The organism is Paenibacillus sp. 481, from assembly GCF_021223605.1.
Taxonomy (GTDB): Bacteria; Bacillota; Bacilli; order Paenibacillales; family Paenibacillaceae; genus Paenibacillus_B.
Genome location: NZ_CP075175.1, coordinates 2207501 through 2265171, shown reverse-complemented (window position 1 = coordinate 2265171; position 57671 = coordinate 2207501). Strand labels below are relative to the sequence as shown.

Here is a 57671-nt window from a genome sequence, read left to right as displayed (position 1 = left end):
ACGAAGTCTAAGCTTACTGAGGAAATTGAACAACGTATGCGTGTGACTGCGCAACAGATTGACATTTCTGTTAAGCAAGCCCGTCATGCTGCTCAATTGCTGGATGAGCAGTTAGCTGAGAAGCTTTATGTAGCGTCTGTACATATTGCGTCCAAACTTCCACCGGATATTGAAGATGTCAGAGATGGACAATTAACCGAACTGAGCAAGGAGCTTCGAATCTCACATATCTCATTGCTTAGTGAAGTAGACAATGGACAAGACATTGTAGTTAAAAAGTCATCTGACGGTAAGGAAATGGGTCTATCCACAAAGAAGTGGAGTTACTGGTATACTGCTTTTCAGCAGCTCTTAAAGACCGGGCAAGTGACGGTATCGGAAGGGCAAAAGTTTCATAACTTTTGGGCGGGGCCCATCGATAGATCTTCTTCCGATCCTGACTACAACGATAAGTGGGGATATTACTACGATCATAAAAGAAACTATATTATTAATCCTTATCTTCGTAATGAGAGTATTCAGTCGTTTTTTGATACAAAGCGTATTAAAGAACTAACTGAAAAGACGAAAGAGACGCAAGCAAACGTATTGGAGATAACGGCTTTTAATCCGCAGACGATTGGTAAAGGTCCGAAAGTAACGAGGCGTAGTGACGGACAATCTATCATTAGACCTGAGGATAGTGTTATTTTATACGGTAGCCATGAGTACGAACATGCTTTGGACAAGAAGTATGTCCATGAAGCGATGGCAAATGAGAGCGTATTTGTCGAATGCAAGGTTGACGGTGGATACGTGCTCAAAGGATTTTATCGCATGCAAGATAAAAAGCCTTACGTCTTAACGATTGTGATGGATGGGCAAGCTTTAGCGTCCACTCTCCATGATCAGTTAATGCAAAGTATTGCGGTGGGCATTGTGTTGTTGGAGATCGTACTTGTGGGAAGTTACTTGTTAGCAGGTATGTTAATTCGACCGGTGCAAGCTATTGTGCAAAAAGTTAATATGATCTCCGTCGGACATTTTAGTACACGACTAAACGTAGAGCGTAAAGATGAGTTGGGTATATTAGCAGCTCGCATCAATGCAATGGCTCGAAATTTAAATATGTCCACTGATAAAATGCGCACTTTATATGAAGAAAATCGAACGATCAAAGAGCAGCTGGAATCGTTTATTAATCAATCGAATGATGCTATTCATGTCAATGACCTAAGTGGTCGTGTGCAGCGCGTGAATCAGGCATTCGTTGATATGTTTGGTTGGAGCATGGAAGATGTGCTCGATATGCCTTTGTCCAACATACCTGAACAGGTGCTGGAGGAGGAGCTGGAAGCAGAACAATTGTTGCGTTCTGGCCAGAACATAGGCGCAAGGGAAACGCTCCGCTTAACGAGAGATGGTCGACTGCTCGACGTTAGTGTAAGCACGTCACCGATCTATAATGAGCGGGGAGAGTGCGTGGCGTGGGCAAGCATTATTCGGGATATGACGAGTCGCAAACGGATGGAGGAGCTGCTACGTCGTTCTGAGAAGTTGACAACGGTAGGTCAACTTGCTGCGGGCGTTGCGCATGAAATTCGCAACCCGTTAACGACATTACGCGGATTTTTACAATTACAGCAGCAGACAAAGCACCTTAATTCCGGACATGTTAATATGATGCTGTCAGAGTTGGATCGTATTAATCTTATTGTCAGTGAGTTTCTGATTCTGGCGAAGCCACAAGCCGTACGTTTTCAACCGAAAGACGTTCGGATTATTATGGGTGAAGTTATGTCTTTACTCGATAGCCAAGCGCATCTGCTGAACATTGGCTTTGTCAAAAGGTTTAGCGAAGATGTACCGCTTGTCGAATGTGAGGAGAATCAGCTTAAGCAAGTGTTTATCAACGTCATAAAAAATGCGATGGAAGCTATTTCAGACGGGGGTAAAGTTGAATTAAGCATCGACTCCAGTGATGAGGGCAACGTTATTATTGTCATCGAGGATAATGGGATTGGTATTCCGCAAGACCATTTATCTCGCTTAGGAGATCCATTCTTTACGAATAAAGAGAAGGGAACCGGTTTGGGGTTGATGGTAAGCCAACGTATTATTCATAACCATAAGGGGACGTTCGACATTATGAGTGAAGAGGATTGTGGAACTTCAGTGACGATCAGGCTACCAGCTATCGACAATTCGCAGGCCAGATCACGGGATCTAGTCGTCATAAACAAAATGAAGTAGAAAGAATAGGTTGTCCTTCGATTCATCTACACAAACGAAAGGAAGCTTCAAGCGGAAGCCATCTATGGCCTGCGATTGAAGCTTCCTCTTTTGTTTATGTTACGGCGTTGGCGATTCTAGCTTGGCACTGCCACTGCCTTGTACTGCGCGAGGGAGGCTGCTGCCTTGCCCTGGAGCGTTCTTGTCTGTGTACTTCCGAAGGATCGAGACTTCAACACGACGGTTCTTCGAACGTCCCTCATCGGTCTTATTCTCGGCAATCGGATGGTACTCACCCATCCCAACCGCTTTGAATAGCTTAGGGTGAATTTCTGAGCGTTCGAGTACAATCTTCATAAAGCTAAGCGCTCGTGCCGAACTCAAATCCCAGTTCGATGCAAAGCGGCTATTGGAAATCGGACGATCATCCGTATGGCCCGTTACTACGACCTCATAGCCCGGGTAGTTCTTCAACATCGATCCAATGGTAACCGCCAGTTGCTTCGCATCGTTCTTCAAGTCAGCTTTCCCTGAATCAAACAGGGCACTGTCGTTAATTGTAATCTTCAACTCAGAGTGATTGAGCTTCGTATTCAATTGATCAGCTAAGCCGTTGCTCTTAATATATTCATCCAACTTGCGTTGCAACTGCTCCAGCTTCTGCTGTTCAAGTTGCGCTTGACGCATGTGCTGCTCTCTTTCCTTTTGCGGGGAATCGGAGCGGTGATCTTTGCTTTCGTCCATCTGTTCTACTTTTTGACCACCCGTACGAATGACGGACGTCTGATCTAAAATATTAACCCCACCCGTGTTGAGTGCGACACTAAAGGCTTGACTCATTTCCTCGAACTTCTTCTTATCCACCGCCTGCATGGAGTATAGCACGATGAAGAGGGCGAGCAGCAGCGTAAGAATATCAGCATACGGAATGAGCCACGATTCATCAATGTGCTCTTCATGGTGCTGCTTGCGCTTTTTACTCACTGCGTACCTCCTCCTCAGTTCCCATTTCAGCGCGTTCTTTTGGTGTTAAGAAGACAGAAAGTTTTTGATTGATAGCAATCGTAGAAACGCCGGATTGAATGGACAACAGTCCTTCAACCATCATCATGCGAATGAGAATCTCACTCTGCGACAAACGTTTCAGTTTATTTGCAATAGGATGCCATAATACGTACCCTGAGAAAATACCCAATAATGTAGCTACGAAGGCAGCAGCGATTGCTGAAGCAAGTGCGTTCATGTCGGACATTTGCGATAGTGCCGCAATTAGACCGATAACCGCTCCTAGTACACCTAGGGTAGGCGCATATGTACCTGCTTGAGTAAAAATAAGAGCCCCTGCACGGTGGCGATCTTCTGTCGCATGAATGTCTTCCATTAACACGTCACGTACAAAGTCCTGATCGTTACCGTCAATGATCATCCGCATTCCGTTGCGCAAAAAATCATCATCAATATCGTCAATGCGCGTCTCCAACGCCAGCAATCCTTCGCGGCGTGTAATTGTCGCCCACTCCATAAACAATTTGATTAGTTGTACACGGTCTACTAGTTCTTGCTGTTTGAATGTCATGCCAATCAATGTCGGGAATTTCTTCAGCTCTCTCATCGGGAATGCAATGAAGAGCGCGGCTGCTGTACCAACAAAAATAATTAGATATGCAGCCGGATTAATAAGGTTGGATAATGCTGCGCCCTTAAAATACATCCCGAGGGTGACAGATATTAATGCAAGCACTAATCCGATTAAAGTCGATTTCTCCATCTTTCCATTTACACCTCATCCATGAGTATAATGGTGCTTCCTGCGTCCTGCATTCGACGATTTGTAGCGGAATGCACGAATCATTAATGCAATACCTTTTTTATCGGCAAAATGGGCTTCATTTTTTAGTGAAAATTGCAATGTGATTGGTGAATGTGCTGTATGTTCATTCCGTTGACAAAGTGTGGAAGTTGCCCTAAAATATCGCTAATGTTAACTAATTAGATCGGAATAGTGTATTATATAAGACTTTGCTCTCTTCTGGCTGTGAGTGTTGTCAATCGCTATGCGCCTCAATAAGTTACAACCATACGTAAAAAGGAGCTTGTCATGGACATTAAATATGATGTCATTGTCATCGGAGCGGGTTCATTTGGAGCAAGTGCAGGTGCGCATTTAGCTCGTGCAGGAGCGAAGGTATTGCTGCTTGATGCTTACTACCCGCCACACGAACGGGGGAGCCATCATGGTGCTACCCGTATATTTCGAGCGGGCTATACGATGGGGTCAGCTTATGTGGAGCTGGCGAAGCTTGCGCGTGAACGGTGGTTAGAGTTGGAGCGGGATGCCGAGCAGATACTGGGAGGCTATTGTCAGGGGAGTCTGTTCCTGCCTACAGGAACGATTAGCATCGGTGCACGTAATAATGATGCGTTAGCGAAGAAGGAAGCGGGCTGCCTTCAACATGAAATTCCGTATCAGCGCTGGGATCAGTATGAAACGGAGCGTCTATATCCCGTCCTAAGCTTGCCCAAGGACAGTGAAGTGCTGTTCGAGCCTTGGGGTGGGGTGCTATTGAGCGAGCAAATTATTAAGGCATATATCCAACTCGCTATTCGTGCGGGAGCTCAATTTCTGCCTTATCACCCGGTGCAGCAAATAAACAGCAGCCGGAGTGGGGTACAAATTGTGAGCGGCAATAAGCGATTCGAGGCAGGGCGTGTACTTGTAACAGCGGGTGTGTATTTGCCGCAGCTACTGCCTGCGCTACAGCTACCGATACAAGCAGCTCGTCGCGTATTTGCTTGGTACGAGGATCAGAAAGGGCTGCACGATGCGGCGCAGTTTCCGTCATTTATTGTGCATGAACATGAAGGATCAGAGTATTATGGTATACCTTCGTTGCAAGGCTCAGGCTTGAAGGTAGGGCATCATCAACGCGGTCAGTCATGGGGGTTGGATCAGCCTGTAGCGCCTTTTGGTACTTATCCGAGTGATGAAGGGGAGTTGCATGCTTTCGTGAAGCGGATGTTCCCGAGGGTAGGGGAATGTAGTGGTGGAGCAGCTTGTTTGTACGAATTAACGCCAAATGAGCATTTTATGATTGATCGTCATCCGACAGAAGAGCGAATATGGTTTGCAGGTGGCGGCTCAGGCCATGGATTCAAATTCGCTAGTGCGATTGGGCCCCTGTTAGGCGAATGGTTACTGCAAGGTACGCCTCCTAAGCAATTGAGGCCGTTTCATTTAGCTGCTGCCTTGTAGGTTGATGAATGGCATAGAATCAATGGAAAGTGATCAGACAATGGAATGGCACAGAGACTCATAGTGTAGACCGAACGTAGAATAAGCCAGGTGAGAGTAAGGAGCGTGGTTGGGCTATGTACGCAAACGAGAATCGTAGGGCGGATAGGACGTCACTGTCATCTTCACATGTCACGGATTATTGTGCAAAGGCGGCTGCGGGGCTACAGCAAATTGAACGGATTGCCCAAGTGATGAAGAAAGATGCGAAAGCATTAGATGAGCAGCATGGCTTGCCGCTACATCATGTGGAGGCGCTGCGTGAAATGGGCTACCCCTCATGGACGGTGCCGACTGCATACGGAGGCCAAGGCATGCCGCTACCGACCTGGCTTGCGGCTCAGGAGAGGCTAGCCCGCGCTAACCCTGCGGTAGCCCTTGGCATGGGCTGGCATGGCGGCATCGTGTATGACTTGGCGCTGAAGCAGCTGTGGCCGGAGACTGCGATGGCGCACGTATGCCAACGTATCGTTCGCGATGGCGCGCTCATTAATCGCGCAGCTATGGAAGTTGGCGGTGGCAGCCCATCGCGTGGCGGCAAGCCGCGAACAACAGCGCAACGGTTGCCGGAAGGTGGCTACCGCATAACGGGACGCAAAACGTTTACGACCTTTGCGCCGATGTTAGAGTGGTTCATCGTGACCGCTTCCATTGAAGGCACAGAAGAAGTGGCCGAATTTCTCGTTCCGCATCATGCTGAACGAGTGCTTGTGGAATGGACGTGGGACATGATCGGGATGCGCGGCACAGCAAGCCATGACATCGTGCTAGAGGGGGCGATGGTGTCTGAGGAGGCGAAACTATACACGTATAGTCAAGAGGATTACCGTAAGCCCAATCCCTATTTGCTTCACATCCCAGCCTGTTACTTAGGGATTGGTGGAGCTGCTCAGGAAGAAGCAATTAAGTTTGCACTCTCCTATGCACCACCGTCGCTGAACGGCTCAGTCATACATGCTCCCCATGTGCAACAGCTTCTTGGTGAAATCGAACTTGAATTAACAGTAGCTCGCCATCTGTTATATCGTGTGGCAGAGGAGTGGGAGGCAAACGGGCTTGATATGCCGTCCAGTAAATTTGCCGATATTGCAGCAGTTAAGACGCATGTCGTGCAAGCAGCGTTGTCTACGGTAGATAAGGCCATGCGGATCGTGGGCGCTCATGGTCTACGTATGGATCATCCCTTGCAAATGATGTACCGTGATGTACGTTTTGGCTTGCATAATCCGCCGATGGAAAATACCGCGATCTCTATGCTAGCTCAGCGCTCTATTGAATATGTTCAACACGGCAACAGCCAATCTGTGGATTGAAAAATATTTTTTATCGGGAGAGCGCTCAGCGACTCCCTTTTGTTCTGCGCTAAAACGATGTGAATTGTGAAAATTAAAATAAAAAATAAATTAATATTACATTTCTTATAACTTTTTGCAGAACATTTCGTTTCTTTACAACGTCTGTTACTATATAGGTGCATAATTACATTTCGTGTGGAGGTGAGAGAAATGATGTTTCGGAGTCAGAAGGCTCTATTGATGGCGCTTGTTGTGGTAGCATTAGGCGGGTGTAGTCCTGCAAAAGAGACGGTGGAGTCAGAAGTGGTCAAATCTTCTCGCTCTTCTAATCACAACGAAACAGACACAGCAAAGATAGGTGCAGACAGAGCGGGAGAGGGAGTTGAAAAATTTAAAGTCAATAGCCCAACAGACATAAAGCAAAACGATGGAGTGAGTGCTGACGAGGTCGTAATTAAAATTGATCAGGATGCGCCAACGCTCAATCATATGTTTTGGTTTTCGATAGAGAAGCTGCCCAAAGGGTTCGTGCTAAGTGAAATGGAATGGAAAAGTGATATGCTATCTGTGCGCAATACATATGAAATCGCTCGTGAAAATGGCGCGACAGGCGAAGCACCAGGGTTTTTCATCAGCGGGGACGGACGGACGATGGGCTTTGATTATAATGAGGAAATGAAAGGTGAGCAAGGTACATTTACGCTTACATTTGAGAGTGACAAAGAAAAATCTATAGTGCTCGTATGGGATGAGCAATTAACACTGAAATAACGAGTAGGCGGGGAAACAGCGACAAGCTGATGAGCATGACGATGAGATTTGTCGAGTTCCCCGCTAATGATTCTTCATGAATACTTTTACATAGATGCAGCTGGCTCTGGAACTGGATTTTGCTGCTCCCACACTTCAAGAGCTTGTTCAATAAATGCAATAAGCTCTGGCTCAAAGGGGTACAAGTTCATGTGGTTCGCCCGTTCTTGGTCTCTACGTACTTCCCAAAATTTCTTCATTAGTTCTTCATCGCCTTGGAACAACGCGTCAGACATCTCAATAAATGTATCCATGATAGCCTGAACCTCTGGATGATCGGGCTTAAGATGTTGGATTTGCTTAATGTCCTGTACCACGCGTATCCATTTCTGATCGTCCATCGTAGGTAAATTTTGTTTAAGTATTTGTTGTTCATGGTTATTAAAGTAGCTGTCAACCAGTGATTGTCGTTCCTCAGCTGTGATGGAAGACATTTTGAACAATTGCAACAAGATCTCCCAATTCAGTTCTCCCTCGATGACAATCGTTTGCTGGAGCGCGATAAGCCCTTTTTTCATCATTTCTAACTTGCTCTGCTGCAATTCAATCGATTGGAGTTGGTTGGAAATCGTGTGGGACCAATCGTTGTCGCTACTTTTCATGATTTCTTGAATTTCTTTTAGTTTAAATCCTAACTGCTTAAGAACTTGAATTTGTTGAAGCTTAAATACATCCTTTTGGGTGTAAAGACGGTGCTGACTTTCGGTGCGGATTGATGGGGTAAGCAGCCCGATCTCATCGTAATAATGCAAAGTTCGAATCGAATATGTAGAAAATTTGGCGACTTCACCGATCGTAAGTTCCATATGTGCAAACGCTCCTTCTTTGAAGTTGGTTCAAGAACTTGGAAATAATTTGCCTCAATATGATACAATAAAACAACAATATTGGATAGGGAGCGAGCGGCATTCATGGCTATTTCGTTTGGCAGACCTTACAAACTTATTTTAGATGAGTTAGCAGCAGCGGTTGGTCGTATCCCTGATGGATATACAAGCTTTGATATGACGGCTGAAGAGTGGGAAGAGCTTGGTGAGTCTGGGCGCGGTGAAGTACTGGAAGCTCTGGCTGATGATTTGTTCTACGGTTTAGGACAAGAGCGTCTCGTGTTTGTTGGAAGTGGGAGCGTTCAATACGATCCACAGTTTCATGTAATTGAGATTGTAGTTGAAAGCGATACGGTTGCTACTGTACAGCTACACGAGTCTTAATGAGGAGATGGATTGGAATGTGAGAACGGCATGTATGGCAGCACTCACATTCCGCATTTCCTTTTTTGTAATTTGCATTTTGTAATTTGTAATCCTCACAATAGGTAAACATTAAACGATAAACATCCTCATTTTTGAAAAACCATGCAGTGAAACGTTCCGGTTCCACACGGTGTAGGGCGCTCATACGTATCGGTTATACCAAAACCTACTTTTTCATATACGTGTGTTGCACGTTCATTCCAAGTTAGTACTTCTAAATCAATTTCATTCGTAGGTGTACGGCGGATCGCCTCTTCAACGATGGTGCGCACGAATTCGGCGCCGTTGCCTTTATTTTTTAGATCGGGCCGCATTCCGAGTCCAAGACGAGTGACACCAAGCATCGGGAAAAATTGGGCAAAGCCGACTAGTTGTCCAGCCTCATCGCGTACCGATACATATTGTTGTTGGCGCAGCATAGGGTCTCCGAACTCTTCGCCTTCTGCTTGCATGTCCTCCCATGGGGAGAAGTTATATAAGTCGTAAGGCGGCTCATATTTCCAAGTGCAGATAGTAGCGGCATCTTGTTCGCTCATGGCGGTAATGGAGTAGACAGGGAAAGTTATCGTTGTAGCGGGAGCGATGTTTACGGCATCAGTCGCTTTATTTTGAGTGTTATCGTTTGAGCTAGACATATTCATATTCTCCTTTGTTCGTTGTTATGCTGGCGGGTGATTTAAAGAATAGTGTAATAGCAAGTGATCACACATTTTTATTATGTCATTATTGTCCATTCAAGGACAAGTTGATTATCTTCTGATTCTTTTTAATCTTTTGAAAAAGTGGAGGGGTAATGAATGGCGCAGCGTACATGGATTATCGGGATGGAAGAAGTAAAGGAACTTATTTTGAATCGCGAAAATGATTTCGTGCTTGCGGATTGCCGCTTTTGGCTAGGGGAGCCAGCGCGTGGGCAGCAGGCGTTCGAAGAGGGGCATATTGAGGGGGCGGTCTATTTTGATCTAGACCGCGATTTGTCGTCATCTCGTGCGGAGCATGGCGGTCGGCATCCGCTGCCGCAGCCGGAAGCGCTGGCAGTGACGCTTGGCGAGCGCGGTATTGGCCGTGACACGACGGTCATCGCATATGATGACCAAGGGGGCGCCATGGCAAGCCGCCTATGGTGGCTGCTGCAATATATGGGCCATGATGGAGAAGTGTACATCATGGATGGTGGGTTTAGTGAGTGGGCGCAGCTTGGGTATCCTGTGACGGCGGAGCAGACGGTGGTTCAGGTGCGGGTGCGGCGATATGAGCCGCAGATTCGGGAGGAACTGGTCGTACATATGGATGAGGTACGGGAAAGCTTGGGTCGTGAGGGCGTTGTCCTCATTGATTCGCGTGAGAAGCCGCGTTATTTGGGTGAGATGGAGCCGATCGATCCGGTAGCGGGGCATATCCCAGGCGCTAAAAATGAGTTTTGGCGCAATGGGTTTGACGATAGTGGGCGCTGGTTCGCGCCTGAGGCACAGGCGGAGCGTTGGCGGGCGGTGCTAGATGGCACAGGGCTTAAGTCGGAGGGGCAGGACATTATTGTGTACTGCGGCTCCGGGGTGACGGCTTGCCCGAATGTGCTTGCATTGTGGCAAGCAGGCTATACGGATGCAAAGCTATATGCGGGTAGCTGGAGCGATTGGGTGTCGTATAAGGAGAACCCGGTGGCGACGGGCGAAGAGTAATTTGGGCATTAGACTTGGTAGTAGTAAGTAAATAAAAAACACATCGCCACAAGCGTTAAATGCTTTGGGCGATGTGCTTTTACATTGGTGTGGCATGTGTGCGCCATGGGCAAGTCTTCATTCACCTCGGAATCAACCAAAATCAGTTGATCAATCGTGTTTTTCCCTGCCAAAATTGTTTTCTAATTGTGGCTTTGTCCAACTTTCCAACAGATGTTCTAGCAAGGTCAGTTACAATCTCTAGGCGGGTAGGAATCTTATAAGCGGCTATTTGTTGAAGGCAAAACTGTTCCAGCTCACTAAGGGTGAGTGTTGAATCTATTTTCAGGATGACTATAGCAGTTACTTCTTCGCCTTCGTCTGGCAGAGGTGTTCCAATTACAGCTACCTCGTGAATTGGAGGGTGTTGACTTAATATTTCTTCAACTTGAGCACAATAAACATTTGAACCGTTTACGATGATCATGTCCTTTTTTCGATCCAAGAGATATAAATAGCCGTCTTCATCAAATTTCCCTATATCCCCGGTGTAAAGCCAACCATTGCGAATAGCTTTTTCCGTTTCCTCAGCATTGTTCCAGTATCCAAGCATCATCTGTTCGCCTCTGTAAATAATTTCGCCTGTATCTCCTTGTTTGACTTCATGACCTGATTCATCAACGATACGTACTTCAAAAGGTGTCTGGCCCCACTGTGCAATGTCGGATGGATTTCCAACGGATAAAAGGCGATGCAACTTTCCATCCATATAACATTGGTTTATCGATAAGAAACTGATGAATTGTCCGCTTTCGGTCTGTGAGTATACTTCTTTCAATTGAGCATTTGGAAAAATGTCACGTGCTTTATGAAATGTATTCGCATTAATCGGGGCACCCCCCAGTAGGAGTGCCTTCAGCTTGTCGAGAAACCTCTGTTTGTTAGGACGAGGGTTTCTCTTCATTGAGAAAACGGCAAGCAGCTTCGCACTTATCGGTTGATAGTCAGTTGATCCCTTGTACCCTAACCGTAGGTGGTCAGCTGATTCACGGTGCCTCCTCTCCTAACGGTCGCCACAGTTGTTATTTCAGCGAATATGAGCCCATTCAACATGTAACGGTTATGATGGCGCTTATTACGATGAAAACAGCTGGATGTTGAATGAATTTGGAGAAATAAGCTCACCTATAAACGTTAGAAATCAAAACGAGGTAAATCTGGTGATATAGCCACTGTGGCAACCGTTAAGAACTGATTTGGCTTTATCGACAGCCTGAAAGCAGTCCCTCAGTAGGAATGCCTTTTGATGTTGGTTCAGATCCCTTGATAGTGACAGAATCACCTATCTGCACAAAAACACTTTGGATTGAAGCACATCCAAAGCCCTGCTAATGTCCTCCGGCTTAATATTTCTAGTCAATTCATGTGTCACTCCATGCACGGAAGCCGAGAAGGCCATAATTTTTTGGAAAAGGACCTCTTTTTTCATAGGGCGAACCTCTTACTGAAACGATAACAAACTAATTATCAAATGATAAGTAATGGGGGAAACAATGAAGGTCTTAACCATATACACGCATCCGAATCATAAGAGCTTAAGTCATGCATTTTTGCAAAAAGTGATCGAAGGGAGCAGCCGGAACGCACATATTACAGATATTTAGGTACTTAATCTGTACGGAGAAGAATTTGATCTGGTTCTGGTGCTTAATGAACATAAACGCAGAAGGGATATGCACATCGATCCTAAGCTAAAGAAGTATCGTGATCAGATTTTTTGGGCTGATAAAATGGTGTTTGTGTACCCGATATGGTGAGGGAGGCCTCCCGCGATGCTGTAAATGAGTAGTTGAAGGCGGTCACTATAATTTTATAGTAAGCGCTACCAAGAAAATTTGACCACAAGCATGGCTGGTGATAATATTGCTGTGGAGATGTTTGAAAGGAGAGTCAACCTATGGCAGGAATCTTGTAATGGTGTCAATTGGATAGAACACTAGCCCGACAAACCAAGGGAGTAGTGTGCTTTCTTTTACCATTACGAGGGACGCAAGGTTGATGAGTTATAGAACCCGCGCGGACACCTTTGTGTCCGCTTTTTTTATGGGGAGTATGCATCGTCCATTAACCCATATCATTGCGCCTCCCACTTACAGGAGGATAAATAGATGAATCGTTTACGTTTACAAGGGAAGATCGCAATTATTACAGGAGTGAGTCGCAGTAAAGGAATAGGGAGCGCAATAGCGCGTGCGCTTGCCAGCGAGGGAGCAGATGTCTTTTTTACGTACTGGTGTAATTACGATCAACATCAGCCGCATGGTGCTGAAAATGAGTGGCCAGCGCTACTTTCTGCGGAACTTCGTACATATGGGGTTCGGGTTGAATCTATGGAATTGGATTTAGCGAATTCGTTATCTCCGGTGCGTTTGTTAGATGAGGTTCAACAGTTGCTAGGCACACCGAATATATTGGTGAATAACGCAACTCACTGTGAAGAAGTTGACTTTCAAACGCTAAGTACAGACATTCTTCGTGCTCATTGCGATGTAAATATAGTAGGGACTTGTATGCTCTCCGTGGAGTTTGCGCGGAGGTTGAATACAGGTGCTGGCGGACGAATTATTAATTTAGTTTCCGGACAAGACAAAGGCCCAATGCCGGGAAATCTGGCATACGTGGCTACCAAAGGCGCGATTTCAGCATTTACTGTTTCCTTGGCAGCAGAACTTGCCTCATTAAAAATCACTGTTAATGCCGTTGATCCTGGACCAACAGATTCGGGATGGATGGATGATAGCATTAAGCAATTCTTATTGCCGAAGTTCCCGATGGGAAGAATAGGGCAGCCAGATGATGCGGCGAAGTTAATTGGTTTTTTGGCGAGTGATGATGCTCAGTGGATAACGGGGCAAATCATCCATTCGGACGGTGGGTTTTGGAATTAAGATTTGTCGTAAGTAGCTTCCGTCTCTGCGATGCGCCTATCAAGGAAACGTATTAAGAATGAACAGGAGAGACAGCCGGACAAGTCATTCACACATGAGTGAATCTTTACGGATATTTCAGTTAGACTTCAGGTTCGGTCGTTATATTATTTGTAAGACGACCGAATACTGGAGGCGATTAATAAGTGAAACAATCATTGAGCGTAGTCGGATGGTCATCGTTAATGCTGCTATTGATGTCTTCATCAGCGTCAGCCCAAGCTAGCGTATCTTCTTATCCTTTAAATAAAATGCCAGTCATGCAACATACAGCACAGCAGCCACAAAAGGAGTTCTCGCAGCAACAACAGGCGAAAGAGCAGGCTAAAGATGCGAACCATGATGTTACGAAATTAGACAATTGTTCCACGAGAAACATCGTATAACGAAAAGTTTTGTCGAGTATACCTTAATGAAAGCAATGAGAAGGCAGTTAAAATCATGATTTCGACAGCCCTTGCATTTAGCAGCGAGGCAAGCGTGTTGAGTTGGATAGAGAGCACGGAAGTACGAAAGAACGAAAGAATCTCGGGTCCCATGCAAGATGACAATGATAACTAGCCCAAAACAATATCGACAGAATTGAAGTCATGTCCTTATTTAGGGTGTGGTTTTTTCTTTTTAGCTTAAATGAAACTCCCTTTAGCAGTAGCACCCAATATCAAATGATCATTTTGCATTCTTCTGGTAAACCACCTTCATGTATCCATGTAGCTACCATTTGATTAAAGAAGTCAGGCATTGCTAAAGGGAATCCATGTCCAATTTCAGGTATAATTACGCCAATACAATTGGGGCTAGTTGCAACAATATCTTTTGCAGATTTTTTCATAACGGCTTTTTCTTTCTCACCTACAGTAACCAGTATTTTTCCGTTTGTTTTCCTAAAATCATTAGGTATTTTAAACGACATATTTTCTTCTAATACTCTAATAAGCGTGTCGGGTTTTATGTTGCAGTTTTCTTCATAATATTTTTCAAAGTGATCGGCACTTAAATATAATGTTTTTGCTTGAAGTTTGGAGAACCATCTATTTTTAATTAATGGAAATGATAATCTAACCGTAGACTTAATCAAATTTTTAGCGTACGAAATAGGTCTAACTAGAGCACTATTTATGATGGCAAAATCAATGATATCTGGTTTCATACTTAACATTTGAATAATTACTTGTGAACCTAAAGAAAATCCGATTAGAACTACTTGCTTTCCTCTTGCCTTTTCTTCGACTAATTTTATTAATTCTGCTGCACTACCTTGTATAGAAAACTTAATTTCGGAGTTACTTTTTCCGTGTTCAGGTAAGTCGGGTACAATGCAATGATAATGGGTGAAGTACTGAACTTGTTTATCCCACATCCAACTGCTCACTCCACCACCATGTAAAAATAGCATCAGAAAAGGAGCGCTCGTATCACCGTATTCTTGATAATGCAACATCAAAGGGTTTCGCCTCTCTTCGTTAAGTTACTAACTTAAAATCGTGTTGATTGGAGTGTAACATTTCGCGCTTGTTACTGTTTATATTAGTGACAACACAACAATCAGACAACGAGTGAAGGAGAAATGGTACATGCAAAAAACAATTATTTTAATTGGTCCTATTTGCTCAGGGAAATCTACAGTGGCAGAAATCATCTCTAACAAATTAAATATTCCTCAACGTTCAATTGATGAAATACGTTTTGAATACTATAAAGAAATCGGGTTCAGTGCTGACAAGCAGCAGGAAATCCGCGAGAAAGAGGGGTTCAAAGGTGTTTATCAGTATTGGAAGCCTTTTGAAGCTCACTGTGTGAAAAGAATACTAGACGACTTCCCTGATCACATTATTGACTTTGGCGGGGGACACTCTGTCTATGAAGATGAGATGCTGCTACAACAGGTACAGGCTGTGTTGCAGCCGTATGCGAATATTTTTTTGCTGCTCCCTAGCGAAGATGTTGAAGAGTCTGTAAGGGTATTAAATGAAAGATTACGCCATGTTACTGATGATCCAGCTGTAGTAGAGCTGAACGAACATTTTATAACGCATAAGTCGAATAAGACGTTGGCCAAACATATGATATATTCAAATGGGAAGTCTGCTGACGAGGTTGCCGAGCAAATCATTGGACATATCTCTTAAGAACATATATTACATAACAGTATATATGACCCCATCCTATACGAGGTGAAGGAATCAGTCCGTTGAGGCTGTTCCTTCACCTTTTTTAGATGTGTATCTGATCTGAAGAGCGATCTTCGTTTATCAGCTTTTGATGGGGCTACGGGAAGCAGCAGAAGTACAAAAGAGTGTGCGGATAGACTCGACTAACTTCTCCATCATGTCATAATGCCTCAAGTTGTAAAGCATGCCTTCCACGATCGGCTGGCGCGGTTCGCTTGCTGACAGCTCCTCGAGCAGCACTTCCAGTGTGACGACAAGATGCTCGTCATTAGCTGTAAGGGATGCTTCGTCTAGCAGGATTCGAAGCTCGCGCAGCAGTGCCGGCTTAGGATCTTGCGGGCTAGCGCCTAGTGAGAGACACATCATATTAGTACTGGACAATTTGAAGAGGGTCTTCTCCCCAGTCCGCTCGAATCCTTCTAGCAAATGCTCCACTCGCTGAACGAGGTAAGCTGCTGCCTCATGCAAGTCCAGCTCTTCCTCTTGTAAAATAATCATCTCCAAAAGCGTATGAAGCATGCCCTGTAGGAGCATCGTCAAATCTGTTGCATAGCGCTCTACACGTTCTCCATACACGGTTGTCAGATGACTATGGTAAAAAGTAAAAGCATCCTCACGCATGGCATGTATAAACTTCGCGATCTCGGCATTGAACGGGATGGCATGCTCACGCGCGTGGATGACGATAAACTCTTTATGCTTTGCGATTTCTTCCAATTGAATGCGCAACTGTTGGATAAACCGTTCCTTCGGTTCCTCGTATTGGAGAGCGACTTCGGTAATCCGGTTTTGTATTTGGTCGTAATAGTAGTTAAAAATAGCAAGCATCAACGCTTCCTTCGACTCAAAGTACAAATAGAAAGAGCCCTTAGAAATACCACTCTCGGTAGCAATCTCCTGAATGGACGTCGCAATAACGCCTTTACGAGCGAATAGCTTCATGCCTGCTTCCAAAATCCGTTTTTCTTTTTCCTTCATGTATAACACTCCCATATGTATCCGCTCACTCCATTATGACCTGTTTGCAATAATCGTCAATAATGGGCTTTACAGATGGACTCATTTTTTATCGAAAAGGTAAATAGCCTGTGCTGCACAGATTATCATATCGTTTATCGAAGGTCGTTAACGTGTAGTTGACTATGACTGTCCAGTCAGTTATATTTTATATTGTTATGACCAGTCGGTCAAAAGGGAATCATAGGCCTATTCATACAGAGGTTAATAACAACAGTGGGGGCGAGAAGTTGAATAGCATTATTAATTTTTCTTTGAAGAACAAGTTCGCCATATGGCTAATCACGATTATTGTCATTGGTGCAGGAATATTTTCCGGTGTAAATATGAAAATGGAGACCTTGCCCGACATTACGACACCAGTTGTAACGGTGACAACGGTCTATCCGGGTGCTGCACCGCAGGAAGTGTCAGACGAAGTCACGAAACTGGTCGAACAGCGTGTCATGAACTTGAACGGAGTAGACGTCGTTGACTCTTCATCGTTCCAAAATGCATCGGCTGTCACGATTATGTATACATTCGAAACAGATATGGAAAAAGCAGAGGCTGAAGTGAAAAGCGTTCTGTCCGATCTGAAGCTTCCGGAAGGCGTACAACCTCCTCAAGTTTCACGAATGAGCTTCAGTGCATTTCCTGTTATTTCGCTAAGTGCGGCTAACGAAAAGCAGTCGTTAGCGGCCTTGACGAAGCAGGTGCAAGAAGAGATCATACCTAAGCTAGAAGGGGTAGAGGGTGTTGCTGACATCCAAGTCGCGGGACAGTATGTAGAAGAGGTTCAGCTGACATTCAAGGCTGATCAACTCGCGAAATACGGTTTGCAGGAACAGGCAGTACGTGGCTTGCTGCAAGCGTCCAACTTGCGTTTCCCGCTTGGCTTGTACAATTTCGAGTCAAAGGAACAATCAGTTGTCGTTGACGGTAAGTTGACGACGTTAGAAGAATTGAAAAATCTAGAGATTCCTTATTCACCAGCAGCCATTAGCGGGGCAACTGGATCTGCAGGAGCAGCTGGAGCAGGAAGCGCACCAGCTGGCATAAGTGGACAGCGGCCGGGAGTGCCTACTGGGGGCGCAACGGCTCCTGGTATGCAGCCAGCGAAGATGACGCCTCCTGCTAATGCGGATATCAAGCTGCCGACAGTCAAGCTAAGTGAGCTTGCAACGATTGAGTTGACTGGTAAGGCAGAGTCGGTTTCTCGTACGAATGGCAAGGAAGCCATCGGTATGCAAGTTGTGAAGGCTGCTGATGCCAATACGGTGGAGGTCGTTAACGGAGTTAAGGCGGTTGCTGAGGATTTCGAAGCCAAGTACGCAGATTTGGATTTCATCGCGACTTCAGATCAAGGCGCACCAATTGAGAAATCTGTGAACACGATGTTGAGCAAGGCACTGTTTGGAGCAGGCTTCGCAATGCTCATTATTTTGCTGTTTTTACGCAACATCGGAACGACGCTTATCTCAGTGATATCGATACCATTATCACTACTCATTGCCGTTCTATTTTTGAATCAGTTGGACATTACGCTCAATATTATGACACTAGGTGCGATGACCGTCGCGATTGGACGTGTCGTAGATGACTCTATCGTTGTTGTTGAGAACATCTACCGCCGTATGTCTTTAAAGCAGGAGACGCTTAAGGGCAAGGACTTAATTCGTGAAGCAACGAAGGAAATGTTCGTGCCAATTATGTCTTCAACGATTGTTACGATTGCGGTCTTCTTGCCGCTCGGTCTAGTAACGGGCATGATCGGCGAGTTGTTCTTGCCGTTCGGTTTGACGATCGTATTCTCTTTGCTTGCATCTCTGCTCGTAGCGGTTACGGTTGTGCCGATGATGGCGCATCAGATGTTCAAGCGTGGTATTCATGAGAAGCACCAGCATCACGAAGATAAGCCAGGCCGCTTGGCTTTGGCATACAAGCGTACACTTGAGTGGTCGTTGAACCATAAAGGGATTACGTCATTGATTGCGGTGTTGCTGCTCGTAAGCAGTATGATGCTTGCACCGCTCGTTGGTGTCAGCTTTATAGCTTCGGAAGAAGAAAAGATGATTATTGCGACCTATAATCCGGAAGCAGGTCAGACTTTGGATGAAGTGAAAGATACGGCCATGGTCGCGGAATCGTACTTCCAAGCAGATGAACATGTAGAAGTCGTGCAGTTCTCAGTGGGTGGCGAGAATCCGTTCAGTCCGGGTGCGCGCAATCAGGCGCTATTTTTCGTGAAGTACAAGCCAGACACACCGGAGTTTACACAGCTGAAAGATCAAGTTATGAAGGATCTAAAGGCGAAGACGAGTAAAGGTGAGTGGGGGCAGATGGACTTCGCCTCTGGCGGCTTTAGTGGCAACGACCTGAAGTTGTTCGTATATGGCGATAACTTGGACAAAATGAAGCCTGTCGTAGCTGATTTAGAAAAGCGGTTAGCGAAGGTAGAAGGTCTAAGTGATGTGCAGTCCAGTTTATCTGACGCATATGAAGAATACACATTTTCGATTGATCATAAAAAGCTAAGCCAGTATGGCCTAACGTCTGCTGATGTCGGCATGTTGCTCAGTCAACAGCGGGAACGGCCTGTGTTAACAACCGTCGAGAAGGACGGGGAAGAGCTGAATGTATATTTGCAGGTGAAAGAAGAAAAGACGAAGTCGGTAGATGACCTGTTGAATCGCGAATTGACGACTCCTCTTGGAACCAAGGTTAAAGTGTCTGAAGTCGTTAAGGTGAACGAAGGTACAACATCGGATACGATTACACGCAAAAATGGTCGTCTTGTGCTTGATGTCAGCGGCAAAATAAACGGAGCCAACGTTGGCGAAGTATCGGCTGCTGCTCAGAAGGAAGTAGATGCAATGAAACTTCCGACTGGTGTTGAGATTTCCACAGGCGGTGTGACGGCTGATATTCAAGAATCGTTTACACAGCTTGGAGTTGCCATGTTGGCGGCGATCGCTATTGTGTACTTGATTTTAGTTATCACTTTCGGCGGTGGAGCGGCGCCATTCGCTATCCTGTTCTCGCTTCCATTTACGGTTATCGGAGCGATGGTGGCTCTCTATATAGCTGGGGAGACGATTAGTATATCTGCACTTATCGGTATGCTGATGCTGATCGGTATCGTTGTGACGAATGCAATTGTATTGATTGACCGTGTTATCCAAAAGGAAGAGGAAGGCTATTCTGTACGTGAAGCCTTGCTAGAAGCGGCAACGACGCGTCTCCGTCCTATTCTGATGACGGCGATCGCGACGATCGGGGCGTTAATTCCGCTGGCTATCGGGATGGAAGGCGGCGGCGTAATCTCTCGTGGTCTCGGTGTGACGGTAATCGGTGGCTTGACCAGTTCGACACTGCTGACGCTGCTTATCGTACCGATCGTCTATGAGATGATCGTGAAGCTGCGCCGCAAGAAATCGAATCATAATGCTGCTGCCTAACGATAAACCATAAACGTAAAGAAATAGAGAGCTGTTCTCCATGATTGGGGAATGGCTCTCTTTTTGCTTGTTTGCTAGGCAGTGTGGAATGATAGCGTTTGTGTTACTTTTTGAAAAAAAGGGTAATACGAATTATACGATGTTCAACCTGAAATAAAACAAGCCTGGTAAAGTGCGATAATATCGCCTTTTACCAAGCTTGTCCCATAAACGAATAGCTTATAACGTGAAATGAATGCTATTTGCCGCTCTGTGCAGTTGCAACTGCATAGCTCGCGTAACTGTCGAACTTCTCTTCGGCCATTACGCGACGAGCGCCCAAATAGCGCTTCTCATAATAGTCCATGCTTAGTTTGTCGATGCGTACACCGTCGTTGGATGCCGAATGAGCAAACTTGCCGTTACCGACAAAAATACCAACGTGTGATACACCTTTACCGCTAGTGTTAAAAAAGACCAAGTCTCCAGGACGGAGTTCATCTTTGCTGACCTTATCTCCTTCTTCAAATTGCGAGGAAGAGGAACGAGTCAAATCGATGCCCATTTTGTCGAATACGTATTTCGTAAAGCCCGAGCAGTCAAAACCGCTTGTTGTCGAACCTCCGTATGAATACGGAACTCCTAGTAAGTCTTCGATCGTATTGTCCATCTTGGATGCTGCAAATGCGCTGCCTGTACTAAAAGAGAACAGGACGCTCAGACCCAGCACCGCTGTAGCCAGCTTCTTTTTCAATTGGTTAAGCCCCTTCCTTGCCTGCGAGGTTAGCTGAAGGGTTCGGTTGAAGGTAACCTATGATCTCTGCTTGCGGCAAGATCAATTCACCCGTAAAGACTGGTTCCCCCGTTTCCCGGATGTGGACGGGAATTCGGCGCATTTTGGAATGTCACATCTAGATTACGGTACATAAATTACAAAATTGAAAGAACTAGATCTGATTTAATTACAAAGTTGTAACAAATCTAAGGTTTATTTTAGCAGACGGGTTTTGTTTTTACAAACCATTTTTGCCCTATTCACAAAAAAAACTTGCTTGATCGGCAATAGCCGACGACAAGCAAGCCTTTTTATGCAAGATCTGTTCGATAAATGTAACGGTCAGGAAATGGTTCGACAACGATTATTCAGCAACCGCTCGTTAACTACTGTAACTACCGTAACTACTTCGTGTTGTCTGCTTCGCGCCATACCGCGTAGCGGGCAGATAGCCCCCACATTTTAAGAAATACGCGCACGGCTGGGAACGCTTGCTGCAAAATAAGTGCCGTCATTCCCGTCCATAAGAAAGCTGCACTGGTTACAGCTATGCTGCACGCCAAGCCTATAGCCATAAATAGGGCCGATAGTCCAAGTGTAGGCAGCAAGCGCCTTATGCCAATACCAAGAGCACGATGCAGTGCCGTCTCAGAAGCGACGCCAAATTTTAAAAAGAGGAACACATGGTGTAACAGCCAGCCGCCTAAAGCCCATACGAGCGCGAATGGTAACAAATCAGTAAGGAGTGTTTGTAAGCTCGGATGCCTAGCTAATGACTTTGCTGCCAGCGGTATGAACCAGTAGGCCGGTGCCAAGAGTACGGTCATTTCCAACACATATAAAAATAGTATCGATTTCCACGTTGTTTTGATGCCTTTAAAAAAGCTAAGTCCTACACGCGAGTGCGCCATGGAGTAAAATAGGCCAGCATGGATGAGCGGGGTCAGTAGCATGTGAACAACAATAAACGCTAGTGCCGTCCACAAATAAGGTGTATACTCGCTCGTCTTCATCAAATGAAACTGGCTTTCCATTATAAACAGCTGCGCACTTAGTTCAGTTGGCGGGGGGTTAGGGTAACGATGGAGCACGGGAACGACGATATCTTCGATGAATCGGTACAGAAAAAAGCCCCACAGCAGCTGATATAAGAACAAAATAATGCCGATATACACATGATCTTTTAACCAAGTCCATCCTTCATGTACATATAATTTCATCGTTATCACCACCCTAGCACGTTCGTTATCGCTTCCATTAATTTAACGACAGTCAAATTGGAGCGCGTTCGCAACGGTTCTTCAACCTCAGCTCGCATATAATTGTTAATATGCTTATTTTCGAGCACGATTTTGTAAAGGGGATCAACCATGACCCATTCTAACGGTTTGGGGTGGCTAATCTTGTAGCGAATGCGATCACCATCGCCATTCCATACTTTGCGTGTAATGCTGCCGTCAGCAAAGCTGAACACAATGGTGATGTTCGGATAATCGGCTCCCAGCTTCCGAATATGTACGGTAGATTCGTAGTGATTATCGTTTCCTTGGGCAATTCGCTCGGTCTGGATACTTTCAACCGCAAAGTCAGCCATTTTGTCACTGTACACATATTGATTGAAAAATTGGGTCCATTTTTGCTTCGTCACCTGCTCGACGACCCGTTGGAAATCGGCAGTAGTCGGATGTTTGAAGCGGTACTTCTGCGTGTACGTTCGCAATATGCGCTGCATGGTCTTGTCCCCGACTTGAGCCTCCATCGCTCGTAGCACGAGCTTGGCACGCAAGTACACATTTTCGGCGTAATGATCTTGATGGTTGTAGCGCCATGCCTCAAGCTTCAATGGCGCTGGGCTCGTAATGTAGCTCGCCTGTACGGCCAAGTTAGGCGTGACACCGAATTCTTCTTCCATCAACTTATCTTCTGCATAAGAAGTGAAGCCCTCATCTAGCCATGCCTCTTCGAATTCATTGGAGGCGAGCAGGCCATAAAAATATTGATGGCCAATTTCGTGTACGACGGTTCTTTCTAAATCGTAGCCAGGGCTATCGTCCTCCGCGCCAAAGGCGGTAACGAGCGTAGGGTACTCCATGCCCCCAGCACCATTAGCCGATTTAGGCGGAACGACAATCGACAGCGTCGAATAAGGATACTCTCCGTACCACTCGCTATATTTAGCCAAGGCTGTTTTGGCCGCATATAAATATCTTTCTTTCAGTTCCTTATGCTTCGGGTCCAAATAAAGCTTAATGCGCACCCCAGGTACATGCTTGGCCGAAAAAGGTTCTTCAAAGTAGACGAAGTTAGGCGAAGCAGCCCATGCAAAGTCGTGCACATCATCGGCATAAAATTGATACGTTTTCCAGCCCTGCTCATTTACAGGTGTCTTCGTCGGAAACCCAGTTGCAGCCACGATATATGGCTCAGGCACTTTAATTCGGACACTATAAATGCTGAAATTCGAATAAAATTCCGAATTTCCATGGTATTGATGCACGTTCCACCCTTCGGATGTACGGCCACGAACGCCAGCTTTTTCATAGGCAGCTACCTTCGGGAACCATTGTCCAGCCATGACAAAGTTATCGGAGTAACCCATGCGGGCAAATACTTTGGGCAGCTTCACTTCATATTTCATTTTTAAAGTAATAGCCTCAGTTGCCTTAACGGGTTGCGGAAGCCTAATTTTCATGACCGTTCGATCAAGCTCGTTGCCATCATCCGGCTGCACATAATCAATTCGATTCATAAGTGAAAAGCCATCTGTCGTTTGCAGCGTGGTCACAGTCATACCGCCGAATCCATCGGTAGGCATTTTATCCTCCCTCAGCGCTCCTTTGGACTCTTTCATAAAAGTAGATTGCGGAGACTGGAACGCATTTGGATACAAATGAAAATAAAGTTCGTTGACGGTCTTTTTCCCCGGATTCGTCCATGTTACCGTCTGATATCCATACAGCGTATGAGAAGACTCGTCCAGTTTGACGTCGATGTGATATTCAGTTACACGTTCACTTAGTGGCTTTGTTATAGGCTGCTCCACGTGTTGTGGGGCTGTAGGCTCCTCCGAACTTGCAGGCTCTTGCGTGTGGAGTGAGGGGAGTGAGCCCGACGGCCAGAACCAGTTAAAAGTGAGATAGCATGCTGCAACTAACGCAACAACTTGAAAAATGGAACGATAGGCGGTGCGTCGGGTCATACGTTTCTTACCTCCCGTTGACAAGCAATCTACAGCATGTATATGTTGGCTTTTTGCGGATTATTAGCTAAAATGAAAATTGATTTAATCCACCACCTGAGACGATCGCGTCAGATCGGACAAGGGCAAGGAAGGAGCGCGCGTAATAATGGAACAATCGGATAAGAAAGTTAAGAAGCCGCTTGCGTTGAACGTGGTTAGCGGTACTAAGCATAAAGGATTTGGTGCAGGTAGCATCGACTTGAACAATGTTTCCCCAGTCATCATTGACGAGGGACGTGCTTACATTGATATGGGTGCTATGCACGCAAAGAGTAAAGTGGAGCGCGGCATTAAGTTTTCCCCGAACAAAGAGGATGTGCCTAACGGTCGTCAATGCTGGATCGTGTGGGTAGCAGTTGACCGTGGGCCGGAGGGCGCATTTTATGGCGGCCTGTCTGCTTGCGAAATGCTAGTGGATACGGAAGCGAAGCGTGGTTGGAAAGTTCTTGCTGACCATGTAAATAAGATGGACTATGCGATGAAGCGTCGTGTTATTGCGGACGGCTTGGGTGATGAAGAGAAGGCAGCACTGCGTGAGCTGCTTATTACGCATAACGCGGAATGGTGGGAGCGTACACCTGAGGAGTTCAAAGCGCAATTGGCATAGGGTATCAATAGAAGGAGGCAGCCTAGCGGCTGTCTTTTTTGTTTTACATAGGGTATGGACGTTATGAAAACGATAACCACTTCAGCATAGGATAGTTATTTTTCATAATTAATGTCGAATATTGTTGACAATTGGCATAAGTCGCAATATGATAAACTGGTGATAATCATTCTCAACAAATGATTTGACCTTACATTTTTTATGTGCATTTACATCTGGGGGTTATGACTTTGAAGAAAAAGTACCAAACCGTCTTTGCTATATTGCTAACAATGCTCCTCATTGTGGGCTGTGGTTCGCAGGCAACAGAAGGTGGACAAGCAAGCGGCAATGAATCTACGAAAAAAGAAGCAACAACCGAGTCAGCGCGCAAGATTAAGCATGAACTGGGCGAAGCGGAACTGAAAGGCACGCCGCAACGCGTAGTCGTACTGGAATTCTCCTTCGTTGATGCGTTGGCATCGCTTGATATTAAGCCAGTCGGTATTGCAGATGACGGTAAGACAGACCGTATCTTGAAGCCACTGGCCGATAAAGTAGCAGGTTACACTTCTGTGGGTACGCGTAAGCAACCTAGCTTGGAAGTAATCAGCTCTTTGAAGCCAGATTTGATTATTGCAGACTGGAAACGCCATAAGGCGATTTATGAAGATTTGAAAGAAATCGCGCCTACGCTTGTGCTGAAAAGCTTGGAAGCTGGGTATGATGACAATATAGCTTCCTTCCAAACGATTGCTGACGCAATGAACAAGCAAGAGGAAGGGAAGAAGCGTTTGGAACAGCACGCGCAAACGCTTGAAACGTTGAAAGCAAAAGCACCTGCGACAGACGCGAAACAGACGGTTATGTCGGCAGCTGTCCGTAAGGAAGGCTTTAATGCACACACGTCATCCTCTTACGGGGGAGCGCTGTTTGAGAAGGTCGGATTGATGAACGCCATTCAAGATCCGAAAGCACCGTATGCAGAATTGACATTGGAGCAACTGTTGAACATTAATCCGGATGTCCTGTTCTTGATGAAGACAGACGGTGAGCAAACGATTGTAGACGAGTGGTCTGAAAATCCGCTCTGGCAGCAATTGAACGCTGTTAAAAAGCAGCAAGTGTTCGAGGTTGATCGTAACTTGTGGACGCGCTGGCGTGGGCTCGTTGCTGGAGAAATCATGGTAGACGAAGCGATCCAGTACGTGTCGGGTTGCAAAAAAACGGCAAACTAATGCATATATAAGAGGTGGGTGTTCTCATTGAGCACCTGCCTTTTTGTCCATATGTCGGCATGTTGCGACTGGATTGGAAGTTAGATCGAAGCGATAAGGAGGCAAAATTTCGCGTGACGGAACAACATCGTAGTTCTCGGCGTCCTGCGTTTCTGTTGACGCTCCTAATAGGATTTATTTTATTGTTTTTTGGCTTAATTCTGAACGTATCACTCGGTTCATCAGATATTTCTTTCGCAGAAGTGATTAAAGCGCTGCTCTATTTGGACCATACCAAGGAGATGCTGATCGTGCAGGAAATTCGCCTGCCACGTGCGCTGGTAGCTATTCTAATTGGCGCAAGCCTAGCCGTAGCAGGTGCCATTATGCAGGCGATCACGCGCAATCCACTCGCCAATCCGCAAGTGTTCGGTGTAAACGCGGGTGCCTCACTCGTCGTGGTGGCATCGACTATTTTGCTGCCGCAGCTGACACAGCAGCAGCTCGTTTATTCTGCGTTCTTAGGTGCCGCGCTCGGCGGATTTCTGGTGTATTTTATTAGCACTGGTGGAGATGTTAAGCCCGCCCGCTTAGCGATTGCAGGCATGACGGTACATTTTTTCCTATCCTCGATGACACAGGGGCTTATCTTATTTAATGAAAATACGACCGACAGCGTACTCTACTGGCTAGTTGGTGCAATTGAGAACCGCAACTGGAAACATGTCGAGGTGCTATTGCCTTGGTCAATCGTGGGGCTAGCAGCTGCCTTTGTGCTATCTAGGTCGTTCACGATGTTGAGCATGGGGGATGATATCGCCAGAGGATTAGGTGGGCGCGTTGAAGTAACGCGCTTTGTCGGCGGATTGCTAGTCATTGTGTTAGCTGGTAGCTCGGTGTCTGTTGCTGGGCCAATCGGCTTTGTCGGTCTTCTTATTCCGCACATTGTGCGCCTGATGGTTGGGGTTGATTATCGCTACGTACTGCCATGTTCGGCGCTGTTCGGTTCGGTACTGCTTATTTATGCAGATATCGCTTCTCGTTACATTGCGTATCCTTACGAATCGCCTATCGGTATCGTAACGGCGATGCTCGGTACGCCGTTCTTCTTGTATTTAGCCCATAAAGGAGGAAAGCGTCATGAATAATCTGCATAAGCAAATGATGTCGGACAAGCAAGCGGATGTAGCACGTCTCAACATAGCAACGAGGCAACGATTTATTGCTGCTGCACTCGTTATGCTCCTCCTTTTATTCGGGCTGGTTAGCTTAGGGGTAGGTGCCGTCTATATTCCAGTGGATCAGGTGATGCTTACCCTATTCGGGCAAGATGCAGAGGGTGCTTTCATTATTGAAAAATATCGTGCGCCGCGTGTGGTGTTGTCGGTGTTGGTTGGAGCGGGGTTAGCGATATCAGGCACTATTTTGCAAGGTGTGCTGCGTAATCCGCTGGCTTCGCCTGATGTTATCGGCATTACAAAAGGAGCGGGCTTAGCCGCATCGATCACGATCATTTTGTTTCCGGCTACATCGATCATTGCCTTGCCTCTGTCTGCATTTGCGGGAGCGACGGTTGTAGCATTGCTGCTATTTGCATTTGTATATAGACGTGGCGCAAGACCGACTACATTAGCGCTGACAGGTATTGCTCTTGGTGCAATGTGTGATGCAGGCATTCAGTACTTGATGGTGAAGCATCCGGTAGACGTGAATGCGGCGCTCATCTGGCTGACAGGCAGTGTGTGGGGGCGTGGTTGGGATGAAGTGTTAGGCGTCCTACCATGGCTTCTGCTTCTTATTCCGCTAGCGTTAGCGTTTGCTGGCAAGATTGATGTTCTCGTATTAGGTGACGATGTAGCCGCCGGACTTGGTGAGAACGTGAAGCGCTTGCGGCTCTTGTTGGTGGCGCTTGCCGTTGCGTTAGCTGGTGTGTCCGTAGCGGTGGTCGGAGCTATCGGGTTTATAGGCTTAATTGCCCCGCATATGGCAAGGCGGCTTGTGGGTGCCAAGCATGGCATCTTAATGCCAGTGGCGGGTTTAATCGGAGCCATTTTAGTGCTGACGGCTGATACGCTGGGTCGGGCTATTATTCCACCTGTTGAGTTTCCGGCAGGACTGATTACAGCGGCAATTGGCGCACCTTATTTCTTATATTTACTGCGTCGTGAGCGAAAGGTGCGATAAGTGTGAAGAGTGGGATAAGTGCGATGAGTGCGATAAGGAATGATGAGATAGTCACAAATAAGAACAAGTGCGAAAGGAGCATGAACCGTGGGCAAATTAAATACCGAGCAGCTTAACCTGTCTTATGGAGAAGCGACGATTGTACGAGATGTTAATTTAGACATCCCTGAAGGAAAAATTACGATACTTATCGGTGCCAATGGCTGTGGAAAATCAACGCTGTTACGCTCGTTGGCTCGCTTGCTCAAGCCAACCAAAGGTGTCGTCTACTTAGACGGCAAAGATATTCATCAGCAGTCGACGAAGGAAGTGGCGCGGAAGTTAGCTATTTTGCCGCAAGGCCCCATTGCGCCTGATGGATTAACGGTAAGAGAGCTGTGTGAGTACGGGCGCCACCCTCATCGTGGGATGTTCTCCCGTTCCACAGCGAAAGACAGGGAAATGGTAGACTGGGCCATTGAAGCAACACGCTTGAAAGACAAGGCCGATACGCCGCTGGACAGCTTATCTGGCGGCCAACGGCAGCGCGCGTGGATCGCGATGGCGCTCGCGCAAGAGACGGAACTGCTCCTGCTAGATGAGCCAACAACGTACTTGGATTTAGCTCATCAGCTTGAGGTGCTGGAACTGATACGTCAAATAAATCGCACACATGGCCGTACAATCGTAATCGTGCTGCACGATTTGAACCAAGCCGCGCAGTATGCGCATCATTTGCTAAGCATTAAGGATGGCCAGATTTACAGTGAGGGCGCTCCGGCGGACGTATTTACGGAGCAAATGATTCGAGACGTATTCGGCGTAGAATGCCGCCTGTTTGTGGACCCGATTATGGGAACGCCGATGTGTGTGCCCATCTGCTTGCAGAGTTGTGCCAAAGATGGCGGCACCGCATAATTGCGATCATATTAAACAAATTGTTCACGCGGCCATGTAAAGAACGCATAGAAATCATATGCTGGCTTGAACTTTACATGGCGGTTTGACTTTTTGTGAATGAATATCTTTGAATAGTTGTAAATCAAGCTAATTCCCTCCAATAAACAATACCTCCTCTGTTCAAGAACATCCTCATACAACACCCATACTGTTCCTACACAAATCCTACACAGATCCTGCACAAATCACGCACAGATCCCATACAGAGCTTTACTTATAGACTAAGTTGGTGGACGGCATATTCCGCCAATAATGTGGTATAATTAACCATATATACAATAAGGAATGTTTTAGGGGGGCTTGTAGCTAAATGGGCAGACAGAAAAGAAAATCGCACAAAAAAACAGACCCAATAAGAGCTTTAGTAGGTTTCGTTAGTATTTCCTCTTTTCTGGGCACCTACTTCTTTACCGAGTCTATGCAGGTAGCTTTTTCGGTTCTATTTTTTGCTGTAGTGATTTCAATTCTCGTGTTAATTGTTCGGCATATCAGCTATGTTGAAAAATTAAAAAAATCAGGCATTGATGAAATTGATCAGATGAGCGGCAGGCAGTTCGAACATTATTTGGGGTATTTGTTTAGAGCCTTAGGCTATTCGACTAAGGTGACTAGTGCATCAGGTGATTACGGTGCTGACCTTATCCTATCCAAGGACAGTAGAACAATCGTTGTTCAAGCCAAGCGGTACAGTAAAAATGTAGGCATCGAAGCTGTGCAACAGGTACATAGCTCAATGAATTACTATAACGCTTCTGAAGCGTGGGTTGTTTCTAATCGCGATTACACCCATGCAGCCACTAGTCTTGCCAAGTCGAATGGTGTTCTGCTCATAAGTAGAGAACAACTTATGGATATGATCATCAAAGTAAACCCTCAAGCAGCACCCAAATCATTTCTGAAAAACGCTCCACCTGTTAAGCAAATATGTGAGTCATGCGGGCAACTGCTCGTTATAAGAGAAGGCCCTAGGGGGAAATTTTACGGCTGTAGTACCTTTCCTAAATGTAGAAATACGAAAGCGGTGTAATCACGCCGTACATCGTACACCGTAAACCGCACTCCATACAACGTACACCATGCAGCGTGCAACATAACGTCTAACAAGCTAGCCCGACATCTATATTCGCGGGGGTCGCAGCTAGGCACCCCTCATATGCATACAAAAGAGGCATACCCCTACGTCTTACAACGCAGAGATATGCCTCTTAATTCCTATTTACGCCGCTTCTTTTTTACCGAACAGGACGGCATCAAGTGACAGCGCCGAACGACTGTCCACCGCAATTAAGACGGACATTACAAGCAATGCAAGATCCAGTTCGTATCCGCCGACAAAGCCTGCACCGATCTTTACCGTGAAGATAGCCACGAGCATAATGACCACGAACATCGCTGAAATCAAGCGTGAGAACAATCCGACCATAACAAGTGCCCCGCCTACCAATTCAACAGTAGCTACGAAATAAGCCATAAAACCTGGAATACCTATGCTAGAGAAGAAGCCAGCTGTTCCTTCAATCCCATTTGTGAATTTATCCAATCCGTGAAGTAAAAATGTGAGTCCGAGCACAATACGGACGAGTGCAATTCCATAAGAAGTTGGGTTCAACTTCAATCCCTCCATTACTATAATTAATTCGATTTCAGTTAAGAATCAATGTTTATACTATAACTACATAAGTTACAGAATGTCAACCGTTATCCCACGAAAAATAATTTGCCCAAAATGGCAACAAAAAAAACAGCCTGCTGTGACAGACTGTTCGGGCTTGATATTTGAGTTATTAATTTGGCTCGTTATCGCTTAGATTATCGTTGCTTCGTTCATCATCAGGCGATGCACTGGCAGCGATAAGTGCCCCTAATTCAAATTGCTGGCGCGCAAGATCCCGCACCTGGGCAATGGTATATTGCGACAGCAGTTGCAGCACGGCATCATCCGCTTGCTGTGCAATTTGCTGCACTACCGGTGGTATGCCATAGCCAACCGGACAATTTTGATTCGGGTCAGCTGGACTTGGTGGCAAGACGGTGTCCATTTCCAATGCCCGGTAAATCACATCTAACGTTAGCTGCTCCGGCTTATGAATTAAGCGATATCCGCCGTCGCGCCCTTCTCTTGTTTCTACAATGCCTGCCTGTACCAGCTTGGAGAGCACTCTTCTTAGAAAGACGGAGTGCGTATTTACACTGCCCGCTAAGTATTTGCTCGTATATCCTTCTTCTGATTCGGCTAATAACGCAAGCGCGTGCAAGGACATTGCAAACCATCCTGCTGACATGCCGCGTCCCCCCTTTGTTTGTCCCGCTTGAATTGGCTTGGGTGAAAGCCTTTTGTGCGTCTCATTTTTCACAATTATAACATATGGAGACAGGAAAGAGGCAAGGCGCGGCCGCCAGTTAAGCCTACAACTTACTTAACATTCTACAACTCACGTAACATTTTAAAATCATACATAAACAAATCCTTATTACGCTGCTTAACGATAGCGGGTATTTCAATACTTTTTACAAAATTCCCATCTTTGATTCGAAATTGATCCAAAATGTGAATTTGCTTCTGTTCATCGAATCGGAACAAGTAATAATGCTCTCCCTTTAAATAGCTCTGCTCGTCATTTAAATATTCCTTACGCGTAAATCCTTGCAGAGCAGATGTGCCCTTTGGTTGTTTAATGGATAGATCGAAAGGGAGAATCGTGCCGAATCCATCAACAAAGTAAAGCGTGTCCTCGATAATGCCAGTTCCGTTATGTCCAAACGAATAATATTTTCCACCCGGATCATTGGCATACGTATGTAGTGGATACACTTGAACACGATGATTCGTTTTGTGAATTTCCATGACATTTAAGCGAATTTTTTGATCAGCGGTTAAATCGCTGTACACGAGATACAAGTGCTCACCACGACTCATAAGCCGAGAAAGGGGCAAAATGCTGCTGTTGTATGTAGGTTGTAACGGTGTCAGTTCTTCTTTAACATGTTGTTTGCCTTGGCCCAGCTCTAGCCGAATGAGGTTGAATTTCTTGTTGTGTTCATCATAGGACAATACGTAAACATACTTATCGTCTTCGCCTACGGCATCAACATAATAGGGGATCGTTGTACACTGATGCTGTTCCGCATTTCCCCAACGCAAAATGGATACATACTTTTGATAGTTCGACTTCAAATCGAAGCCCACATTGAATAAAGCGTAATAATTGGCGCTATCCTTCGGGCTATTATTTGCGCCCTTAACGTAGCCAGAAGATTGCATGTACGCTGCTGTTACATGGCAGGAGGGTGGTAACGGGTATTCTTTTAGTACCAAGGAAGCGTTAAACACTTGAACTGATTTTTTTTGATGAAAAATAATTTGTTCGGAGTTACCTAGTTGTATAGGAGCATTAAGCTCTAATCCACGGTTCTCGATCATTTTTGTGTTTCCTTGTTTATCGATAACGAATAGCTGAGAATGTCCGCTAAAAAATTTCTCCTTCGGTAAAGAAGTAGAGAAAAAGGCAAACCCGACGGCATCTTTGAGCTGCATCGTTTCAGAACGCTGACCACTAATGGTATTCATCTTATACATGTACACAGCAATGAGCGCTAATGCGACACAAATAATAAGTACATAATTAGCTTTTGGCTTGAGTTTTTTATTAAAGAACGGTCCCATAGAAACCTCCGTTTTGTCCGCTTATAAAAAGAAGATAACCAAAGGATTGATCGCAGAGCGCATGTCGCGGTGCACCAATCCTCTGATTATCTTACTGCCAGCTTAAACTTAGTAAGCTTTCAATCTTGTGACTAAATCAGAATCGCGAATATCTTTCGGATACACACCAAAGCCACCGTTTACATCTAAATCAATATTTGAGGTTTTCTCAAATGCACACCAAACAAGCTTCGAGCAGTTCTTGTCGCCGTAGCAGCTTGTGTTGCGATTGTTAATAAAATTGTAGGAGTACGTTTCACCGAGCCGTCCGTTAGACCACGTTGCGGCTTGTGATTTTGCCGTGTCAGATAACCCATTAACAGCAAGTATGCTGGAGCCAGGGTCTACTTTTTTTGCTGATCTCGAAATTTTTCTTACACCGCTAGAAGGTAATGATTCGATAAGTGTGTTGAAGTCGTAGTAGATGCCGACATGACCGTGAGGAATACCAACCGTAGATGCTGTTTCGTAAAAAATGTTCCCTTTCGCGCTGCCGTCGAGCGGATAAATCCCTTTCCCTTTTTCACCCGTTGCAAAAATAGTGGCCGACTCTTCTTCCAAGCTTGCTTGCAACTCGTTGTAAATTTGCTGTGCAGCTTCCTCCACTGTTATGTTGGCAGCTTTAGCGGCTAGCCCGATCTCTGTTGTGAGTTCTTCTTTCGTCAAATAAGGGTATAACGCTTGAATGTTATCAAGAGCGGTTTCTTGTTGAGTGGACGCGGCACTTGCACTAACTTGAACAGGCACAGCAAGAACAACAACAAACAGGGCCAATAGCAATACTTTGAAATGTTTCATTATTAACCTCCCAAATATTCAAAAATAACTAACACAGAGAGTGAGTGTCTGAACGTTCGGATTTAACAAAATAGCGTGAGTATGGAACTTGCTGTAAAGGAAGGGTTTAATTCATTAATATGCATAAAAATTATTTTTAGTGCATACGTGTTGTGTGGAAAATGTGGATTTAGAAGCGCTTCTAGCAATAAATATATCACAGAACAACCACTTTACAACTAGGAAATATACATTTAACAAAATAATTATTCATACCCAATTTTGGTGAGATGAGGGGGTTCGTGTGTGTGTAAAATAAAAAGCCCTTGCTCACATGCTCGCATTATCGTGACCGATAATTTCAACATGTAGATGCAAGTGCTTCTATAAGCGCTACGCTTTTATTACTTTCTGTTCTCTTTCTTTTCGAACGTGAGGCATTCTGCATTTTCTTGTTTAATTTGTACAACAGAAGCTCCACAGTTGTTTTCTTTCCAGTTCACGCACTCTGAGATTGGGCATTGAATAATTGACATATAGGTTGGCCTCCTAGGTAGTTAGTTTGTGTATGTTTATCTATGTTGTTGGTTGATTTGTTATCTATACAATAATCTTTTTTCTCGGTTTTGTACGGTACTTTTGCAAATTTATTATGACGAATTTATAGATAATAGAAGTGATAATCAGTGTCGGTATAATGATTATCAGTCTCGCCCAAAAAAATGATAAACCCACGCTACGCGTGGGTTTAGAGGTCTTCCTTTATTCTGTCCACCAACTTTTGAAATGACGCCACCATGAACGTTTTTCTGCTTCATGTGTCCGCTGTGGCTGTGCTCCTGACGGAGCGCGATTTCGGCCGTCCAAACTGTGTGGATGTGCACCGCACCAAGCTGTTGGTTCGGTACCTTTTACGAACGTTTCGAGCCGCTTCGAGCGACAACCGTCACCCGCAAGTTTACCCGTGTCTGGATCGATATAGACACTTACGACGTTGTCGGGTACAGGGAATATTTTGGGCGGCACGCTGGCGAGCGCTTTTTCTGTAAAGTCAGCGAAGATCGGCGCTGCCTTCTGTGATTCGGTTAGCGAAATCATTTTACCGCGATCATAGCCGACCCAGACGGCTGTAGACAGCTCTGGTGTGTAGCCGACGATCCACGCATCCGAATCTGTCGTGCCCGTCTTGCCTGCCACGGGCCGCTTCATGACTGTTGAGACGCGGTTGCCTGTCCCCCCAGCTTCAAACACGCTCTCCATCAGGTTGGTCAGCACGTAAGCATCTCCGGCATCAACCACCTGCTTCATTTCAGCTGGAGGGGCCTCGTACAGCACGTTCCCTGCCTGATCCATTACTTTCAGCACCGCACGAGGGGCAAGCTGCTTCCCGCCGTTGCTAATCGTTCCGTAGGCCGCTGCCATCTCGAACGGGCTGACGGGAAACGTACCGAGCGCGAGGGACGGCAATGGCTCCATCGCGCTGCTAATGCCAAGCCGCTGGGCAAGTGATACGACTTGCGTCGGCCCGATTTGCATCATCGTGCTGACCGCATAGATGTTGTCCGATGCCGCGATCGCCTGTCGCAGATCGATGTCGCCATGATACTTACTGCCGTAATTGCTCGGCCTGTACACTTTGCGTCCCTCGTCATACATGAACGAGGTAGGGGCACTGACAAAATGCGTTGCCGGTGTGATGGCACGCTTCTCCAAAGCCGCTAAATAGACCAGCGGCTTAAAAGAGGATCCAGGCTGGCGCTTGCTTGCCACGGCCCGATTGTACTGGTTAGCGGGGTAGTTATGCCCCCCAACCATTGCCCTAATATCCCCGTTGCGCGGGTCGATGGAGACGAGCGCGGCCTGCAATTCTCCTTGCGCAGGCAGCTGCTTCACAATCGCTTCCTCGGCAGCTTGCTGAGCGCGCTTGTCCAACGTCGTCCACACGCGCAACCCTCCAGCATCGACAACTTGCTCCGAGATGCCGAGATGATTCAATTCTTTGCGCACGTAATCGCGGAAATAAGGTGCCACCAACATACTTTTGCGCTGTTCTCGCGGCCGAAAAGACAACAGCTCTGCATAAGCTTTGTCTGCCTCCATCTGCTTAATGTGGCCGGTTTCAACGAGACTAGCGAGCACAACTTTTTGCCGATCCTTCGCATTTTTCATATTGGAGTAAGGAGAATAGTAGCTCGGACCACGCGGAATACCTGCCAACAGCGCACTTTCTGCTAGCGATAAATTTCGCGCTTTCTTCCCGAAATAAAGCTTGGACGCTGCTTCCACACCGTATGCCCCATGACCGTAGTACACTTGGTTCAAATACATCGTCAATATCTCATCTTTGCTATGCTTCATTTCCAACTGCACCGCAAATAAGGCCTCTTTTGCTTTGCGTTTCCACGTACGCTCATGACTAAGGTACAAGTTGCGTGCCAGCTGCTGCGTCAACGTGCTGGCCCCTTGTTTTTTGGACAGATGTTGAAGATTGACGAGCATAGCGCGGGCGATGCCCTTTACATCAATACCCATGTGACTGTAGAACTTTCGATCCTCAATCGCCAGCGTTGCAAGAATAAGGTGGCGGGTGATGTCATGGAGTTCTATAGGCTCTTGCTGGGTCTGGCTGGACGTGAGCATCGTTAGCGGCTGCCCATGATTGTCGAGCAGCTGTGAAGATTGTTGCACGTTGGAGACTGGCAAGTCTGTCACATATAGAAAGCCAATCGTCGTCACGACAGCGCCAAGACCGATCACAAGTAGGCCTGTGAACGCGTATAGCATGATGCGCAGCCATAATTTACGTTTGTTGCGTGGTTTGGCGGGTTCGCTCATGTAAGAAGCCTCCATTTTCTAAAAATACCCTTATAATCAATGAAAACTTTCTTAATATGGTAAGTTTTACTTTTATCAGTATGGATTAGGTTGATTAAGGATATTCCTCCAGATGATCGCTTATGGAAAAATGGTTGCAATTTGGGGGGGATTTTATATAATACAATGTGTTTGGTGCAAAATGGAGATGAAGTGTTACGAATGCTACACATGAACCATTACGAGCATTTCGAACCGGACCAACGATACCATCACCCGAAGAAAGAGGTTGATTTTATGGAATTGTGGTTTACGGAGAAACAGACGCCATCCTTTGGCATTACGGCAAAAATTCGCGAGACGTATGTGAATGAACAGACGCCGTACCAACATTTAGTGATGTTGGATACCGAAGAATTCGGGCGAATGCTCGTACTGGACGGCATGGTTATGACAACGGTTAAAGATGAGTTCGTCTACCATGAGATGGTAGCGCACCCTGCGCTCGCGACACACCCTAACCCGAAAAAGGTATTGGTTGTAGGCGGCGGAGACGGTGGCGTTATCCGTGAGGTTTTGAGGCATCCAAACGTCGAGAAGGCGGTCCTTGTGGAAATCGACGGCAAAGTTATTGAATACTCCAAACAATACTTGCCTGAGATCGCGGGCGAATTGGACAACCCGCGCGTGGAAGTAATCGTGAATGACGGCTACATGCACATTTTGAATGCAAAAAATGAGTATGACGTGATCATGGTTGACTCGACAGAACCAGTAGGCCCGGCAGCACCACTGTTTGAGCGTGGCTTCTACCAAGGCATCTACGAAGCTTTGAAGGAAGACGGCATTTTCGTGGCGCAAACGGACAACCCTTGGTTCAAAGCTGATTTGATTCAGCAAGTAACTCGTGACGTAAAGGAAATATTCCCAATTGTACGCGTATACGGTGCGAACATTCCGACGTATCCAAGTGGATTGTGGACGTTTACGATGGGCAGCAAAAAGCATGACCCACTTAACGTAGACGAAACGCAAATTCCAGAAATGGATACAAAGTACTACTCGCCGCGCTTGCACAAGGCAGCATTCGCTTTGCCTAAATTCGTTGAGGATTTGTGCAAGTAAGCTACAAGTAAGAGTAAGAAGGAGGGTACACCTATGCGTTTAGATCAAAAATATTCGGGTAACGTATTTATTTGCAGCTCGGACGATTACGCTGGCGCTAAAGCGGTCATTTACGGGATGCCGATGGACTATACGGTATCGTTCCGTCCAGGTTCTCGTTTCGGCCCAGCTCGCATCCGCGAGGCGTCCGTAGGCTTGGAAGAGTACAGCCCATATCTCGATAAAAGCATTGAAGATTTGAACTATTTTGATGCAGGCGACTTGTTGCTGCCGTTCGGCAACGCAGGCAAGAGCTTGGAAATTATCGGTGAATACATGCGCGGCTTGCTCGCGGATGACAAATTCCCGGTTGGTCTTGGTGGCGAGCATCTCGTAACTTGGCCTGTTATTCAAGAGGTTTACAAGAAGTATCCTGATCTGGCTATTATTCATATCGATGCACACGCTGACTTGCGCGAGCAGTATGAGGGTGAGCCTTTGTCTCACTCCACGCCGATCCGTAAGGCTGCGGAACTGATTGGTGGCAAGAACATCTATCAGTTCGGTATCCGCTCTGGCTCACGTGAAGAGTGGACGTATGCACGTGAGAACATCAATTTCTATCCGTTCGACGTGGCAGAGCCGTTGAAGAAGGCTTTGCCGGAGTTGGCTGGTCGTCCGGTCTATGTGACGATCGATATCGACGTACTTGACCCAAGTGCTGCACCTGGTACAGGCACAGCAGAAGCGGGTGGAATCACGTCGAAGGAGCTGCTTGAAGCGATTCACTTGATCGCAGGCTCCGAAGCTAACGTCATCGGTTGCGATTTGGTGGAAGTAGCGCCGATCTATGATTCGTCGGAGCAAACGCCAATTATTGCGAGCAAGTTTATCCGTGAGATGCTGCTCGGATTTGTAAAATAAACGAAGTGTAGTTAAAACATACACACGAAAATGAAGTGCCGCACATCCTATAAAGGGTATGCGGCATTTTTGTTTCTCAATATCCAAAAATAGGGTTGATAAACGAAACGCACACACTTATAATGAAATTGATAATCATTATCAATTATTAGAGAGGAGGGTTTACTTTCAGTGGGCATATTATTTCAAATCGTACAGACCTGTCAATCTGCTCAGCCTCATGAATGGAGTCAGATGAGTCGTGTTGTGCAAAGCTTAGTATACGACCGTCAGCTCAACAGTGCTTCATTTCAATTCGCTGCAAGCAAGGGGTGGATTACAGATCCACGCGCACAGCTTCAACATCAGGAGGCTGATCAGGAAGACATCAATGGCGCTGCATCTACGTAAATATCTACGTTTACTTCTACGTAATATATCTACGTGCGCATCTACGCAAACCTCCAGTCACTTGCTTGTTTGGAACGACGTTTCGTAGTTAAAGCGCTGCACATTTTGTTGAAATAGAAACAATCTCCTATTTGAGTGGAGTAAATATAGATACGAGTGGTAGAGATGCATCTAGCAAAGGGGACGAGAAAGAGACTCAATGATTAGACAAAAAAACTTCATTCAAGAAGGTGTTGACCACCTGGAGGTAACGTGTTCTAGGTGGTCAATTTATTGCGAAATACGGAATACGAATTACGAATTACGAATTAAGAACTGCCAAGTGTGATATTTGAGAATTTAAATACTTATGTGAACATTGAAATCCTTATAAATATATGGTTTGAAAAAAGATTACGACTAGCCCTCCTTCCAAGTGCCTATGCACATCTCCGCTGTAAATCCAGGTCCAAAAGCTGCTAACAGCCCCCTTTCTCCATCCGTTCTTTCCTTACTTTCAAACATCCGTGCAAGTACATCAAATACGACTACACTGGACAAGTTCCCGCATTCAGCCAAGCTTTGCCGACTCCAATTAACGTGTTGCTCATCAATTTCTAGATGCTTGACCAGCTCGTCCAAGATACGTCTTCCCCCTGTATGAAACACGAAGAAATTCAGCTGATCGACGGTGCTATTCATCGTATCCTCAGTAAAAGCTCGCATAATTGGTGCTACGGTTTCAATAGTAGACATTACTTTCTTATCTAATACAAAATGAAAACCCGTATCTTTTACGTTGTAGGCAATATAATGCTCGGTATTCTTCATTAAAAAAGAGCGATCTGCTTCTACGCGGTAGCCCGTACCACCAGTGCCGCGCATGACACATGCGGATACACTGTCGCCAAATAATGCAGCCGATACGAAATCGGAGATAGAGTTATCGGTAGGCTGGAAGCACAGCGAACAGAACTCAACACTAACGATGAGCACATTCGCTTCCTTATAAGCAGAGCAATATTCAAACGCTCGATTAATGGCCGAGGCCCCGGCAACACAGCCAAGCTGTGCAATTGGAAGTTGCTTCGTGTCTTCTCGGAATGGAAAATGGCTAATGAGATAAGCTGTTAATGAAGGCATCATAAATCCGGTGCAGGACGTGACGATGATGAGGTCAATTTCGTTGGGTTGTAGTTCCGCATGAGTTAAGGCCTGTTCTACAGCTGCAATTCCAAGTCTTCGCGCTTCTTCCATATAAATGAGATTGCGCTGCTCAAATCCGGCGTGCTCGATAATTTCTTCAATGGGTCGTACGATATGTCTCGTATATACCTCGGTGTTACGAATCATCCGCTTAATGGTAGACCATTGTGGATGATTGGGATGGAGCTGTTCAAGAATTTCAATCATTTTATCTTGATCGACAATAAATTGGGGTCTTACGATAGCCGGTTTCGCTAATGTGCCCATATAATCCCACCTTCTTAAACGATATTCTATTTTAATGTAACACATCGACAATAATTTTCCATCTAAATGTATACTCCTCATTTTTTCAGGCGAAACAGGTTGCAAATGGGGCTTAATTACCGGATAATTTATAGATATGAATTTTTGGAATGGAATAGGGGACTACGTATGACGGGCCAATCACCAGATAAACTTCAAGTGTATATTACGGTCCGCAGCCGACAGGATGAGGAGCAAGTGGTGCAGCGAATTGTAGGCGACCTGTACCGCAAAGGCGATAGCTTCTTCCTTCGTTATGTCGAGCCGGCTCCTGAGCAAGAGGGAGTGAAGCGACGAAGGGGCTCCAAGTCGGAAACGGCTTCACAGCAGACTTCGGACGATTCGACAACGGGCACAACGCAGGTCACGATGAAGATTAGCAAAGACCAAATGAAGCTTATTCGACGTGGTCATGTTGAGTCTGAACAAACATTCGATATGAAGCAGCGGCAAACGGGATTTTATCGCTCTCCTGTCATGCGATTTTTAATGACAACGGAGACGACGAAGTTGGATTTGGGAGCGGCTTGGCCTTTCGAAGGGCCACTCCAATTTGAACAATTAGAGCTTGAATGGGCATACCGTTTATATATAGAAGATCAATGTACGGGACAGTTTGATCTGTTGTTGCGTTTGCGACCGCATACACAACAATCGGAATAACAACAACGAAGTCATTTTAATCGGAGCAAGCAGGAGGAACTAATTTTATGAGCAACAGTGTAATGGAACGAATTAATGAGCAAGTGAAAAATGCGTTAGAAAATGCGATTGTGGCAGCAGGTATCGTTGCACGTGAGGAATTGCCAGCATTCGTGATCGAGACGCCGAAAGATAAAACGCACGGTGATATGGCTACTAACGTAGCTATGCAATTAACGCGCATTGCCAAACGCAACCCGCGCCAAATTGCAGAGGCGATTTTGGAGCACTTGGATAAAGCGTCTGCTTCGATTGAAAGTGCAGACATCGCAGGCCCAGGTTTCATTAACTTCCGCATGAACAAGAGCTACTTGTTCGATGTTGTAAAGGAAGTAACAGAAAAAGGCGCAGACTATGGACGTGTTAACTTCGGTGCAGGCCAACGTGCGCAAGTGGAGTTTGTATCTGCCAACCCAACAGGTAGCTTGCATTTGGGACATGCCCGCGGCGCAGCTGTAGGGGATGCTCTGTGCAACTTGCTTGATTTTGCAGGCTATGAAATGACCCGCGAATATTACATTAATGATGCAGGTAACCAAGTGATGAACTTGGCGAAATCGATCGAGTGCCGCTATAAGCAAGCGCTTGGCATGGATGCTGAAATGCCAGAGGATGGCTACCACGGCGAAGACATTAAAGGTTTTGCAGAGGAGCTGGCAGCTAAAGAAGGCGATCGTCTGCTTCAGCTTTCGGACGAAGAGCGTACGACTTATTTCCGCAACTACGGTTTGGAAAAAGAGTTGGACAAAATTAAGCGCGACCTTCATCGTTTCCGCGTACCGTTCGACGTGTGGTTCAGTGAAACTTCCATGTACGAGAGCGGCGAAGTGCTGAGAGGCTTGGATGCTTTGCGCGCTAGTGGGCACGTGTACGAGCATGAAGGTGCAACATGGTTGCGTACAACGACGTTCGGAGACGACAAAGATCGCGTGTTGATTAAAAATGACGGATCGTATACGTATTTGACGCCAGACGTCGCGTACCATGCTTATAAGTACGCTCGCGGCTTCGATAAAGTCATTAACATTTGGGGCGCGGACCACCACGGCTACATTCCACGTATGAAAGCGGCGATGGAGTCTCTTGGCAACGATCCGAAGAAGCTTATCGTGCTAATTGCACAGATGGTAAGCCTGTTCCAGAACGGTGAAAAAGTAAAAATGTCCAAGCGTACAGGCAAAGCCGTGACGATGGAAGATTTGATGGACGAAGTAGGCGTTGACGCTATTCGTTACTTCTTTACGATGCGTTCGATGGACTCGCATCTTGATTTCGATATGGATTTGGCGATTTCGACATCCAATGACAATCCCGTGTTCTACGTGCAATATGCACACGCACGTATTTGCAGTATTCACCGTCAAGCAGAGGAGCAACATATTGCGCTCAAGTCTTTGGCTGACATTGACTTGACGAAGCTGACGACTGAGCATGAATATGACCTTCTGCGTAAAATGGGTGAGCTTCCAGAGGAAATTACGGTCGCTGCGCGTGACTATGCGCCGCATCGTCTCATTCGTTATGTTTACGAGTTGGCATCCATGTTCCACAGCTACTACAAAGCGGAGCGTGTCATTACGGAGGATGCTGAGCAGACGCAAGCTCGCTTGGCATTGCTTAGCGCTGTGCGCACCGTTATCGCGAACGTATTGCGCCTAGTTGGTGTATCTGCACCAGAACGTATGTAAGTGTGAGCTTGTCACATCATATTTTGTGTCGTTACGTAGCGTCACGTATGACCATGTGATATGCCTTCATATAAACAGGTAAAAGAAGCAGAGCGATTTAGCGCTCTGCTTCTTTTAATAATCGGGACACATCGATTTCGTAAGAGACAGGGGTTGTTTTGCTGCGATTAATAGGGCAGCGTGTCGGGTTGGCAGAGCGGCGTAACAACGCTTTGATTTCGCCTGGATTGAGTTCAGGATTCATCGCCAGCAATAAGGCGATTGCACCGCTCACATGAGACGTAGCCATCGAGGTGCCGCTCATTTCGTGATACTTGCCTTTTAACCAAGAGGACACTATTTTTTCCCCAGGTGCATAAATATCGACATATCTTCCCCGATTACTGAACGGTGCAATGCGATGAAGTTTATCGGTGGCTCCTACCGAAATCGTTTGCGTATAACGTGCGGGGTAGTCGATTGACTTGCGTTTCGAATCGTTGCCAGAGGAGGCGACGATCGTTACGCCGGCATTGTACGCATTCGTAACGGCGCTTAATAACGATTTGCTGCGCGATTTCATACCAAAGCTCATATTAATAATATTGAGCTCGTTGCGTACACACCAGTCAATGCCTTGGACAATATCAGATACATAAGCCGAACCATTTTCATCGAATGCTTTTACAGGATGAATCAGTGCCCGAGGTGCCACGCCGATAATGCCATAAATTTGATTGGATGCAGCAATCGTGCCTGCAATATGAGTGCCATGTCCATTATCGTCGTGAGGTGGAAGGCCGCGATGTACAAAATTGACACCGCGCATGAGCGCATGCTGCAAATCAGGATGGCGAAAATCTGCTCCTGTATCAATGACACCAATTTGAATGCGATGTCCTGTCGTTGTGCTCCACGCTTGAGGAGCCTTTATTTGACGAACTCCCCATGGTACACCGCTCTCCCATGCCACTGGCTTGCGAGTCGCGGCGTGCATCTGAATGAGGACATCATCCTCTACCGACCAATCACGTCCATTAAGTTCTAGAATTCGCTTTCCATCATCCGAAAGTGGGCACATCAAGGCATGAATCAACGGAGAGACGCGGATGCGTTGGAGCAATATATGCTCCTTCTGTAGTCCTTCTAACGCAACGCGGCATTGATTGAAAAGTTGAATGTTATGGAAGCGAATGAAATAATTGCGCGTGTTTGAATCGGAGGAAGATAATTCTTGAAGCAACAAGTGGAGAAATCCCGTAACATCCAATGTCGAGTCCCTCCCGACAGGTCCTTGTGCAGTATCGTATGCGAGTTGCGCGGGGGTGGACTGGGGTAGGCGCCTTTTTTATAAAAGTTAGGCCTTATTCCGTGTCAAACGACTTCTGCGGACATAGTATGAGAGTAGAGCCAGCGAAGGGCTCAGTACGCCAGAGCGGGGGCGGTAATGACCGTCTTCGGGTGCGGATACAGTCGAACGCGGAGGGACGCCCTTCGCGTTTCTTTATTTCCTTGATAAAAACAGGATTTATACATATAAAATGCCAGTAATGTTAGATACATAATTATAAATTTGGACGCAATTTAACTGAAAATCGGGCGTAAAACAGGAACAAAACTTGCTTTTTCGAGAAAGATCGGTTTTACTTAGGTGTGAACATGGAAATGTTAGAACTAGTTTGAACCTTTGTGAAAAGGATGTGTCCGTATGAGCACCCCGTTGGATTTAAAACTGGATCCCAATAAAGTGCAAGAAATGCCGATGGTGGATCTGGCTTTCATGATTTTGAAAGTAGCAAACACACCATTCTATTACCGCGACTTGATGAATGAAGTGGCAAAGCTGCGTGGATTGACTAAAGGGCAAATTAACGATGTCATCGCACAGCTATATACTGAGATTAACATTGACGGGCGGTTTGCTTGCGTCGGCAACAACCTATGGGGTTTGAAGCGCTGGTACCCTGTTGATCGTTCTGAAGATGCGATGACAGGCGGTGCTAAACGTCCGCGCATCATCAACGATGATGATGATGATCTGGAAGATGACGAGATTTATGTGGAAGAAGACGACGCTTACACTGGCGACGAAGATTTTGATTTCGTCGATGAGGATAGCGAAGACGAAATTTACGTTGACGACGAGGAAGAAGCGGAAGTTGACGAAGAAGTTGGTATAGAAGGAGAGCTTGAAGAATCGGACTCCGAATCGGATGAAGACGAAGAAGCTGACGATTTTGAAGAAGGCGAAGACGAAGAGAATCGCTAATCGTTCATAATCAACTGAATAAAATGCCGGTTATGCTTTCTTGCCTTAGCTGCAGGATGTATAACCGGCATTTTTTCGTTGAGTGGCGTGATTTTTTTAGTTGTAAAAATCCAATCAAGTTCCCTTGACACGGAAGTACCTACGGAGTAAACTAGCATATGGGCTTTGGAAGTGAGTTTAACATAATACGAGTTTGCGTTTAAATATAGAAAGTGCCCCGTGACAATACGGGAGTCACTTTTTTGTTTTTTTATGAATCATATTTACGGGAGAAGGAACCCTAAATTAGGATTCAACGCGGAGATAATTGATCCTCGGTTAAGGTTAATTCGTTTCGACTGCATCATTTTTGTTCTGCAATTGGGTTGCGATAACAACATAACAAGCATCATGCACTTCATCGAACCGTTTTGCAATCAAAGCCTCCCGAGAACATGGCATGATTGCACTTGATCATAGGAGGGTTTCACCAGTGGCAAAATACATTTTCGTGACGGGCGGCGTCGTTTCGTCTTTAGGTAAAGGGATTACAGCTGCATCTTTGGGCAGACTTTTGAAAAATCGAGGTCTTAAAGTTACGATCCAGAAATGTGATCCGTACATTAACGTAGACCCGGGTACAATGAGCCCTTATCAGCATGGTGAAGTATTCGTAACTGATGATGGCGCGGAAACGGATCTTGACCTTGGTCACTACGAGCGTTTTATTGATATTAACTTGTCGAAGAACAGCAACGTAACAACAGGTAAGATCTACTCTTCGGTTATTTCCAAAGAGCGCCGCGGTGAATATTTGGGCGGCACTGTGCAAGTTATTCCGCACATTACGAACGAAATTAAAGAGCGCGTATATCGTGCAGGCAAAGAATCGGGTACCGACGTTGTTATTACCGAAATCGGTGGTACAGTTGGCGACATCGAAAGCTTGCCGTTTATTGAAGCGATTCGTCAAATTAAGAGCGAAGTCGGCCGCGATAACGTGATGTACATCCACGTTACGCTAGTTCCTTACATTAAAGCTGCAGGCGAAGTGAAAACAAAGCCAACACAGCATAGCGTTAAGGAATTGCGCAGCATCGGCATTCAGCCGAATATGCTCGTTTGCCGTACGGAGCATGGATTGGCAGAAGACTTGAAGCGCAAGATTGCACTCTTCTGTGACATCGATCCAAACGCGGTTGTGGAATGCCGTGATGCTTCCACACTTTACGAAGTACCACTTATGTTGCGTGAGCAAGGTATGGATGACTTCGTTGTGAATCACTTGAAATTGCAAACTCCTGAGCCAGATATGACAGAGTGGACAAAGCTTGTAGAGCGCGTTAAACAATTGCAAGGCGAAGTTGAAATTGCAATTGTCGGTAAATACGTTGCACTGCACGATGCTTATTTGTCTGTTGTAGAAGCATTGGCGCATGCAGGAATTGATGCGAATACAGATGTTAAGTTGCGTTGGGTCAACGCAGAAGAAATTACAGCAGAGAACGTAGCAGAGCACTTGTCTGGAATCAACGGTATTCTCGTGCCAGGTGGCTTCGGCGATCGTGGTATCGAAGGTAAAGTGGAAGCCATTCGTTTTGCTCGTGAACAACGCATTCCGTTCTTCGGTATTTGCCTTGGTATGCAAGTGGCGTGCATCGAGTATGCACGTAATGTAGTTGGTTTGGAAGGCGCGAACAGCTCCGAAATCAATCCATCTACAGGATATCCAGTTATCGACTTGTTGCCAGAGCAGAAGGATATTGAAGACTTGGGTGGTACAATGCGTCTTGGCTTGTATCCTTGCAAACTGCAAGAAGGTTCGCTTGCGATGGAATGCTACGCAGATGAGCTCGTTTACGAGCGTCATCGTCACCGCTATGAGTTCAACAATGAATACCGTGAAATGGTTGAACGTGCTGGCTTGAAAATTACGGGCACATCACCAGACGGCCGTCTCGTCGAGATCGTCGAGCTACCAGGACATCCTTGGTTCTTGGCTGCGCAATTCCATCCGGAGTTCGCATCCCGTCCGAACCGTCCACAGCCGTTGTTCCGTGAATTTGTTAAAGCAGCTATTCAATATCGCGGTTAATTATAATGAAATAAAAAAACGAAGGTCCTTTTGGGGCTTTCGTTTTTTTATTTTACCCCTCCTAAAAGCCAATGTTTTTCCAACATAAAGCAGGAATTTATTGCTTTGGAGCGAATAAATAACTTGAAATGGACGTGCAACAACATTCATGCTCGGCATGATAAGCGATGCGTCGCTATGGACACAGTTACGCTCGCTCGTGATACACGGTGGGAGGGGTACCAGTTTGGATAAGAGGAAAGTGTTAATTGTCGATGATCAGAACGGTATTCGGGTTCTTCTCATGGAAGTGTTCAGCAGTGAAGGTTATATGACTTATCAAGCATCTAATGGCAAGACCGCATTGGAAATTGTCCGCGATCATGCTCCGGACATCGTGCTGCTGGATATGAAAATACCCGGTATGGACGGACTTGAAATTTTAAAACAAATCAAACAGATGAAGCCTTACATGAACGTCATTATGATGACGGCATATGGGGAACTAGACATGATTAAAGAAGCAACTGATTTAGGTGCGATTATGCACTTTACAAAACCGTTTGATATTGATGAAATGAGAGTCGCTGTAAATATGACCTTGGAGCGTCATGATCAACACTCATCAGGAAGTCAAATGTCGATGCCATCGTAATGACTTAAATAGACCGTAACCAAGCCGGGTGGCGAAGCCCGGCTGTTTTTCAGTTCATTAGTTCCCATTTACTTACAATTGACCGATTTATAGACTAGATTTGGTATATACTGATTTGTCAAGGGCATGTTTACTTTTTGCAGGTCAAATGTGATATACTATCATAGTAAACTTGTCGGCTACAGTTGGAGAGACAGACGACGAAAACCTGTATAGGAGGATGGAACCATGCCATTAGTTTCCATGAATGAATTCCTACCAAAAGCAAAAGAAAACAAATTTGCAGTAGGTCAATTCAATATTAATAACCTTGAGTTTGTACAAGCTATTACAGACGCGGGAATCGAGACAAATTCCCCACTTATCTTCGGTGTTTCCGAAGGCGCTTTGAAGTACATGGGTATCGAGTACACTGTTGCAATGGCACAAGCAGCAGCTGCAAAATCCGGTTTGCCAATCGCTTTGCACCTCGACCACGGTAGCACATTTGAAGTTGCTATGAAATGTATCCGTGCTGGATTCTCTTCCGTTATGTTTGACGGTTCCCACCACTCTTTTGAAGACAACATTCGTTTGACAAAAGAAGTTGTTAAAGCAGCACACGCTATGGGCGTTTCTGTTGAAGGTGAGCTTGGAACAATCGGCGGTACTGAGGACGATTTGACAGTTGACGAAGAGCATGCAACATTGGCTAAGCCAGAAGAAGCTATCCGCTTCTGGGAAGAAACAGGCGTTGATGCTTTGGCAATCGCTGTTGGTACAGCTCACGGTATGTACAAAGGCGAGCCTAAGATCCACTTCGATATTATCGAAGCTGTTACAAGCAAAATTCCAGTTCCAGTTGTATTGCATGGCGGTTCCGGTGTACCTGACGATGCTATTCAAAAAGCTATCGCTGCGGGCGTTGGTAAAATCAACGTTAACACAGAGAACCAAGTGGCTTGCACAACAACAATCCGCGAAGTATTGGCTAAAGACGCTAACATTTACGATCCACGTAAATATTTGGTTCCAGCTCGCGACGCGATTAAAGCAACTGTTCTTGAAAAAATCCGTTTGTTCGGTTCTAGCAACCAAGCTTAAACGGCTTTGCAGTTATACGAATGCGGGAATAGCACCGGTTCGCCGGTGTTTTTCCCTTTTTCTAATGATCTAGAGGAAAATATTTCTACAATTTTAGTTAATAGTCCTAAGAACCGTTGTTTCTTTTTGATGTAACACGGTTTTTTATATGACTCGGTATACAATTGAACTCGGTAGTCTTTACAGTAGAAAGGCCAACTCAATTATCGCACTGCGGCTCAACATGTAGCACAGTGTGGGAGGAACGAGAACGAGTGATGGAAAAGCTTATGATTAGCGGCGGTCGACCGCTGCGAGGCACAGTCCAAATTAGCGGTGCTAAAAATAGCGCAGTTGCGCTTATACCTGCCTCACTTATGGCTGAGAGCAAAGTTGTGCTGGATAATATGCCTGACTTGAGTGACGTTGCCACGTTCGGAGAGATTGTAGCTGAACTGGGTGGTCAAGTTGAATGGGATGGATCTAGCATGCAGATCAACCCCTCCAATCTCATTTCAGTGCCCATGCATAATGGTTTAGTGAAGAAATTGCGTGCATCCTACTACTTAATGGGGGCCCTGTTGGGTCGCTTTGGTACTGCAACGATCGGAATGCCGGGAGGCTGCGCCTTTGAACCGCGTCCGATAGATCAACATATTAAAGGCTTTGAAGCACTTGGAGCCACAGTGAGCATGGATCACGGCTCGATTCATATTGAAGCGCGTGAATTACGAGGCGCTAAAATCTACTTAGATGTCGTCAGTGTTGGGGCGACAATCAACATTATGCTGGCGGCTTCACGAGCCAAAGGTACCACGACGATTGAAAATGCGGCAAAAGAGCCTGAAATTATAGATGTTGCTACATTGCTAAACGCAATGGGCGCTAAGATAAAAGGTGCGGGAACCGAAACGATCCGCATCGAAGGCGTAGATAGTCTGCATGGATGCCGTCATTCCATTATTCCTGACCGTATACAAGCTGGAACATACATGATCCTAGCAGCAGCGACACGTGGTGACATTCTTATCGACAACGTTATTCCTAAACATTTGGAAGCCCTTTCCGCTAAATTATTAGAAATGGGCGTTGAAGTGCTGGAAGGCGATGAGTCGATACGGGTCATTGGTCGGCCTAGCTACGAAAGTGTGGATGTGAGGACGCTCGTATATCCTGGATTTGCAACTGATTTGCAATCCCAGATGACAAGCTTATTAACACAGGCGACGGGCGTAAGCATTATAACCGATTATGTGTACAGCAACCGCTTTAAACATGTACCCGAACTTATTCGACTAGGTGCCAAAATCCGTGTCGAAGGACGTTCAGCTGTTATTGAAGGTTCTCAACTAAATGCAGCGGCAGTTCGAGCTGCTGATTTGCGTGCGGGTGCAGCGCTTGTTATCGCGGGTTTGACGGTTAGTAACGGTGTAACGGAGGTTTCTGGTGTCGAGTATATTGATCGAGGCTACGATAACCTTGTACACAATTTGCGCCAGCTTGGTGCAGATGTGTGGCGGCAAGCGGAATAAAGTTGTTCATTTGGGGTAAAAATTAGATAATAACCTTCTCTTCTCTATTATCAATTACGATATTTCATCTCAGCAATCTTGCTATGCGAGGCTTATCTTAACTTCTGTCCATCATCACATTTAGTATGTATCCGTTAAACAACCATAACAGATGAATGACAAGAATATAGTGACCTGTATTTCCGTACACGTACTACGCACATTTTATGAGTATCACCACCCTAACTAGCAGATATTTTTACTCACACGTATTATAAACAGAATAGGAGCTGTGTTTATGGATTTACAAATTGCCGATTTGGAAAGCAAGAAGCTAACCGAGCTCTACAAGCTTGCGAAGCAGTTTCAAATTCAGGGTTACGGTCAAATGAAGAAAAAAGAGCTAATCTTTGCTATTTTGCGTGCCCAAGCTGAGCAAGGTGGCTTTATGTTTATGGAAGGTGTATTGGACATTTTGCCAGAAGGATTCGGCTTCCTACGTCCTATTAACTACTTGCCTAGCCCGGAAGATATTTATATTTCGCAATCACAGATTAGAAGATTTGACCTTCGTACAGGTGACTTAGTGTCTGGTAAATGCCGTCCGCCGAAAGAGAACGAGCGCTACTTTGGATTACTTCAGATTAATGCGGTAAACGGTGAGAACCCAGAAGACGCGGCACAACGCTTGCATTTTCCTGCGTTAACTCCCCTCTATCCACAAAAGAGGTTAGTACTCGAAACAGCCCCAAATAAGATTTCAACGCGCATTATGGATTTAGTCGCTCCTATCGGTCTTGGACAACGTGGACTTATTGTTGCTCCTCCAAAAGCCGGCAAGACTTTATTACTGAAGGAAATTGCCAACAGTATTTCGGAGAACCATCCTGAAATCGAGCTATTTGTACTGCTTATCGACGAGCGTCCGGAAGAAGTAACGGATATGCAGCGTTCGGTTAAAGGGGAAGTTATTGCTTCTACATTTGATGAATTACCTGAAAATCATATTAAGGTAACTGAGTTGGTATTGGAGCGTGCGCTACGTCTTGTTGAGCACAAAAAAGATGTTGTCATATTGATGGATAGTATTACACGTCTGGCTCGTGCTTACAATTTGGTCGTTCCAACATCGGGACGTACATTGAGTGGCGGTATCGACCCAGCTTCGTTCCATCGTCCAAAGCGTTTCTTCGGTTCTGCGCGTAATATTGAAGAGGGCGGAAGCTTGACAATATTGGCAACAGCACTTGTTGAGACAGGGTCACGTATGGATGACATCATTTATGAAGAATTTAAAAGTACGGGGAACACAGAATTGCATCTGGATCGCAAGCTAGCTGAACGCCGTATTTTCCCAGCAATTGACATTCGTCGTTCTGGTACACGCCGTGAGGAAATTTTGTTATCGAAGGAAGAGCTTGAGAAGTTGTGGGCTATCCGTAAAAATATGAATGAAACACCAGAATTCGTCGATCAATTCTTGAAAAAGATGCGTGACACGAAGACGAACGAAGAATTTATGGCCAGCCTTGATGCGAACGGAACAGGTAATGGCAATGGCAGCACGACGCCGACACGCCGCACGCGCAGCACGTCTGTCAGCTAGGCTGGACGGTTCAACAGGAGGTTTATTTTACAATGTACTTAGTGTATGCAGATGAAAAAGGCAACATTTTTGACCATTCCGAGTTAATAGGCCTTGCTCGCAGCGGAGATATGGTTGTGGAAATATTTCCAGAAGAACTAATTCCGCTGCCAGAGGGAGCGACGCTCGTCGGATTGCCGGGGACGCGTCCGGTTGCGATGGACCCGGATACAGGAGAGATGGTGGCGCTTCCAGGAAATGTACAGGCTGTCGGTGCATTGTTGCCACAGGGTTTTACCCGACTGCACATTCCGAGTTACGTAAAAACGGACAAGGCACAAGTGTTGCCGCTGTTCGGGTATTCAGCCGTCGTTTGGAAGGATGACGGATTTTATGTAGCGGCTGACCCGTCGGATGATCCGGATAAATGGGACCCGTTAAATTGCGACCGTACTGAGCTTCGTGTTCAAGTCGATCAGTTACAACATAAATATCCAGACAACCGTTTGTATCAGCATTTGTCACACTGCGCATTGCAGTATGAATGCTTAACAGCTTCGAATACGTTTCTGAACCGCTGGGAAGGTGCTGTGCCTGTATCGTATTCATGCAATGCGGGCTGCTTTGGCTGCATTTCCGAACAGCCTGACGACAGCGGATTCCCGGCGCCGCAGACGCGTATGAACTTCAAACCAACGGTTGATGAAGTTGTACAAGTCATGTTGGAACACTTGAAGACGCCAGAATCCATTATTAGTTTTGGCCAAGGTTGCGAAGGCGAGCCTTCCACACAAGCCAAAATTATCGTTGAGGCGATGCGTGAAGTGCGCCGCCAAACCGATATGGGATATATCAACATCAACACAAATGCGGGTTTGAATGATCATATTCGCGCAATTGTAGATGCTGGCTTGGACTTGATGCGCGTTAGTACGATCAGTGCGTTGGATGATCATTACAACGCATACTACCGTCCGCGCGGATACACACTATCAAACGTAGAGAAATCACTGCGTTACGCGTCCGAGCAAGGCGTGTACACGTCGATCAATTACTTGATCTTCCCAGGTGTAACTGATCGCGAGGAAGAAGTAGAGGCGATGGTGGAGTTTGCGCGTCGTTCGAAGCTGCGCCTTATTCAAATGCGTAACCTGAATATTGATCCGGAGAGCTACTTGTCATTAATTCCAAAAGCGCAGGGCGACATTCTTGGTATGAAACAGATGCTCGACATTTTCCGTGAAGAATTGCCGGATGTCGTCATTGGTTCTTACTCTCATGTGCCACCTGCTCATCTTGCTCGCCCGAAAGTGCGGGCATAATAAGGGTCACAAATTGACAATAGGTCCCGGCTGTTAAATAGTTGCGACGCAAATTTTGTTGTGCTATACTCCATTTATGTGTCTATATAACTCTGGGAACGCAAAGGGCTCAGGGCGGAGAGAGGTGAATTCAATGAAAGAAGCAATTCAACCGAAATACTACGTAACGACAGTTTCTTGCGCATGCGGAAACACGTTTGAAACAGGTTCCATTAAGGAAAACCTGAAAGTTGAGGTTTGCTCTGCTTGCCACCCATTCTACACTGGTAAACAGAAATTCCTTGATGCAGGCGGTCGTGTTGATCGATTCAAGAAAAAATATGGTATCTAATCCATATGCATATGTATATGATACAGACTCCCTATGCCTCACTGGCTAGGGAGTTTGTTTTTTTATATCCCCCACATTCTCCCCCTAATATCCAAGCATTACCCTCTAATTAAACAGGAAAGTAACAGTGCCAGATAGGCTGCCGCTTGATGAAACACTTCCAGAAAGCTCAAATAATTTTGATATTAAACAGGATGATGAGGTTGACCACGATGCTAATCTTCGACTTCGGTTGCACTTTTTCAGTAAATGGGCTATACTAAGTCATGCCGTGCTAGACGGGGAGGTAGCGGTGCCCTGTAACTCGCAATCCGCTATAGCGAGGTTGAATTCCTGTTAGAGGTATTGTCAATGTGAGGTTTGGCGTTTGTGCACAGTGTTGATGGTTGGGTCCTTCGCAATGGGTGCCTATGAATCTGGTCAGGTCCGGAAGGAAGCAGCCATAAGTAGGAGAGCCTATGTGCCGGAGGGAAGCCTGGCCTGAGCTGGCGCACAGGAGTGCCGCTTGGATTGCAATTATCAATAACAGGTGCACGGTCCTATAATGCACATCAGACACCGAGCTTTCGGTGTTTTTTTTGTAGCTATTGCCATGAGTTTTTGTTTTTAATATGAAATAATGCTCATATACTTATATAATAAAGGTTACGTTTAATTGTAAAGCAAGGTGAGGTGAGCCCATGAAGGATATCGTTCCGCCTGCCGGTTCCGCCGCTCCCCCGTTATCCTCAACTAGAGAACATGTATCAGCAGCCAATGGGGAGTTAAACTTATTGCAGCAGTTTGCAGGAGCTTTTTTACGAGATGTGAATTTGGGAGTTATTGTGCTGGATACGCGGTTTTGTTTAGTGGATGTAAGCGATATGGCGTGCCAAGTGCTCGGATGGGAGCAGGAGCAGGTCCTGAACTGCCGCATGTCAGAACTATTCGGTGAATTGCCCACGGAGCATCATCTTGTACAGCGCTCGCTGCTAGAAGGTGTCGTTGTGCGTAACCATGCAGTACCATGGAGCAACGGTTCGCGGCGATACGATTTGTTACTCGATTCAAACGTGTTGCGGGATACGGAGGGGGCTATCGTTGGGGCGTACGTCATTTTTAAGGATGTATCGAATTTGCGTTCCCTAGAAGAGCAAGTACAACGAAGTGACCGTCTTGCGATGATCGGTCAAATTGCTGCTGGAACAGCGCATGAAATCCGAAATCCGCTAACGTCTATTAAAGGTTTTTTACAAATGTTCAAGAAGACGTTAAATGATAAAGGCATGTCCAAAGAAGTACATCATACCGAAATTATGTTGACTGAAATCAATCGTATCAATGAACTGGTCAGTGAATTTTTACTGCTTAGCAAGCCCAAAAATGTTACGATTGAACGTTTGGACCTTTATCAAGTCATGAACGACATCATGCCGATTATTCGCAACGAAGCCGTGCTGCACGGTGTTCAAGTACGCTACGAAGCGACTGAAGTGATGCCTTACGTAGTAGCTGACCGAGAATTGCTAAAGCAAGTTTTTATTAATATTGCGAAAAATGGGATAGAAGCTATGGTTGGCGGAGGCACACTCAGCGTAACCGTTAAGCTCGATCAAGTGGGACGCTGGGTACTTATAGAAATTCATGATACAGGACCGGGTATTCCAGCTTTTTTAATTGATAAAATTTTCGATCCATTCTTTACAACTAAGCAAAATGGAACGGGTCTTGGTTTATCGGTGTGCCAACGTATCATTCACGATCTTTGCGGAACAATAAGGGTTTCTTCCAAAGGTTTTGGCACTACCTTTACAGTAGCTGTACCGTATCAAGACAACTAAACCGAACGATTTACAGCCATTCCCTTTTTCTTGCAGGGAGGGAATGGCTGTTTTTTTAAGAAATGTGATATAGTATAATAAGAAAAACGTTTTCCGAGGTTGCATTATGGGTCATATAGCATTGTATCGCGCTTGGCGACCACAGTCGTTCCAAGACATGGTCGGACAAAAGCATATTATTCAAACGCTGCAAAATTCGCTGCGTGAGCAGCGTTTTTCGCATGCATATTTGTTCAGCGGTCCGCGTGGAACAGGAAAGACAAGTGCCGCAAAAATTTTAGCCAAAGCCGTCAACTGCGAGCAAGGGCCTGGGCCTGAACCGTGCAACGCTTGTGAGGCGTGCCGTCGCATTACCGCAGGAGCTGTTATGGACGTCGTAGAAATTGACGCCGCTTCTAACCGGGGAGTCGAAGAAATTCGCGACCTGCGTGAAAAAGTGAAATATGCTCCGACGGAAGTGCGCCACAAGGTTTACATCATTGATGAGGTACACATGTTGACGACGGAGGCATTCAACGCTTTACTGAAGACGTTGGAAGAGCCGCCGAGTCATGTTATGTTTATCTTGGCTACAACCGAACCGCATCGTTTGCCAGCGACTATCATTTCACGATGTCAGCGCTTTGATTTCCGACGCGTATCCCTAGAAGAACAGGTTATGCGTCTGGAACAAGTATGCGCTGATGAAGAGATTCAAGCGGATCGCGATAGTCTGGAGTATATCGCAAAGCTGTCAGATGGCGGCATGCGGGATGCTATCAGTCTACTTGACCAAGCCGCATCATTTACTGATGGCCATGTCACATATCGACAGGTGCTCGATATTACAGGAGGCATGCCAGAGGAGCAGTTTGCAGAGCTTGCGCAGGCAGTGCATAATAACGATGTGGGCATTGCGCTCACAGTTATTGAACGCCTCATGCAAGAGGGCAAGAGTGCAGACAAATGCATGGAAAGTTTGTTGTACTTCTTCCGAGACTTGCTTATGATGAAGATGGTGCCTAATGGGGGCGCGTTAACGGATCGCTTAACGAGAGTTGAGGGATTCCGTCCGTTGGCAGAATCGTTCACGGTGGAAAGGCTGTTCTTCACTATTGATACGTTGAATCGTTATCAGACAGAGATGAAATATGCGGTTCAACCGCAAACTTTGTTTGAAGTAGCATTGCTGAACATTGCATCGCAGGCTGGTTCTATCCAGAACAGCAGCGGCAATAGTGCGGCAGGAGCTACACAAGATTCAGACACAACGGCGTCATCCGCTGTCGTGCAACAATTGCAGCGACAACTTGCGTCCTTAGAGACGAAGTTGGAGCAAGTGATGAGTTCAGGGGCAACATCCGCAGCGACGGATAGTGCCAGTCGACAGGAAAGACAGCCAGCAGCAATTAGACAACCAGGGCGTGTTTCCAAACACACCAAAATGCCGCCGCATTTTGAGCGATATGTTTCAGCTCAAGACGAACCTGATTCTGGGCGAGTGCGTGGTAACTGGGGACAAGTGTTGCAGCGTGTGAAGGACTTAGGTGTCACTATTCACGCGTGGCTAGTTAATGGTGAGCCTGTGTCAGCATTAGAAGACAGTGTGCTCGTCGCCTTCAAGAATTCCATTCATCGGGATACGACCGAGAAGCCTAACAATAAGCAAGTTATCGAGCGTGTGTTTGCAGAAGTATTCGGCAAGCCTTATCGTCTTGATACGATGATGCTTAAAGATTGGCAGGTTGCTGATGTTAAAAAGGAAGCGAAGGAAGAGACTCCGTTCCAGCTTGAGCCGGAAGGTCAAGAAAATTCGCGAGAACCATGGATAGATGAGGCCATCCAAATGTTTGGAGAGGACCTTGTTATCATAAAAGATTAATTTACTAAACCTATTATATGCGTACAAAGGAGATTTAAAGCTATGAACAATATGAACCAAATGATGAAGCAAGTTAAAAAGATGCAAGAGCAAATGTTGAAAGCACAAGAAGCTTTGGCTGACAAGAAAATTGCTGGCACATCCGGTGGCGGCGCAGTAACAGTTGAAGTTAACGGCCACAAAAAAGTGTTGAGCATTGCAATCAAACCAGAAGTAATGGACCAAGACGACATGGAAATGCTGCAAGATCTTATCATTACAGCTGTAAACGACGCGTTGACGAAGGCTGAAGATTTGGCTAACGACGACATGGCTAAGTTTACAGGTGGCATGCGCATCCCTGGCTTGTTCTAGTCGTTAAATATGCCATCGTAAAGGGGAGCGGGCATTGTATTATCCAGAACCGATCGCCAAATTGATCGATGCATTTACTCATTTGCCGGGAATTGGTCCGAAGACAGCTGCGCGCCTTGCTTTTCATGTGCTACGTATGCAAGAGGACGATGTTATTGATTTCGCCAAGGCACTTGTTAACGTAAAACGGAACTTGCACTATTGCTCTGTATGCTGCAACA

The 57671-nt window shown here is 45.9% G+C and carries 52 protein-coding genes, 1 other RNA gene, 1 pseudogene and 1 riboswitch (2 of these 55 running past the window's edge); of the genes and pseudogenes, 36 read left to right on the top strand and 18 right to left on the bottom strand.

Annotated elements, in window-relative coordinates:
* On the top strand, positions 1 to 2232 hold the 3' portion of the coding sequence (locus KIK04_RS09795) for an ATP-binding protein (RefSeq protein ID WP_232278058.1). The gene continues 93 nt to the left of window position 1, outside the view; the window shows 2232 of its 2325 coding nt (coding positions 94-2325); its start codon lies beyond the left edge, outside the window; it ends in the stop codon at positions 2230 to 2232.
* A gap of 99 nt (positions 2233 to 2331) precedes the next feature.
* On the opposite strand, the gene KIK04_RS09790 is transcribed toward KIK04_RS09795, so the two are convergent.
* The gene (locus KIK04_RS09790; protein ID WP_232278057.1) at positions 2332 to 3195 is read right to left on the bottom strand and encodes a flagellar motor protein MotB; all 864 of its coding nucleotides are present in this window, start codon (positions 3193 to 3195) and stop codon (positions 2332 to 2334) included.
* A complete protein-coding gene (gene motA, locus KIK04_RS09785; RefSeq protein WP_232278056.1) occupies positions 3188 to 3979 on the bottom strand; it encodes a flagellar motor stator protein MotA in 792 nt (263 codons plus the stop codon). Before motA ends, KIK04_RS09790 begins: the two co-directional genes overlap by 8 nt.
* A 330-nt stretch (positions 3980 to 4309) precedes the next feature.
* Here motA and solA point away from each other — a divergent pair, with 330 nt between their 5' ends.
* The 3 genes from solA to KIK04_RS09770 all read left to right on the top strand — a co-directional run bounded on the left by solA (position 4310) and on the right by KIK04_RS09770 (position 7569).
* Entirely contained in the window at positions 4310 to 5464 is a 1155-nt protein-coding gene (solA, locus tag KIK04_RS09780) for an N-methyl-L-tryptophan oxidase (protein WP_232278055.1), read from the top strand.
* Positions 5465 to 5580: 116 nt separating this feature from the next.
* Entirely contained in the window at positions 5581 to 6816 is a 1236-nt protein-coding gene (locus tag KIK04_RS09775; RefSeq protein WP_232278054.1) for an acyl-CoA dehydrogenase family protein, read from the top strand.
* A gap of 192 nt (positions 6817 to 7008) precedes the next feature.
* Positions 7009 to 7569, top strand: coding sequence for a hypothetical protein (locus KIK04_RS09770; RefSeq protein WP_232278053.1), 561 nt, complete (start codon positions 7009 to 7011; stop codon positions 7567 to 7569).
* Between the two features lie 86 nt (positions 7570 to 7655).
* Here the strand turns inward: KIK04_RS09770 and KIK04_RS09765 are convergent, their stop codons facing one another.
* Complete coding sequence (locus KIK04_RS09765; RefSeq protein WP_232278052.1) at positions 7656 to 8414, bottom strand: MerR family transcriptional regulator; 759 nt, start codon at positions 8412 to 8414, stop codon at positions 7656 to 7658.
* Positions 8415 to 8519: 105 nt separating this feature from the next.
* Between KIK04_RS09765 and KIK04_RS09760 the strand changes: the two genes are divergently transcribed.
* A complete protein-coding gene (locus tag KIK04_RS09760; RefSeq protein WP_232278051.1) occupies positions 8520 to 8819 on the top strand; it encodes a hypothetical protein in 300 nt (99 codons plus the stop codon).
* A 128-nt stretch (positions 8820 to 8947) separates the two neighbouring features.
* Here KIK04_RS09760 and KIK04_RS09755 read toward each other — a convergent pair whose 3' ends face one another.
* Entirely contained in the window at positions 8948 to 9397 is a 450-nt protein-coding gene (locus tag KIK04_RS09755) for a GNAT family N-acetyltransferase (protein WP_232278672.1), read from the bottom strand.
* Positions 9398 to 9658: 261 nt separating this feature from the next.
* On the opposite strand from KIK04_RS09755, the gene KIK04_RS09750 reads away from it, so the two are divergent.
* Positions 9659 to 10540: a sulfurtransferase gene (locus KIK04_RS09750; RefSeq protein ID WP_232278050.1), complete on the top strand. Its 882-nt coding sequence runs from the start codon at positions 9659 to 9661 to the stop codon at positions 10538 to 10540.
* 142 nt (positions 10541 to 10682) lie between these two features.
* On the opposite strand, the gene KIK04_RS09745 is transcribed toward KIK04_RS09750, so the two are convergent.
* Positions 10683 to 11483 (bottom strand): class I adenylate-forming enzyme family protein, encoded by an 801-nt coding sequence (locus KIK04_RS09745; protein WP_232278049.1) that lies wholly within the window; start codon positions 11481 to 11483, stop codon positions 10683 to 10685.
* Here KIK04_RS09745 and KIK04_RS09740 point away from each other — a divergent pair.
* From KIK04_RS09740 to KIK04_RS09725, 4 genes and pseudogenes are all read left to right on the top strand, one after another.
* Positions 11483 to 11680 (top strand): hypothetical protein, encoded by a 198-nt coding sequence (locus KIK04_RS09740; RefSeq protein WP_232278048.1) that lies wholly within the window; start codon positions 11483 to 11485, stop codon positions 11678 to 11680. The two genes, KIK04_RS09745 and KIK04_RS09740, sit on opposite strands and share 1 nt — an antisense overlap.
* 392 nt (positions 11681 to 12072) lie before the next feature.
* Positions 12073 to 12333, top strand: a pseudogene (locus KIK04_RS09735) (NAD(P)H-dependent oxidoreductase); the annotation flags it as partial.
* A 354-nt stretch (positions 12334 to 12687) separates the two neighbouring features.
* A complete protein-coding gene (locus tag KIK04_RS09730) occupies positions 12688 to 13467 on the top strand; it encodes an SDR family oxidoreductase (protein ID WP_232278047.1) in 780 nt (259 codons plus the stop codon).
* Positions 13468 to 13652: 185 nt separating this feature from the next.
* Positions 13653 to 13892: a hypothetical protein gene (locus KIK04_RS09725; RefSeq protein WP_232278046.1), complete on the top strand. Its 240-nt coding sequence runs from the start codon at positions 13653 to 13655 to the stop codon at positions 13890 to 13892.
* A 275-nt stretch (positions 13893 to 14167) separates the two neighbouring features.
* On the opposite strand, the gene KIK04_RS09720 is transcribed toward KIK04_RS09725, so the two are convergent.
* Positions 14168 to 14950, bottom strand: a complete 783-nt coding sequence (locus tag KIK04_RS09720; protein WP_232278045.1) for an alpha/beta fold hydrolase — start codon at positions 14948 to 14950, stop codon at positions 14168 to 14170.
* A gap of 130 nt (positions 14951 to 15080) precedes the next feature.
* Here KIK04_RS09720 and KIK04_RS09715 point away from each other — a divergent pair, with 130 nt between their 5' ends.
* A complete protein-coding gene (locus tag KIK04_RS09715) occupies positions 15081 to 15635 on the top strand; it encodes a shikimate kinase (RefSeq protein WP_232278044.1) in 555 nt (184 codons plus the stop codon).
* Positions 15636 to 15758: 123 nt separating this feature from the next.
* Here KIK04_RS09715 and KIK04_RS09710 read toward each other — a convergent pair whose 3' ends face one another.
* Entirely contained in the window at positions 15759 to 16655 is an 897-nt protein-coding gene (locus KIK04_RS09710; protein ID WP_232278043.1) for a TetR/AcrR family transcriptional regulator, read from the bottom strand.
* A gap of 269 nt (positions 16656 to 16924) precedes the next feature.
* On the opposite strand from KIK04_RS09710, the gene KIK04_RS09705 reads away from it, so the two are divergent.
* Positions 16925 to 20134 carry an efflux RND transporter permease subunit gene (locus KIK04_RS09705; protein ID WP_232278042.1) on the top strand — a complete coding sequence of 1070 codons (3210 nt, stop codon included), beginning with the start codon at positions 16925 to 16927 and terminating at the stop codon, positions 20132 to 20134.
* A gap of 238 nt (positions 20135 to 20372) precedes the next feature.
* On the opposite strand, the gene KIK04_RS09700 is transcribed toward KIK04_RS09705, so the two are convergent.
* From KIK04_RS09700 to KIK04_RS09690, 3 genes are all read right to left on the bottom strand, one after another.
* Complete coding sequence (locus tag KIK04_RS09700) at positions 20373 to 20867, bottom strand: C40 family peptidase (RefSeq protein ID WP_232278041.1); 495 nt, start codon at positions 20865 to 20867, stop codon at positions 20373 to 20375.
* A 3-nt stretch (positions 20868 to 20870) separates the two neighbouring features.
* A riboswitch (cyclic di-AMP (ydaO/yuaA leader) is annotated at positions 20871 to 21016 on the bottom strand.
* A gap of 276 nt (positions 21017 to 21292) precedes the next feature.
* A complete protein-coding gene (locus KIK04_RS09695) occupies positions 21293 to 22108 on the bottom strand; it encodes a carbamoyl transferase (protein WP_232278040.1) in 816 nt (271 codons plus the stop codon).
* 5 nt (positions 22109 to 22113) lie between these two features.
* Entirely contained in the window at positions 22114 to 24087 is a 1974-nt protein-coding gene (locus KIK04_RS09690) for a M1 family metallopeptidase (RefSeq protein WP_232278039.1), read from the bottom strand.
* A gap of 148 nt (positions 24088 to 24235) precedes the next feature.
* Between KIK04_RS09690 and KIK04_RS09685 the strand changes: the two genes are divergently transcribed.
* The 6 genes from KIK04_RS09685 (at position 24236) to KIK04_RS09660 (ending at position 30082) form a co-directional block, all read left to right on the top strand.
* Entirely contained in the window at positions 24236 to 24736 is a 501-nt protein-coding gene (locus tag KIK04_RS09685; RefSeq protein ID WP_232278038.1) for a YwhD family protein, read from the top strand.
* Between the two features lie 224 nt (positions 24737 to 24960).
* Positions 24961 to 25953 (top strand): ABC transporter substrate-binding protein, encoded by a 993-nt coding sequence (locus KIK04_RS09680; protein ID WP_232278037.1) that lies wholly within the window; start codon positions 24961 to 24963, stop codon positions 25951 to 25953.
* Positions 25954 to 26066: 113 nt separating this feature from the next.
* Positions 26067 to 27080: a FecCD family ABC transporter permease gene (locus KIK04_RS09675; protein ID WP_232278036.1), complete on the top strand. Its 1014-nt coding sequence runs from the start codon at positions 26067 to 26069 to the stop codon at positions 27078 to 27080.
* Positions 27073 to 28116, top strand: a complete 1044-nt coding sequence (locus KIK04_RS09670) for a FecCD family ABC transporter permease (RefSeq protein WP_269671014.1) — start codon at positions 27073 to 27075, stop codon at positions 28114 to 28116. Before KIK04_RS09675 ends, KIK04_RS09670 begins: the two co-directional genes overlap by 8 nt.
* An 87-nt stretch (positions 28117 to 28203) precedes the next feature.
* On the top strand, positions 28204 to 29013 hold the full coding sequence (locus KIK04_RS09665) for an ABC transporter ATP-binding protein (protein WP_232278035.1): 810 nt from the start codon (positions 28204 to 28206) through the stop codon (positions 29011 to 29013).
* 352 nt (positions 29014 to 29365) lie between these two features.
* The gene (locus KIK04_RS09660; RefSeq protein ID WP_232278034.1) at positions 29366 to 30082 is read left to right on the top strand and encodes a restriction endonuclease; all 717 of its coding nucleotides are present in this window, start codon (positions 29366 to 29368) and stop codon (positions 30080 to 30082) included.
* 189 nt (positions 30083 to 30271) lie between these two features.
* Here the strand turns inward: KIK04_RS09660 and KIK04_RS09655 are convergent, their stop codons facing one another.
* The 6 genes from KIK04_RS09655 to KIK04_RS09635 form a co-directional block, all read right to left on the bottom strand.
* Complete coding sequence (locus KIK04_RS09655; protein ID WP_442951149.1) at positions 30272 to 30679, bottom strand: DoxX family protein; 408 nt, start codon at positions 30677 to 30679, stop codon at positions 30272 to 30274.
* 160 nt (positions 30680 to 30839) lie between these two features.
* Positions 30840 to 31337, bottom strand: coding sequence for an Rrf2 family transcriptional regulator (locus KIK04_RS09650; RefSeq protein WP_232278032.1), 498 nt, complete (start codon positions 31335 to 31337; stop codon positions 30840 to 30842).
* Between the two features lie 143 nt (positions 31338 to 31480).
* Entirely contained in the window at positions 31481 to 32623 is a 1143-nt protein-coding gene (locus KIK04_RS09645; protein WP_232278031.1) for a hypothetical protein, read from the bottom strand.
* A 204-nt stretch (positions 32624 to 32827) separates the two neighbouring features.
* Entirely contained in the window at positions 32828 to 33556 is a 729-nt protein-coding gene (locus KIK04_RS09640) for a hypothetical protein (protein ID WP_232278030.1), read from the bottom strand.
* 383 nt (positions 33557 to 33939) lie between these two features.
* Positions 33940 to 34071 carry a DUF1540 domain-containing protein gene (locus KIK04_RS24420; protein WP_442951148.1) on the bottom strand — a complete coding sequence of 44 codons (132 nt, stop codon included), beginning with the start codon at positions 34069 to 34071 and terminating at the stop codon, positions 33940 to 33942.
* A 226-nt stretch (positions 34072 to 34297) separates the two neighbouring features.
* Positions 34298 to 36370 carry a transglycosylase domain-containing protein gene (locus tag KIK04_RS09635; protein WP_232278029.1) on the bottom strand — a complete coding sequence of 691 codons (2073 nt, stop codon included), beginning with the start codon at positions 36368 to 36370 and terminating at the stop codon, positions 34298 to 34300.
* Between the two features lie 276 nt (positions 36371 to 36646).
* Here KIK04_RS09635 and speE point away from each other — a divergent pair, with 276 nt between their 5' ends.
* The 3 genes from speE to KIK04_RS09620 all read left to right on the top strand — a co-directional run bounded on the left by speE (position 36647) and on the right by KIK04_RS09620 (position 38767).
* The gene (gene speE / locus KIK04_RS09630; RefSeq protein ID WP_232278670.1) at positions 36647 to 37474 is read left to right on the top strand and encodes a polyamine aminopropyltransferase; all 828 of its coding nucleotides are present in this window, start codon (positions 36647 to 36649) and stop codon (positions 37472 to 37474) included.
* 33 nt (positions 37475 to 37507) lie between these two features.
* The gene (gene speB / locus KIK04_RS09625; RefSeq protein WP_232278028.1) at positions 37508 to 38377 is read left to right on the top strand and encodes an agmatinase; all 870 of its coding nucleotides are present in this window, start codon (positions 37508 to 37510) and stop codon (positions 38375 to 38377) included.
* Positions 38378 to 38548: 171 nt separating this feature from the next.
* The gene (locus KIK04_RS09620) at positions 38549 to 38767 is read left to right on the top strand and encodes a hypothetical protein (protein WP_232278027.1); all 219 of its coding nucleotides are present in this window, start codon (positions 38549 to 38551) and stop codon (positions 38765 to 38767) included.
* A gap of 399 nt (positions 38768 to 39166) precedes the next feature.
* Here the strand turns inward: KIK04_RS09620 and KIK04_RS09615 are convergent, their stop codons facing one another.
* Positions 39167 to 40219 carry a type III polyketide synthase gene (locus KIK04_RS09615; protein ID WP_232278026.1) on the bottom strand — a complete coding sequence of 351 codons (1053 nt, stop codon included), beginning with the start codon at positions 40217 to 40219 and terminating at the stop codon, positions 39167 to 39169.
* A gap of 168 nt (positions 40220 to 40387) precedes the next feature.
* On the opposite strand from KIK04_RS09615, the gene KIK04_RS09610 reads away from it, so the two are divergent.
* Positions 40388 to 40921 (top strand): YwiB family protein, encoded by a 534-nt coding sequence (locus tag KIK04_RS09610; protein WP_232278025.1) that lies wholly within the window; start codon positions 40388 to 40390, stop codon positions 40919 to 40921.
* 47 nt (positions 40922 to 40968) lie between these two features.
* The gene (gene argS / locus KIK04_RS09605; protein ID WP_232278024.1) at positions 40969 to 42648 is read left to right on the top strand and encodes an arginine--tRNA ligase; all 1680 of its coding nucleotides are present in this window, start codon (positions 40969 to 40971) and stop codon (positions 42646 to 42648) included.
* Positions 42649 to 42745: 97 nt separating this feature from the next.
* Here the strand turns inward: argS and KIK04_RS09600 are convergent, their stop codons facing one another.
* The gene (locus tag KIK04_RS09600) at positions 42746 to 43897 is read right to left on the bottom strand and encodes a S8 family peptidase (protein WP_232278023.1); all 1152 of its coding nucleotides are present in this window, start codon (positions 43895 to 43897) and stop codon (positions 42746 to 42748) included.
* 438 nt (positions 43898 to 44335) lie between these two features.
* Here KIK04_RS09600 and rpoE point away from each other — a divergent pair, with 438 nt between their 5' ends.
* The 13 genes from rpoE to recR all read left to right on the top strand — a co-directional run.
* The gene (gene rpoE, locus KIK04_RS09595) at positions 44336 to 44896 is read left to right on the top strand and encodes a DNA-directed RNA polymerase subunit delta (RefSeq protein WP_232278022.1); all 561 of its coding nucleotides are present in this window, start codon (positions 44336 to 44338) and stop codon (positions 44894 to 44896) included.
* Between the two features lie 472 nt (positions 44897 to 45368).
* Positions 45369 to 46970, top strand: a complete 1602-nt coding sequence (locus tag KIK04_RS09590; RefSeq protein ID WP_232278021.1) for a CTP synthase — start codon at positions 45369 to 45371, stop codon at positions 46968 to 46970.
* A gap of 226 nt (positions 46971 to 47196) precedes the next feature.
* Positions 47197 to 47604, top strand: coding sequence for a response regulator (locus KIK04_RS09585; protein WP_269671013.1), 408 nt, complete (start codon positions 47197 to 47199; stop codon positions 47602 to 47604).
* A gap of 228 nt (positions 47605 to 47832) precedes the next feature.
* On the top strand, positions 47833 to 48687 hold the full coding sequence (fba, locus tag KIK04_RS09580) for a class II fructose-1,6-bisphosphate aldolase (protein ID WP_232278020.1): 855 nt from the start codon (positions 47833 to 47835) through the stop codon (positions 48685 to 48687).
* Between the two features lie 257 nt (positions 48688 to 48944).
* Positions 48945 to 50198, top strand: a complete 1254-nt coding sequence (locus KIK04_RS09575) for a UDP-N-acetylglucosamine 1-carboxyvinyltransferase (RefSeq protein WP_232278668.1) — start codon at positions 48945 to 48947, stop codon at positions 50196 to 50198.
* 277 nt (positions 50199 to 50475) lie between these two features.
* Positions 50476 to 51783 carry a transcription termination factor Rho gene (gene rho / locus KIK04_RS09570; RefSeq protein WP_232278019.1) on the top strand — a complete coding sequence of 436 codons (1308 nt, stop codon included), beginning with the start codon at positions 50476 to 50478 and terminating at the stop codon, positions 51781 to 51783.
* 32 nt (positions 51784 to 51815) lie between these two features.
* Positions 51816 to 53084 carry a radical SAM family protein gene (locus KIK04_RS09565; RefSeq protein WP_232278018.1) on the top strand — a complete coding sequence of 423 codons (1269 nt, stop codon included), beginning with the start codon at positions 51816 to 51818 and terminating at the stop codon, positions 53082 to 53084.
* Between the two features lie 133 nt (positions 53085 to 53217).
* Positions 53218 to 53415: a 50S ribosomal protein L31 gene (rpmE, locus tag KIK04_RS09560; protein ID WP_232278017.1), complete on the top strand. Its 198-nt coding sequence runs from the start codon at positions 53218 to 53220 to the stop codon at positions 53413 to 53415.
* A gap of 269 nt (positions 53416 to 53684) precedes the next feature.
* Positions 53685 to 53952, top strand: an RNA gene (ffs, locus tag KIK04_RS09555) — signal recognition particle sRNA large type.
* A 143-nt stretch (positions 53953 to 54095) separates the two neighbouring features.
* Entirely contained in the window at positions 54096 to 55235 is a 1140-nt protein-coding gene (locus KIK04_RS09550; protein WP_232278016.1) for an ATP-binding protein, read from the top strand.
* Positions 55236 to 55341: 106 nt separating this feature from the next.
* On the top strand, positions 55342 to 57096 hold the full coding sequence (dnaX, locus tag KIK04_RS09545) for a DNA polymerase III subunit gamma/tau (RefSeq protein WP_232278015.1): 1755 nt from the start codon (positions 55342 to 55344) through the stop codon (positions 57094 to 57096).
* A gap of 42 nt (positions 57097 to 57138) precedes the next feature.
* Positions 57139 to 57450, top strand: coding sequence for a YbaB/EbfC family nucleoid-associated protein (locus tag KIK04_RS09540; RefSeq protein ID WP_232278014.1), 312 nt, complete (start codon positions 57139 to 57141; stop codon positions 57448 to 57450).
* A 34-nt stretch (positions 57451 to 57484) separates the two neighbouring features.
* A protein-coding gene (gene recR, locus KIK04_RS09535) for a recombination mediator RecR (RefSeq protein WP_232278013.1) crosses the window boundary here: on the top strand, positions 57485 to 57671 show its beginning. Its footprint extends 413 nt past the window's final position; the window shows 187 of its 600 coding nt (coding positions 1-187); it begins with the start codon at positions 57485 to 57487; the stop codon falls past the right edge of the window.

Bases quoted from the DNA above. Each gene is read 5' to 3' on its own strand.
- motA (WP_232278056.1), bottom strand. From the start codon at position 3,979: ATGGAGAAATCGACTTTAATCGGATTAGTGCTTGCATTAATATCTGTC.
- solA (WP_232278055.1), top strand. From the start codon at position 4,310: ATGGACATTAAATATGATGTCATTGTCATCGGAGCGGGTTCATTTGGA.
- KIK04_RS09775 (WP_232278054.1), top strand. From the start codon at position 5,581: ATGTACGCAAACGAGAATCGTAGGGCGGATAGGACGTCACTGTCATCT.
- KIK04_RS09770 (WP_232278053.1), top strand. From the start codon at position 7,009: ATGATGTTTCGGAGTCAGAAGGCTCTATTGATGGCGCTTGTTGTGGTA.
- KIK04_RS09765 (WP_232278052.1), bottom strand. From the start codon at position 8,414: ATGGAACTTACGATCGGTGAAGTCGCCAAATTTTCTACATATTCGATT.
- KIK04_RS09760 (WP_232278051.1), top strand. From the start codon at position 8,520: ATGGCTATTTCGTTTGGCAGACCTTACAAACTTATTTTAGATGAGTTA.
- KIK04_RS09755 (WP_232278672.1), bottom strand. From the start codon at position 9,397: ATGAGCGAACAAGATGCCGCTACTATCTGCACTTGGAAATATGAGCCG.
- KIK04_RS09750 (WP_232278050.1), top strand. From the start codon at position 9,659: ATGGCGCAGCGTACATGGATTATCGGGATGGAAGAAGTAAAGGAACTT.
- KIK04_RS09745 (WP_232278049.1), bottom strand. From the start codon at position 11,483: ATGAAGAGAAACCCTCGTCCTAACAAACAGAGGTTTCTCGACAAGCTG.
- KIK04_RS09730 (WP_232278047.1), top strand. From the start codon at position 12,688: ATGAATCGTTTACGTTTACAAGGGAAGATCGCAATTATTACAGGAGTG.
- KIK04_RS09715 (WP_232278044.1), top strand. From the start codon at position 15,081: ATGCAAAAAACAATTATTTTAATTGGTCCTATTTGCTCAGGGAAATCT.
- KIK04_RS09710 (WP_232278043.1), bottom strand. From the start codon at position 16,655: ATGAAGGAAAAAGAAAAACGGATTTTGGAAGCAGGCATGAAGCTATTC.
- KIK04_RS09695 (WP_232278040.1), bottom strand. From the start codon at position 22,108: ATGAAATTATATGTACATGAAGGATGGACTTGGTTAAAAGATCATGTG.
- KIK04_RS09690 (WP_232278039.1), bottom strand. From the start codon at position 24,087: ATGACCCGACGCACCGCCTATCGTTCCATTTTTCAAGTTGTTGCGTTA.
- KIK04_RS09685 (WP_232278038.1), top strand. From the start codon at position 24,236: ATGGAACAATCGGATAAGAAAGTTAAGAAGCCGCTTGCGTTGAACGTG.
- KIK04_RS09680 (WP_232278037.1), top strand. From the start codon at position 24,961: ATGACTTTGAAGAAAAAGTACCAAACCGTCTTTGCTATATTGCTAACA.
- KIK04_RS09670 (WP_269671014.1), top strand. From the start codon at position 27,073: ATGAATAATCTGCATAAGCAAATGATGTCGGACAAGCAAGCGGATGTA.
- KIK04_RS09660 (WP_232278034.1), top strand. From the start codon at position 29,366: ATGGGCAGACAGAAAAGAAAATCGCACAAAAAAACAGACCCAATAAGA.
- KIK04_RS09655 (WP_442951149.1), bottom strand. From the start codon at position 30,679: ATGGAGGGATTGAAGTTGAACCCAACTTCTTATGGAATTGCACTCGTC.
- KIK04_RS09650 (WP_232278032.1), bottom strand. From the start codon at position 31,337: ATGTCAGCAGGATGGTTTGCAATGTCCTTGCACGCGCTTGCGTTATTA.
- KIK04_RS09645 (WP_232278031.1), bottom strand. From the start codon at position 32,623: ATGAATACCATTAGTGGTCAGCGTTCTGAAACGATGCAGCTCAAAGAT.
- KIK04_RS09640 (WP_232278030.1), bottom strand. From the start codon at position 33,556: ATGAAACATTTCAAAGTATTGCTATTGGCCCTGTTTGTTGTTGTTCTT.
- KIK04_RS24420 (WP_442951148.1), bottom strand. From the start codon at position 34,071: ATGTCAATTATTCAATGCCCAATCTCAGAGTGCGTGAACTGGAAAGAA.
- KIK04_RS09635 (WP_232278029.1), bottom strand. From the start codon at position 36,370: ATGAGCGAACCCGCCAAACCACGCAACAAACGTAAATTATGGCTGCGC.
- speE (WP_232278670.1), top strand. From the start codon at position 36,647: ATGGAATTGTGGTTTACGGAGAAACAGACGCCATCCTTTGGCATTACG.
- speB (WP_232278028.1), top strand. From the start codon at position 37,508: ATGCGTTTAGATCAAAAATATTCGGGTAACGTATTTATTTGCAGCTCG.
- KIK04_RS09615 (WP_232278026.1), bottom strand. From the start codon at position 40,219: ATGGGCACATTAGCGAAACCGGCTATCGTAAGACCCCAATTTATTGTC.
- KIK04_RS09610 (WP_232278025.1), top strand. From the start codon at position 40,388: ATGACGGGCCAATCACCAGATAAACTTCAAGTGTATATTACGGTCCGC.
- argS (WP_232278024.1), top strand. From the start codon at position 40,969: ATGAGCAACAGTGTAATGGAACGAATTAATGAGCAAGTGAAAAATGCG.
- rpoE (WP_232278022.1), top strand. From the start codon at position 44,336: ATGAGCACCCCGTTGGATTTAAAACTGGATCCCAATAAAGTGCAAGAA.
- fba (WP_232278020.1), top strand. From the start codon at position 47,833: ATGCCATTAGTTTCCATGAATGAATTCCTACCAAAAGCAAAAGAAAAC.
- KIK04_RS09575 (WP_232278668.1), top strand. From the start codon at position 48,945: ATGGAAAAGCTTATGATTAGCGGCGGTCGACCGCTGCGAGGCACAGTC.
- rho (WP_232278019.1), top strand. From the start codon at position 50,476: ATGGATTTACAAATTGCCGATTTGGAAAGCAAGAAGCTAACCGAGCTC.
- KIK04_RS09565 (WP_232278018.1), top strand. From the start codon at position 51,816: ATGTACTTAGTGTATGCAGATGAAAAAGGCAACATTTTTGACCATTCC.
- rpmE (WP_232278017.1), top strand. From the start codon at position 53,218: ATGAAAGAAGCAATTCAACCGAAATACTACGTAACGACAGTTTCTTGC.
- KIK04_RS09550 (WP_232278016.1), top strand. From the start codon at position 54,096: ATGAAGGATATCGTTCCGCCTGCCGGTTCCGCCGCTCCCCCGTTATCC.
- dnaX (WP_232278015.1), top strand. From the start codon at position 55,342: ATGGGTCATATAGCATTGTATCGCGCTTGGCGACCACAGTCGTTCCAA.
- KIK04_RS09540 (WP_232278014.1), top strand. From the start codon at position 57,139: ATGAACAATATGAACCAAATGATGAAGCAAGTTAAAAAGATGCAAGAG.